This window comes from Micromonospora sp. Mcm103, from assembly GCF_024519755.1.
Classification (GTDB): Bacteria; Actinomycetota; Actinomycetes; order Mycobacteriales; family Micromonosporaceae; genus Micromonospora; species Micromonospora aurantiaca.
In genome coordinates this window covers 403,056-460,726 of the sequence record NZ_JALJRJ010000001.1, presented here as the reverse complement: position 1 = coordinate 460,726, position 57,671 = coordinate 403,056, and the positions used below count along the sequence as shown (strand labels likewise).

Genomic DNA, 57,671 nt, shown 5'->3' with positions numbered 1-57,671 from the left:
CGGCCACCACCGCCACCTTCGTCACCGGGCTCGCCGACGGACGGTACTGCGACGTCATCTCCGGCGTCGCCACCGGCAGCGGCTGCACCGGCTCCACGGTGACCGTCTCCGGCGGCCGGGCCACTGTGACCCTCCCGGCAAACGACGCGGTCGCGATCCACGTGAACGCCCGGCCGGGCGCGAGCCCGTCCCCGTCGGCCTCCCCGACCGCGTCCCCGTCGGCCTCCCCGACCGCCTCGCCGACGGCGTCGCCCACCGTCAGCCCGGGGGACCGGATCGCCACCACGTTCACCGTCGCCGCGAACGTGGCCGCCGGGCAGGACGTCCACGTCGTCGGCAGCATCCCCGAGCTGGGCTCGTGGACGCCCGCGAACGGCGTCAAGCTCGCCGCGCAGGGCGGCGGCGCCTACCGCGCCACCGTCAGCCTGCCCCGGTCCACCGCAATGGAGTACAAGTTCGTCAAGCTGACCGCCGCCGGTGCCGTCACCTGGGAGTCCGGCGCGAACCGGACGTTCACCACCCCGGCCGGCGGCACGTACGCGGTGACCGAGACGTTCCGCGGCGACACCGTCAGCACGACTGTGGCCACCACGTTCTCCGCCACCGCGACCACCGTCTACGGGCAGAACGTGTTCGTGGTCGGCAACATCCCGGCGCTCGGCGGCTGGAACCCGGCCGCCGCCGTCGCGCTCTCGCCGGCCGCCTACCCGGTCTGGCGGGCCACAGTCGACCTGCCCGCGAACACCGCTGTCGAGTACAAGTACGTCAAGAAGAACCCGGACGGCACGGTGATCTGGGAGTCCGGCGTGAACCGGACGCTCACCACGCCGGCCGGCGGCACCCGCGCCGTCACCGACACCTGGCGCTGACGATCGTGCGGCCCGTCCCCCTCACCGCTGGGGACGGGCCGCATCCGCGCCGGTCAGACGGCCGTGAACGACCAGACCTGGGCCGGGTTGCCGAACCCGGTGCAGCGGTAGATCTGGACGGCCGCGCCGTCGGCGTCCGATCCGCCCCGCACGTCCATGCACCGGCCACCGATCTGCGACCTGATCTGGTGCACACCCGCGAAGGAGTTCGGGTCGACCGTCCACTTCATGCTCGACGTGCCGGTGCAGGCCCACTGCTGCAGCGGCGTGCCGTCGGCGTTCACCCCGTTGCGGACGTCCACGCACATGCCGCTGAACTGGTTGACGAACGTGTAGGTGTCCCGGCCCACCGGCGACCAGCGCTGCACGGCCTGGCCGTCGCAGGTGCGCTGCACGACCCGGCCGCCGAGCGACGACGGGGCGCCGGACCGGTCCACCTCCAGGCACTTGCCGCTGCCGTAGTTGACGATGGCGTAGTGGCCGCTCGCGGCCTGCGCCGGCGGGCCGGACGCCACCCCGAACCCGGTGGCGAGCAGTCCCGCCGCCAGCACCCCGGCCGCTCTCTTCCCGATCATGGTGTCTCCCCTCGGAGTCGTGTCGCCGTCCCGGTTCCGCCGGTGGTCACCGGCCGGACGACTGGGGAAGACGCTAGGGATCCGCGACAGCCCCCGGATCCGGGTTCCTCCTAGTCGACGAGGCCGCGCGGGCACCCTGTCGGGTTGCCGTCGCGCCCGCCCGCCCGGACCGCGCCGGCGGCTAGCGTGCGGTCATGGGCAGCGGTCCGGCGCCGGCCGGTGCCGTCGGCACGGCCACGGACACCGGTGGGGACGCCCTGCTCGGGCGCGCCGACGAGTGCCGGCGGCTCGGCGCGCTGCTGGCCGGCGCGGTCGACGGTCACGGCGGTGCCCTGGTGCTGCGCGGCGCGGCGGGCGTCGGCAAGACGGCACTGCTGGAGCACTGTGCCGCCCGGTCCACCGGGATGCGGGTGCTGCGCGCCACCGGCGCCCCGTTCGAGGCGGAGCTGCCGTTCTCCGCGCTGCACCAACTGGCGCGCCCGCTGCTGCACCGGCTCGGCGATCTGCCCGCGCAGCAGGCCGACGCGCTGCGTACCGTCTTCGCCATCGGCGGCGGCTCCCGCCCGGTCAACCGGCTCGCCGCGTACGTGGCGACGCTGAGCCTGCTCACGACGGCGGCCGAGGACACGCCGGTGCTCTGCCTGGTCGACGACGCGCACTGGATCGACCCGGCCTCGGCGGAGGCGTTGCTGTTCACCGCGCGGCGGCTGCTCGCGGACCGGGTCGCCGTCGTCTTCGCGGCCCGCGACGCCCCCGCGTTCCCCGCGCCCGGCCTGCCGGAGCTGCCGCTGACCGGTCTGGCTCGGGACGACGCGATCCGGCTCGCCATGCGCGCCGGCCTGGACCGCCGGGTCGCCGCCGACCTGGCGGCGGCCACCGCCGGCAACCCGCTCGCGCTGACCGAACTGCCGGCGACGCTGTCCGAGGAGCACCGCAACGGATGGCTGCCGCTGCGGGAGCCGCTCGTGCTCGTCGAACGCATCGAGATGACCGTCCTCGCGCACGCCCGCGGGCTGCCCGACGACACCTGGCGTGCGCTCGTCGCCTGCGCGGTCACCGAGGCCACCACCCCGGCGCTGCTGGAGCGGATCCTGGCGGCGGACGGGCTGCGCCTGGGCGTGCTCGACCCGGCGGTCGACGCCGGGCTGATCCGGGTGACCGACCGCGAGGTGACGTTCCGCCACCCGCTGACCCGCGCCGCGGTCCACTCGGTCGCCGGCCCCGGCCGGCGGCGGGCCGCCCACCTGGCGGTGGCCGCCGCGCTCACCGGCGACGACACCGCCGACCGCCGGGCCTGGCATCTCGCGGCCGCCACCACAGTGCCCGACGAGGGCGTAGCCGCGTTGCTGGCCGGCTCCGCCGAGCGGGCGCAACGCCGGGGCGGCGTGGTGGCCGAGGCCCGCGCGTACGAGCGGTCCGCCCGTCTCACCCCCGACCCGGACGTACGCGCGTCCCGGCTCGCCGCCGCGTCCCGCGCCTGGGCCAACGCCGGCGCGAGCCGGCACGCCATCACTCTGGGCGAGGAGGCGATCGGGCTGACCCGGCGCGCCGACCTGCGCTGCCGGGTCAAGCCGCTGCTCGCCCACCTGGCGCAGCAGCACGGTGACATGGCGGGCGCCGAGGCGTACCTGGCCGACGCGCAGGCGTACGCGCAAGCGGATCCGCTCGGCGCGGCCCGGCTGATGAGTGCCCGCGTCAACCAGTTCTGGGCGCGGCTGGACGTCACCGGCATGGTGCCGCTGTGCGCGCGGGTGGCCGAGCTGGCCGCCGCTGATACGGGCGCGACCTGGCCGAAGGGGCCGATCCGGCTGGCCGCGGCGCAGGTGCTGGCCGGGCTGCCCGAGGGGGTCGCGTCGGCCCGTACCCTGGTCGCCGCCTGCGCCGGCCACGCCGACGGATCGGCGGCGGAGCTGGCCGAGGTGTTCTGCTGGATCGGGGACCACGACACCGCGCGGGCGCTGCTGGAACCGGAGATCGACCGGGCCCGCGCCACCGACGACGTGTTCCTGCTGGCGTACGCCCTGCCCCGGCTCGCCGGGCTGGAGTGGCGCACCGGCCGGCTGCATGCGGCCTACCAGGCCGCCGCCGAGGCGGTCCGGATCGCCGAGCAGGTGGCGCTTCCGGTGCTGCGGGCGGAGGCGCTGGCCGCGCTGGCCCTGGTGGAGGCGCTGCTCGGCGAGGAGCCGGAGGCGCTCGCGCACGTCGACGACGCCCGCCGGCTCCTGCCGGGCGAGTTCCGGGAGATCGAGGTCCGGCTCCGCTACGCCACCGGGATCGCGGCGGTGGTGGGGGCGCGCTGGCACGACGCCGTGACCGAACTGGAACGGGTCCGCCGGGCCCAGCGCGACGGCGGCATCGCCGAACCGGGGTGGCTGCCTGTCGCCGCCGAGCTGGCTGAGGCGTACACGCACCTGTCCGACCCGCAGCGGTCGGCGCGGCGGTTGCGTGACCTGGCCGGGGCCGGCGGTGCCGCCGCCCGCGCCGCCGCCGCGCGCGTCGAGGGCCTGCTCGCCGGCGAACCGGACCTGGACGAGGTCTTCGCGGCGGCGCTGGCCCGGTGCGATCCCGCCGTCGTCCCGCTGGAACGGGCCCGGACGCTGCTCAGCTACGGGCAGCGGTTGCGCCGGGCCCGGCGCCGCCGGGACGCGCGGGTCCAGTTGCACGCCGCGCTGCGGTTGTTCGAGGCGCTCGGCGCGCAGGGCTGGGCGCGGCGGTGCCGCACCGAGATCGACGCCACCGGCCGGCGGCAGCCCGACCCCGGCGACCGGACCGTCGACCGGCTGACCGGTCAGGAACGCCTGATCGCCCTGCACGTGGCGGAGGGCCTGACGAACCGGGAGATCGCGGCCCGGGTCTTCCTGTCACCGAAGACCGTCGAGTACCACCTCGGCAACGTCTACCGGAAGCTGCGGCTGCGCTCCCGGCCGGAACTGATCCGCCACCTGTCCGGCCCGCCGGCCGCGGGCTGACGACGCGGCCGGACGACCGCCAGTGCCGCGGCCAGGCACGCCACGGCGGCGAGCACCAGCGGCGGCCGGCCGCCGGCCGCGACCGCCGCCGACCCGAGCGGGATGGCCAGTGTGATCGGCCCGAACATCGCGGTGCTCGCCGTCCCGGCGACCCGTCCGAGCATCGCCTGCGGCGTGTACGTCTGCACGGCGGTGACCGCCGCGACGAGCGTCCACGGCAGACCGACGCCGATCACCACCGAGGCGGCCACGGTGCCCGGCCACCAGGGCAGGCAACGCCCGAGACAGCCGGCCGCGAACAGGACCGTGCCGGCGGCACCGACCGCGATCTCACCGTGGCGGCGGACCAGCCGGCCGACCACCAGCCCGGCGAGCAGCGATCCGCCACCCTGGGCGCCGGCGAGCACGCCGAGAAAGGTGGACGGCAGCCCGAGGCCGGTCACCACCACGTCGTACAGCGCCGCGGTGGTGAAGCCGGACATCGCGATGGACACCGCCGCGAGCGCCACGGGTACGCGTACCGCCCGCCGGGTCAGCAGTGCGGTGAGCCCGTCCCGGACTCGCGCCGGCCGTGCGGCCGGGGGAGCGGGGACGGTACGCGTCAGGCGCAACGCGCCGTACAGGGCGGCCACGAGCACCGGTACGACGGCGGCGAGCACCGCGACGACGTGCCCGCCCCGCCACGCGTACAGGCCCGCCCCGGCCAGCGGCGCCACCAGCTTCACGCCCTCCTGCGCGCTCGACCGCCAGCCGTTGACGTCGGCCAGCCGGGCCGGGGGGAGCGCGGCGGGCAGCAGCGCGGTCTCGCCGGCGTCGACGAGCACGTAGCCGATCCCGTAGGCGAGCGAGACGGCGTAGATCAGCCACGCCTCGCCGGGCCCCCGTACCGCGAGCAGACTCAGCAGCGCGGCGGCGAGCGCGAGGTTGACGCCGATCACCAGGGGACGCCGGGGCACCCGGTCGAGCAGGCCGCCGAGCCACGGGCCGGTCAGCGTCGGGGCGTAGACGCAGAGCCCGGCCAGCGCGGCGAGCCCGGTGGAGCCGGTCAGGTCCAGGATCCAGATCCCGCAGACCAGGGCCATGGCGCTGCCGCCGAGGCCGGACAGCAGCGAGACGGCCACGAACAGGACGGCGTTGCGGCGCATGGATCCCCCGTGAGGTTGAGCCTGGTGGACTCACATCCTCCGGAGTTGAGCCGTCAGGGGGCAATGCCTAGAGCAATCGTCAATGCGACGTTGACAGGGCGGCGGCGATACGCAGCGCGGCGTCGCGTGCCGGAGCGGGCAGCCGCCGCCCCGCCCCGGCTAGGTCGTCGGCGAGGTGCGCGGCCAGCGTGTGCAGCGGCCCGGCGCCGGCGTCCAGCGCGAGCGCGCAGGTACGGCGCGTCAACGCCGCGCGGGGGAAACGGCCGTCCCACGCGCGGTCCGCCTCGATCCAGCGGTGCAGGTCGGTGACCGCCGCCCGCAGCACAGGCAGGTCGGGGGCACCAACCGGATCGAGCCGGGACAGGCGGGCCCGCCGGGCCGCGACGAGGCGTTGCCGGCGCTGCTCGGCGGCCTGCCGGCTGCCCAGGCCCAGCGCCCGCGCGATCTCGGCCCAGGTGGCGCCGCCGTGCCGGGCCCGGTCGATCAGGTCAAGCTCGCGCTCGTCCAGCCGGACCCGGGCCGCGGCGATCTCGGACAGGTGGTCCAGGGTCACCTGTCAACGCTACATTGACAACCGCCTCGGCACGTCAGTCCTCGGGGACGCCCGGGCCCACCTCGCCGCGCGCCAGACGCTCGGCGTTGCGGTCGGACTCGCTCTCCGCGTTCTCCGCCCCGGCGCCCGGGTCCCGGGTACGCCGCCCCTCGGCGTCCTGGAACACCTGCCCGCGCTCGAGCGCGCCCTCCTGCTGCCGCTGGAACTGCTCCGGATCCGTCATGACCGTCAGGTGCCCCGGCGGCCACGCGGCAAACCGGTACGTCAGCGCGGCGGCGCCACGTACAGGCCGGTCTTGCAGCCGGTCTCGCCCGGCTCCAGCCAGATCCGGTCGTACCCGGGGGATTCGATCTTCCCGGCCGGTGTGCGGACGAGCAGGAGGCAGTCCCGTTCGGCCGGTACGCCGACGGCGGCGACGAGCGCGCCCTCGTGCACCGTCGTGTCGACGGTGATCCAGTCCTGCGGGAAGGCCGCCCGCACGGCGCCCGCCAGCGTGTCCGGGGTGGCGGTGCGCAGCACTGCGGTGAGCCGCTGCCGCCCGTCCTCGGGCACCCTCGGCACCGGCGCGGCGGTGGGCGGCGAGGGAGCGGGGCCGCTCGGACAGTCGATCTCGTGGTACGTCGTGTAGCGGTAGAGCTCGAACTCGTAGCGGTAGCAGCGCGTGGCCTCACCGGCGCTGTTGCTCGCGCCGCCGATCGACACCGGCGGCCGCTCCGGGACTGTCACCACGAACCGCACGTCGACGGTGGCCCGCTCGTTCCCGGCGGTGCGGCCGGACCAGGCCAGCGCCTCCCGCCGGACCGTCGCACCGCCGCCGGACGCGGCGTCCTTCGGCTCCTGGACGATCTCGGCCGCCGCGATCGACCCGGCGTCCCGCGCCCGGTTGCGGTGCCCCAGCTCCGTGTTGAGCTGCTTCGCCTCCGCCGCCGCGGTGTCGCGCGCCAGCGCGTCGCCGCTCTCCTCCCCGAGTCCCCTCCCGCACCCCGCCGACGCGAGCAGGAGCACCGCGAGCGTCCACCGCACCCACCGGTGACGGGACGGAGGTGTCGGCCCGGTGGCGCTGCGTGTCCGGTTCACCGCGCGGACGTTACCGGCGCGCCGGGCGCCGCGCTGCCCCGTACGCGGGGGCCGTTGGTCCCGGGCCCGACAGGCCGACGGCCCTGCGACCCACGTAGGGTCGCGCGGCATGCTGGGATTGCCCGGCGCGGGCGGCGACGACATGGAGGACGATGTGGTGATCAACGGCGGGCCGGCGACAGCGACGACGCCCACCGAGATCTCTCCGGCCCCCGCGACCGGGCTCGGCTCGGCCGAGGCGGCCGCCCGGCTGCGCGCCGACGGCCCGAACACCGTTGCCGCCCCGCGCAAGCGCGGGCTGGCCGGCCGGGTGTTCCGCCAGCTCACCGACCCGCTGGTGGCGCTGCTGCTGGCCGCCGCCGTGGTGACCACGCTGCTGCGCGACTACCCGGACACCGCCGTGATCGTGCTGGTCGTCCTCATCAACACCGCGATCGGGGTGGTGCAGGAGGTACGCGCCGACCGGGCCGTCGCCGCGCTGGACCGGCTCGCCGCGCCGACCGCGCGTGTGGTCCGCGACGGCCGTGACCTCGTGCTGCCCGCCGCCGACCTGGTCCGCGACGACCTGGTCCGGCTGGAGGCGGGCGACGTGGTTCCGGCCGACCTCGATCTCACCGACGCGGTACGCCTCAGCCTGGACGAGTCGGCGCTGACCGGCGAGTCGGTGCCGGTGGCCCGGGTCGCGGGGGAGGAGGCGAGCGCCGGCACCGTGGTCACCACCGGCCGCGCCACCGGAACCGTGGCGCGCACCGGCGCGGCGAGCGCGCTGGGCCGGATCAGCGCCCTGGTCGCGGCGACCCGGCCGGCGCCCACTCCGCTGCAACGACGCCTGTCCTCGCTCGGCCGGGTGCTCGGCCTGACCGCCGTGGTGCTCTCCGGGCTGGTCTTCGCCATCGGCGTGCTCGACGGGCGGCCGGTCACGCAGATGGCCGTCACCGCCGTCAGCCTCGTGGTGGCGGCCGTACCGGAGTCGCTGCCCGCCGTCGTCACGCTGGCGCTCGCCCTGGGCGCGCGCCGGATGGCCGGCAGCCGCGCCATCCCCCGCCGGCTGCACGCGGTGGAGACCCTCGGCTCGGTCACCGTGATCGCCTCCGACAAGACCGGCACGCTCACCGAGGGCCGGATGGCGGTGCAGTACGCGGTCGTCCCCGGCCGCGACCGCTACGCCGTCACCGGCACCGGCTACGCGCCCGGCGGCGAGGTGCACCACCGGGGCGAGCCGGTGAGCGCCCCCGACGAGCTGCGCGCCCTCGCCCGCGCCGGGCTGCTCTGCAACGACGCCACTGTGACGCCGCCGACCGACGAGCGGCCCGAGTGGACGGCGATCGGTGATCCGCTGGAGGCTGCGCTCGTCACGTTCGGCGCCCGCTGCGGCCTGGACCCGGACACCACCCGCGACGCCTGGCCCCGCGTGGCGGAGGCCCCGTTCGACCAGGACCTGCGCCGGATGACCACCGTGCACCGCCGCTGCGACGGGCGCTACCTGGTGGTCTGCAAGGGCGCGCCGGAGAACCTGCTGGCCGCGCCGCTGGTGGACGCCGACGCCGCGGAACTGGCCGAGCTGACCGACGCCGCGCACCGGCTCGCCACCGAAGGGCTGCGCGTGCTGGCGGTGGCCTCCGCGGTGGTCGACACCCTGCCCGACCCGGCCCGGCCGACCGGCCTGCGCCCGCTGGGCCTGGTCGCGGTCGGCGACCCGCTGCGCGCCGCGGCGCCCGGCATCGCCGCGGGCTTCGAGGAGGCAGGCATCCGGCTGGTCCTCATCACCGGCGACCACCCGGCGACCGCCGCCGCCATCGGCGGACGGCTCGGGCTCTGGCGCGACGGCGACCCGCTCGCCAACGGTGACGACGGCGACCCGGGCCGCGCCCACCCCGAGACCCGGGTGTACGCGCGGACCCAGCCGGAACAGAAGCTCGACATCATCGCCGGCCTCCAGAACCGGGGGCACGTGGTGGCGATGACCGGCGACGGCGTCAACGACGCCCCGGCGCTGCGCCGCGCGGACATCGGCGTGGCCATGGGTGGCGGCACCGAGGTGGCCCGGCAGGCCTCCGACCTGGTGCTCGTCGACGACGACCTGACCACCGTGGCGACCGCCATCGGCGAGGGCCGCCGGATCTACGACAACATCCGCCGGTTCCTGCGCTACGCGCTCGCCGGTGGCGTGGCCGAGATCGCGGTGATGCTGCTCGGCCCGCTGTTCGGCCTGCCGGTGCCGCTTCTGCCGGCGCAGATCCTCTGGATCAACCTGCTCACCCACGGCGTCCCCGGCGTGGCGCTCGGCGCGGAACCGGCCGAGCCGGGCACGCTGCGCCGGCCGCCCCGCTCCCCGCAGGAGTCGGTCCTCGGCGCCGGCCTGGGCCGGGACGTGCTGGTCACCGGCGGGCTGATCGCCGCGGCGACGCTGGGCGCCGGGGTGTGGGCCGCGGCGGCCGACCGGCCGTGGCAGTCGGTGGTGTTCGTGGTGCTCGGCCTGGCCCAGCTCGGCGTGGCGCTGGCGGTCCGCGCGATCCGTACCCCGGGCTCGCGCGAACGCAACCTCGCGCTGCCGGTGGCGGTAGCGGTCTCCGCTGTGCTCCAGGTGGCGGGCGTGCTGCTGCCGCCGCTGCGCGAGCTGCTCGGCACGTCCCCGCTCAGCGCGCTCGACCTGCTCGCCTGCGCCGCGATCGGCGTGCTGCCGGGGCTGGTGCTGCGGCTGACCCGCCGTCTCCGCGGGACCAACGGCCCTCACGCCGTGACCCCGGACCCTGCCGGGCCGGCCGCCTGACCGGCAGGCTGAGCACGAGTGAAGGAGGACGACATGACGATCCACTCGCAGGCCCCCGTCGTGGTGGGCGTGGACGGCTCCGCCGCCTCGCTGGACGCGGTCCGGGTCGCCGCCCGCGAGGCCGCCGACCGGAACCGGCCGCTGCAGGTCGTCCACGCGTTCATCTGGCCGCTGACCCGCGCGCCGCTCACCCCGGCCCCGGGCGCGCCCGCCGGCGCCGGCCTGCGCAACCAGGCCGAACGGGTCGTCGCCGAGGCGGTCGCCGAGGCCGGCAAGGTCGCCCCGGACGTCCCGGTCACCGGCGTGGTGGTCGACGGCGCACCGGCTGCGGTGCTGGTCGCCGAGTCCCGCGAGGCGGCGCTGATCGTGCTCGGCCACCGGGGCCTGGGCGGGTTCGCCGGCCTGCTGATCGGCTCGGTCACGCTCCAGGTGTCGGCCCGCGCACACTGCCCGGTGCTGGTGACGCGCGGCGAGGCGCGCGCCGACGGCCCGATCGTGGTCGGCGTGGACGGCTCCGAGCTGTCCACCGCGGCGGTCGGGTACGCGTACGAGGAGGCCGCCCGCCGGGGCGCGTCGCTGATCGTGGTGCACGCCTGGCTGTACCCCACCCCGATCGGCCCCGGCGACATCCTGCCGCTGGTGTACGACCCGGAGGCGCTCGCCGAGGAGTCCCGGCGCGTCCTCGCCGAGTCGATCGCCGGCTGGGCCGAGCGTTACCCGGACGTGCCGGTACGGCAGCGGTCGCTGCGCGGCGCCCCGGCCCGGGTGCTTGTGGAGGAGTCGAAGGACGCCCAGCTCGTGGTGGTCGGCGCGCACGGCCGGGGCGCGCTGGGCGGGCTGCTGCTCGGCTCGGTCAGCCACGCGGTGCTGCACCACGCCCACTCGCCGCTGGTGATCGTGCGCAACGGCGCCTGACCTCGCGACCGCGCCCGACCAGGCGAGAACGCCGACTGTGCCCGACCTCCGCGACAGCGCCTGACGCCCCGACGGCGTCAGGCGCTGCGGACCGTGGTGAGGTCGGCCAGCCCGGAGATGGTCAGCAGCGGCTCCAGCAGCGGGCCGGCGATCAGCGCGATCCGGTCGGCGTGCGGGAACAGCGCGGCCAGCCCGGCGCTGTCCAGGTACTCCACCTTCGTGAGGTCCACGACCAGGGGTTCGCCGTCGGGGCGTACGGCTTCGGCCAGCGCGTCGGCGAAGGTAGACGCGTTGCTCATGTCGATCTCACCGACGGCTGCCAGCACGCGGACGCCGTCCGGACTGTCGCTCGTGGTCAGGGTCAGGGACGTGCTCATGGCGTGATCCTCGCCTGCATGTCGACGGTGGTGCCGGTGGCCCCCGGGGTGACGCTGATGTTGTCCATCAGCGCGCGCATGAGCACGAGTCCCCGGCCGCGGTGCGGGTCGGGAGGCTGGTCCCGGTCGCGCCAGTGGCCGCTGTCGGTGACGCTCAGGCGCAGGCCGCCGGCGGTGGCGGCGGCACGCAGCCGGATCCGTCCGCCCGGGTCGTCGCGGTGCCCGTGCTCGACCGCGTTGGCGCACGCCTCCCCGGCCGCCACCAGGATGTTGTACGCGTGGGCCGGGGCCAGCCCGCAACGCTCCAGCCATCCCCGCAGCGCGGTGCGGACCTCGGCCAGGCGCGTCGACTCGGCCGGGAACTCCAGTTCCAGCGGCCCGGGGTGGCGGTAGAGCAGCAGGGCCACGTCGTCGTGGTAGCCCCCGTCCGGGGTGAGCCGGTCCATGATCTCGGTCGCCAGCACCTCGACCGGCGCGTGATGGCCCTGCTGGATGGCGTCGGTGGCGCGGGAGATGCCGGCGGTGATCGGCTGGCGGCGGCGTTCCACCAGGCCGTCGGTGTAGAGCATCAGGGTGGCGCGCGGCGGCACCGTCGCTTCCGCCTCCGGACGTTCCTGCCCGGGTCGTACGGCCAGCGGCCGGGACCGGCCGTGCTGCAGCAGTTCGGGAGTGCCGTCGGCGCGGACCACGATGGCCGGTGGGTGACCGGCGCTGGAGTAGCGCATCAGGCCGGTGGCCGGGTCCAGCACGCCGCAGAAGACGGTGGCGCAGGACGCCCCCGGCAGCAGCGCGGCGAACCGGTCCAGCGCCTCGAGCGTCCGGGCCGGGCTCGGGCCCTGCAACAGCAGTGCGCGGCAGGCGCTGCGCAGCTGCCCCATCACCGTCGCGGCCTGAAGGCCGTGGCCCACGCAGTCGCCGACCACGATGCCGATGCGCCCGTCCGGCAGCTCCACGGTGTCGTACCAGTCGCCGCCGACCTTGAGCGGCATCGCAGCGGGGGAGTACCGCACCGCGAAACCGGCGGGGAGCTGCGCCGGGCCGAGGATCGCCCGTTGCAGGGCCAGCGCGGTCTCCCGCTGCTGGTCGATCTGGTGCACCCGGTGCAGCCCCTGCCCGATGTGGCCGGCCAGCAGCGCCAGCAGCGTCTGGTCCTGCTCGGTGAAGGGCCGCTTCTCGCCCAGGTCGATCCAGAGTGCCATGGTGCCGTCCGGGTGCTCGACGGCGATGCCGGCGCCGTGCGTACGCGTCGCCACCGGGGTCAGCAGCGGGGTGTCCCGCAGCGCGAGCAGCGCCTGCCGGCGCTCCTGCGGCAGCGTGTCCCACCGTGCCGCCGGGTCGGTGGCGGTCACCTCGGGGACGGGCGGGTCGCCGAAGACGGCCGTGAGCACGCCGGCGGCCCGCCACAGCTTGCGCAGCTCGTCCAGCACCCCGTGCAGCGCGTCGGTGAGGTCGTCCGCCTGCGACAGCCGCATGCTGAGCCCGGCGAGGGCGGTCTCCCGCTGCACCGCGTAGTGCTCGGCGGTGACGTCACGGAACGTGCCGACGATCACCCGGCGGCCGGTGTCCGGATCGTCGACCTGGTTGAACGCGGCCGAGATCCAGATCCGGTGCCCGTCGCGGTGGGTCACCGGCACGGTGTACGTGCCCCGGGTCTGCCCCACGAGTCTCGAGAACGCCTCCGCCACCTGGCGGTGCGCCTCGGGCTCGGCCTCCCGGTCCGGCCACCACGGGTGCACCGCCGGATAGGGCAGCCCTTCGGTCCCGTAGCCGAGGATGCCGGTGAACGCCGCGTTGATCTCGACCACCGCGCCGTCCTCGTCGCAGACGAAGAACGCCTCCTGCAGCGAGTCGACGAGCGCGGTACGCCAGCGGGCGTGGTGGTTGCGCAGCCGGGCCAGCTCCACGTTCGCCCGTACGCGGGCCAGCAGCTCGGCGGCCGGGAACGGCTTGACCAGGTAGTCGTCGGCGCCTGCTTCCAGCCCTTCGATCGAGGCCTCCTGCCCGGCGCGGGCGGACAGCAGCAGCACCGGGGTGCCGGCCGTCCGCTGGTCGGCGCGCAGCGCGGCGACCAGTTGCAGGCCGTCGAGCCGGGGCATCATCACGTCGCTGACCACCAGGTCGGGGGTGTGCGCGCGGGCGGCGTCCAGCGCGGCCTGCCCGTCGGCGACCGCGTGCACCTCGTGCCCGGCCGAACGCAGCAGCCGGGTGAGGTACTCCCGCATGTCGGCGTTGTCGTCGGCCACCAGGACGCGGGCCTGCGCCCCGTCGGGCAGCGGCTGGAGCGGTCCGCCGGCCGGGACGTCCCCGCCGCCGGCGGCGGTGCCCGGTTCGGCCGGCAGCCAGCGCAGCGCCTCCTGCACGAACGGCTCGGCCGACGCCGGCGTCCGGCCGGTGCCCGCCGGGGCGAGCGCGTCGGCCGGCAGGTGGCCGGTGCCGAACGGCAGCCGGATGGTGAAGGTGGTGCCCCGGCCCACGGTGCTGATCGCGTCGATGCCGCCGCCGTGCAGCGTGACCAGCTCCCGAACCAGGGCCAGGCCGATGCCGCTGCCCTCGTCGGAGCGGGAGCGGGCGTTCTCGATGCGGTGGAACCGCTCGAACAGGCGCGGCATCTCGTCGGCGGGTACGCCGATACCGGTGTCGGAGATTCGCAGCACCGCGGTGTCGGCCTCGCCGCGCAGCTCCACCCGGATGGCGCCGTCGAAGGTGAACTTCAGCGCGTTGCTGAGCAGGTTCAGCACCACCTTCTCCCACATGCCGAGGTCCAGGTGCACCGGCTCGGGCAGGGGCGGGCAGTCGACCTCGAAGGACAGGCCGGCCCGTTCGATCGCCGACCGGAAGACGCTCGCCAGGTCGGCGGTCACCGCGGCCAGGTCGACCGGCTCGTAGCGGGCCTGCATCCGGCCGGCCTCGATCCGGGAGAAGTCGAGCAGGCTGTTGACCAGCTTGCCCAGGCGCAGGCCGTTGCGGCGGATGACGTCCAGCTCGGCGCGGACCTGCTCGTCGGCGTCCGGCAGCCGGCCGCGCAGCTCGTCCAGCGGTCCCATGATCAAGGTGAGCGGGGTGCGGAACTCGTGGCTGATGTTGGAGAAGAAGGCGGTCTTCGCGCGGTCCAGCTCGGCGAGTTCCTCGGCCCGCCGCTGCTGTGCCTGGTAGCTGCGGGCGCTGGCGATGCCGGTGGCCAGGTGCCCGGCGGTCAGCTCCACGAAGCCGCGGTACCCGTCGTCGAGCGCCCGGTAGCGGTTCAGCCCGGCGACCAGGAACCCGTACGGGGCCCCGCCCTGCTGCCGCAGCGGCACCAGCAGCGCCTCGGCCGGCGCGGCGGGCCAGGCGCCCGCCGGCAGGTCCGCGAAGGGCGGGCCGTCGAGCCCGACCCGCACCGAATCGCCCTCGGTGAGGTCGCCGGCAGGCCACGGCGCGGCCGGGTCGCCGAGCGACAGCGTGGCCGGGGCCGCCGGGTGCCCGTCCGGCAGGCCGGTCGCCTCCACCAGCCGGGCCCCGCCGTCGTCGTCGTACAGGTAGGTGAGCGTGAACGGCAGGTCCTGCGGGTTGCGGGCCAGCTGGCGGCTGACGAACGCGAGCGTCTCCTGCTCGGTGCGGATGACGCTCGGGTCCGAGCCGAGGTCGCGCAGCGTCGCCATCCGCCGCTCGCCGATGACCCGCTCGGTGTCCTCGCTGACCACGCAGAGCATCCCGACCAGTCCGCCGTCGTCGGCGCGCAGCGGGCTGTAGGAGAACGTGTGGTAGGTCTCCTCCCGGTAGCCGGCGCGTTCCAGGAACAGCAGCAGCCCTTCGTCCCAGGTCGCCTCGCCGGTGCGCAGCACGGTGTCGACGCGGGGGCCGATGTCGTCCCAGATCTCCGCCCACACCTCGTTCGCCGGCAGCCCCAGCGCCCACGGGTACTTGCGGCCGAGCGTGTCCCGCCGGTAGGCGGCGTTGCAGAAGAAGCTGAGCTGCGGCCCCCAGGCCATCCACATCGGGAACCGGGAGGACAGCAGGATCCGTACCGCGGTCCGTAGGCTCTGCGGCCAGGTGTCCGGCGGTCCCAGGGGATGCGCCGACCAGTCGATCCGCGCCAGGTCCGGCCCGATCTCGCCGTCGACGGCGAAGACGTCGGCACGCGTATGCGGGTCGGTGTCAGCGCCGCTCATCGCCCGAGTCTCCCCCACCCCGTCCGGTCCCGCTCGTCCGGGCCACGTCGCGGCCTCGTGGTCGCTTCTTGCCCCGTCGCGCCCCCGGCACTCCACCCGGGGCGGGGAGATCTGACTCACGTGACGGCAGCGGGCCAGGCAGGGGTTGGTGGTGCGGAAAACGAAAGGCAAGGAGACAGATCTCCTCGCCACTATCAACGTATATCGCACCCCGGGTCTTGCCGCAAGACCCCGGTGATGCCGCAGAATCATCGGCCGATGCGGGTCGAGCTGCGAAAACGGGGGCACGGCATGACCGGACGGTACGTGTGGCAACTGCACGAGGTGGACGAGACGCGGATCGCCGCGGTGGGGGGCAAGGGCGCGCACCTGGGGGCGCTGAAGAGGATCGACGGGGCGCGCGTACCTCCGGGTTTCTGCGTCACCACCGACGCGTTCCGGCTGGCCGTGGCGCGGACGCCGGCGCTGGCCGGCCCGCTGGAGCGGCTCGCCCGCGCGGACGCGGACGACCCGGCGGCGATCCGCGCGGCCGCCGCCGAGGTCCGTCGCGCGGTCGAGCGGGCCGCGCTGCCGGGCGAGGTCGCGGCGGCGGTCACCGCCGCGCTGGCCGGGCTCGGCGCGGACGCCGCGTACGCCGTGCGGTCGAGCGCGACGGCGGAGGACCTGCCGGACGCCTCGTTCGCCGGCCAGCAGGACACCTACCTGAACGTGGTCGGCGCGGCCGAGGTGCTGCGGCACGTCAGCCGCTGCTGGGCCTCGCTGTTCACCGACCGTGCGGTGACCTACCGGCGGCGCCACGGCATCGACGACCGGGCCGTGGAGATGGCGGTGGTGGTGCAGCTGATGGTCGTCCCGGACGCGGCGGGGGTCATGTTCACCGCCGACCCGGTCACCGGCGACCGGACGGTGGTGTCGGTGGAGGCCGGCTTCGGTCTCGGCGAGGCACTGGTCTCCGGCCTGGTGAACCCGGACGTCTTCACGGTGCGCGACGGCGCGGTGGTCGGCCGGGCGATCGGCGCGAAGGCGCGGGCGGTGTACGCGGCGCCCGGCGGCGGCACCCGGGAGACGCCGGTCGACCCGGCGCGGCAGGCCCAGCCCGCGCTGACCGACGCGCAGGCGGTACGCCTCGCCGCGCTGGGCCGGCGGATCGAGGCGTACTTCGGCTGCCCGCAGGACGTCGAGTGGGCAGTGACCGGGGACGACGTCCACATCCTCCAGAGCCGGCCGATCACCACGCTGTTCCCGGTGCCGGCGGCCGCCGCCGACGGGCGGTTCCACGTCTACCTGTCGGTCGGCCACCAGCAGATGATGACCGACGCGATGAGGCCGCTGGGCCTGTCGATGTGGCGGCTCACCGCCATGGCGCCGATGCACGAGGCGGGTGGCCGGCTGTTCGTCGACGCCACGCCGCACCTGTCCACGGCGGCGGGCCGGGCCGCGTTCCTGGGCATGATCGGCCGGGCCGACCCGCTCACCCGGGACGCGCTGGAGACGGTCCTCGCCCGGGACGTCGTACCGGCCGCGCCGGACCCGGCCCCGGCCGGCCCGCCCGCGGGCGGACCGCCACCCCCGATCGACACCGACCCGGCGATCGTCACCACGCTCGTCGAACGCAGCCGGGAGTCTCTCGCCGCCCTGCGCCGCGACGTCCGCGGCCGCTCCGGACCCGAGCTGTTCGACTTCCTGGCCGAGGCGTTCGCCGAGCACAAGCGGGTGCTCACCGATCCGTTGAGCGCCCAGGTGATCATGGCGGGGATGCAGGCCACCTGGTGGCTCAACGACAAGCTGGGGGAGTGGCTCGGCGAACGTGACGCCGCCGACACGCTCACGCTGTCCGCGCCCGGCAACGTCACCGCCGAGATGGGCCTGGCGCTGCTCGACGTGGCCGACGTGGTCCGCGCGTACCCCGAGGTGGTGGCGTTCCTGCGGGACGCCGCCGACGACGGGTTCCTGGACGAGCTGCCGAAGCTGCCCGGCGGCGCGCGGGTGCGCGAGGCCGTCGAGGGCTACCTGGACCGGTACGGCATGCGCTGCGTCGGCGAGATCGACATCACCCGGCCACGGTGGAGCGAACGCCCGGCCACGCTCGTGCCGCTGATCCTGGACAACGTCCGCACCTTCGCCCCGGGCGCCGCCGCGCGCCGCTTCGCCGAGGGCCGGGAGCGGGCCGAGGCGAAGGCCCGGGAGGTGCTGGACCGCCTGCGCGCGCTGCCCGACGGCGAGCGCAAGGCCACCGAGACGCAGGCCGCGATCGAGCGGGTACGGACGTTCGCCGGCTACCGGGAGTACCCGAAGTACGACATCGTGAGCCGCTACGCCGTCTACAAGCAGGCGCTCATGGCGGAAGCCGGTCGGCTGGCGCGCGCCGGTGTGCTCGCCGACCCGGAGGACGTCTACTACCTCACCTTCGACGAGTTCCGGGAGGTCGCGGCCACCGGGCGGGTGGACGCCGGGCTGATCCGCAGGCGCCGGGAGGAGTTCCGGTCGCACCAGGCGCTCACCCCGCCCCGGGTGCTCACCTCCGACGGCGAGGCCCTCAACGGCTCGTACCGGCGGGACGACGTACCGCCGGGCGCCCTGGCCGGGCTGGCGGTCTCGGCCGGCGTCGTCGAGGGGCGGGCGCGGGTCGTGACGGACCTGGCCGGCGCCGACCTGGAGCCGGGCGACATCCTTGTCACCGCGCACACCGACCCGAGCTGGACGCCGCTGTTCGTCGCAGTCGCGGGCCTGGTGACGGAGGTGGGCGGCCTGATGACGCACGGCGCGGTGATCGCCCGCGAGTACGGCCTGCCCGCGGTGGTGGCGGTACCGGACGCGACCCGGTTGATCCCCGACGGCGGGCGGATCCGCGTGCACGGCACCGACGGGTACGTCGAGCTGCTGTCCTGACGGCCGGTCCGGGTCCCGGCGTGCCCCGCCGGGACCCGGAGCGCCGGTCAGGCGGGGCTGCCGGTCACCGTGTCTCCGGACCTGACTATCCGGTACGTGACCTGGGTGCCGCTCCAGAAGTGGAAGGTGAGCGTGACCGGGCCGTCGTCGACCTCGGCGAAGAACTCCGGCTTCAGGAGGATCGTGTTCGCGGCGTAGTCGGGCTGGAAGTGCGTCCAGAACTCCTTGTACGGGGTCCAGTTCGCCGGTCCGGCGGGGCTGCCGTCGGCGTACTTCGCCTCCATCGTGGCCAGCTCGTCGCCGTTGAACCGGGTGGGGACGGCGAAGGCGCCGGTCGTGCCGGTCGCCGCGGACTGCGTCGGCGGATCGTACGAGACGACGCTGATCCGCCACGGCACGCCGGCGGAGAAGCGGGCCTCGACGGTGGCGTTGATGCCGGGGGCGCGGTCACCGGCCAGCCGCGCCACGGCCGTTCCGGTCAGCGTGAGTGTGGTGCCGGACACTGTGTAGTCGGCGCCCTCGGTCAGCCTGGTGTCACCCTGCCACAGTCCTTGGAACGACGTGCCGTGGAGATCGAGCGTGAGCGCCTTCGCGGTGACGGCGCCGGCGCGGGACACGTGGATCCGGTCCGAGGACGCGGTGGCGGAGCGGGTGGTCCAGCTCGCCTTCATCAGGGCGAACAGGCCGGGATCGCGCCACTGGAGATCGTTGCGGTTGAGGAACGAGCCGGCGTCCCAGAGGATCGTGGTGAGACCTCTGCTGCGGGCGTGGTAGCCGACGGCCTCGAAGAACTTGAGCAACTCCCCGCGCTCGATGATGCCGGGCCGCGTGTAGTCGTAGCTGAGCAGCGCCCACTCGCCGATGATCACCGGGATACCCCGGGCGACGAACGTGTCGCGTACCCGGTTGAAGCCGTCGACCATGTCCTGTTCGACGTTGGCGTCGTACCGGGTGCCGCCGGCGATGTTGACGCTGAACGGCCACCACCCGTAGAAGTGGACGGTTGCCGCGATGTGGTCGTCCTGGAGCCGGCCGATCGTGGCCGACAGGGCGTCGAGCCGCGCCTGCTCGGAGCTGGTGTGCAGGGTGGGCAGCACGAGTACGCGGTCGGCGTTGTTCCCACCGGTGCGGCGTACGAGGCGTACGAATGCGGTGTTCAGCTCGTCCAGCACCTCGTCGCTCTGCGTGTCGCCCGCCGTGCCGGTGAACTGCGGCTCGTTGATGCTCTCGAAGAGCAGCTTCGACGAGTGGCCGCGGAAGGCGGTGGCGATCTGGGTCCACAAGGCGGTGTACCGGTTCATCACAGTGCTCCGGTCACCGGGATAGGCGTTGATCCACTGCCATGAGTCGTGATGCAGGTTGATCAGCACGTAGAGGTCCTCGGCCAGTGCCCAGTCGACCACCTGACGGATCCGGCTCAGCCAGGCTGCGTCGATGGTGTGGTCGGGTGCGGGGCCGTGGTGGTTGCTCCAGGTCACCGGGATGCGGATGCTGCGGTAGCCCTGGGAGCGAACGTGGTGCAGCAGTGCCTGCGTGACCGGCGGGTTGCCCCACGACGTCTCGTCCGGGATGGCGTCGAACGTGTTTCCCAGCCCCCAGCCGGGCTGCATGTCGGCCACCGTGCTCATCGCGTCGTCGGACGGCGACCCGGTCGGCGGCGGCGAGGTGGACGGCGACGGTGACGGGGAGCGCGAGACCGACGCCGACGGCGAGGGCGGTGGGGTGGAGGTCGGCGCGCCGCCGCTGCCGTCGCAGGTGACGCCGTTGAGCGCGAACGAGGTGGGTGCCGTGTTGCTGCCCGTCCAGGCCCCGTTGAACCCGAAGGACACGCTGGCATCGGTGCCGATCGTGGCGTTGTAGCTCATGTTCTTTGCGGTCTGGCGGGGACCGGCCGCGGTGACCGTCGCGTTCCACGCCTGCGTCACCCGCTGCCCGGACGGGAACGTCCAGGTCAGATTCCAGCCGTTGACCGGGCTGCCCAGGTTGGCGATCGTGACGTCGGCGGTGAAGCCGCCCGGCCACTGCGACGGCACCGTATAGGTGACGCGGCAGCCGGCGGCGGCCTGGGCGTTGCCGGTGACGGTCAGGCCGCCGGCGACCGTGAGGGCCACGACGGCGGCCACCAGGCCGATCCGCCGGCGGACCTGTCGGACGTTGTGCTCACTCATGAAAGGGCTCCTCGCCGTGCAGGCGTGCGGTCGGTGCCGGATGCGCGGCGGGCCGCCTGCGTGCGGCGGCCGGCGACGTTCCGGTGCGCGGCGCCTGCCCGGGGCGCGCGCGACGAGTGGCGAGGCTCCCGCGGCTGCCGACCGTATCGTTGTGACCGATAACATCGTCGGCAATCGATTACTGTACCGGAGGCCCCCGCTTGCGGGAACGACGCGCGGCCCGGTCGCCGGTATCGTCGTGAGCACCCACCGCCGGCCCGGGCGCCGCTGCCCGGCGGGCGGGCGGGGACGCACTGACACAGGGGGCGCGATGCGGATCGGGGAGCTGTCGGCGCGTACCGGGGTGAGCGCCCGGTCCATCCGGTACTACGAGCAGCAGGGCCTGCTCGCCGCCGTGCGGACACCGAGCGGGCAGCGGGTCTTCGCCGAGTCGGCGGTGGACCGGGTCCGGCTCATCCAGCGGCTGTTCGACGCCGGGCTGAGCAGCCGCCGGATGGCCGAGCTGCTGCCCTGCGTGACCGATCCGGAGATCCGCACCTCGTGGCTCACCGACCGGCTGCGCGAGGAGCGGGCCCGGATGACCGCCGAGATGGCGCGGCTCGCGCACGCCGTCGCGGTGCTCGACGACGTCGTGTCCGACATGAGCGTGACCGAGGACACCCGGGATCGGGCCGCCTGAACGCTTGCCCTTGACACCGGTGTCAACTCCTAGCGTCGGGTCATGAACGCGACTCTGGACACCGCCTCGCCGCTGGCGCCGCTGCTGGCACCCGTCACCGTCGCCGGGCTGCCGGTGCCGTCCCGCTTCGTGATGGCGCCGATGACCCGTAACCGCGCGCCCGGTGGCGTGCCGACGCCGGAGATGGCCGGCTACTACCGGCGCCGCGCCGCGGCGGGCATCGGCCTGATCGTCACCGAGGGCGTGCTGGTCGACCATCCCAGCGCCGGCCACGAGGACACCGTGCCGCGGATGACCGCCGGTGCGGCCGAGGCCGGCTGGCGGGGCGTGGTCGAGGCGGTGCACGCCGCCGGCGGCCGGATCGCCGCGCAGCTGTGGCACCTGGGCAGCCTGCGCGAGCCGGTGGACGGCCGTCCGGCGTGGACCCCCTCGGGGGTACGCGAGCCGGGCCGCCCGGCGCCGCACGCGATGACCGCCGCCGACGTGGACGTGCTGCTCGCGGCGTACGCGGACGCGGCAGGGGTCGCGGTGCGGGCCGGGTTCGACGCGATCGAGATCCACGCCGCGCACGGTTACCTGCTGGACGAGTTCCTGTGGCCGTACACGAACCGCCGGACCGACGCGTTCGGCGGTTCGCCGGAGCGGCGGGCGGCGTTCCCGGCGGCGGTGGTGCGCGCGGTACGCGCGCAGGTCCCGGCAAACCGGCCGGTGATCGTGCGGTTCTCCCAGTTCAAGGAGCGCGCGTTCGACGCGCGGATCGCCGAGACCCCGGCCGAGCTGGCGCGGATCCTCGGGGCGTTCGCCGAGGCCGGCGCGGACGTGCTGCATGCCTCGCAGCGCCGCTTCTGGCAGCCGGCGTTCCCCGGCTCGCCGCTGAACCTGGCCGGCTGGGCGAAGCGGCTCACCGGCCTGCCGTCGATCACCGTCGGCTCGGTCGGGCTGCGGCGGGACTTCCTGCGCCCGTACGGCCCGGAGTCGGTGGCGGGCCTGGCCGCGCGGCTGGCGGACGGGGAGTTCGACCTGGTCGCGCTGGGCCGCGCGCTGCTCGGCAACCCGGCCTGGGTGACGCACGCCGTGGCCGGCCGGCTGGACGAGATCGTCGACTACCGCAAGGCGCACGAGGACGTCTATCCCTAGGCGGCAGGGGTTGACGCCGGGGGATGTTATCGCTCACAGTCGATGGCAGGGCATGAGCGCCGCAAGGTTCACCGGGCGAGCCGCGCTGGGCGTACCTCGACACCGTCACCGGACGCGGGGTCGGGGACTCGCACCACCACCATCGCGTAACCCCCGGAAGAGGAATCCGCATGAGACGAAAGAGAGCCTTGCTGACCACCGGCATCCTGGCCGGCGCGCTCGCCGCCGGGATGGCGGTGGCCCTGGCGCCGTCCGCGAGCGCCGGCACCACGCTGCGCGCGTCGGCGGCCGAGAAGGGCCGTTACTTCGGCGCCGCGGTCGCCACCAACAAGCTGTCCGACAACACGTACGCCACTGTGCTGAACCGCGAGTTCAACTCCGTGGTGGCCGAGAACGAGATGAAGTGGGACGCCACCGAGCCGCAGCAGGGGCGGTTCAGCTACACCGGCGGCGACCGGCTAGTCAGCCACGCACGCGCGAACGGCATGTCGGTGCGCGGGCACGCGCTGCTCTGGCACCAGCAGCAGCCGTCGTGGGCGCAGGGCCTGTCCGGCAGCGCGCTGCGCAACGCCGCGATCAACCACGTCACCCAGGTCGCCACCCACTTCCGCGGGCAGATCTACGCCTGGGACGTGGTGAACGAGGCGTTCGCCGACGGCGGCAGCGGCGGGCGCCGCGACTCGAACCTGCAGCGCACCGGCAACGACTGGATCGAGGCGGCGTTCCGGGCGGCCCGCGCCGCGGACCCGGGCGCGAAGCTCTGCTACAACGACTACAACACCGACGGCATCAACGCGAAGTCGACCGGTATCTACAACATGGTCCGCGACTTCAAGTCGCGCGGCGTGCCGATCGACTGCGTCGGCTTCCAGTCGCACCTGGGCACCACGATCCCCGGTGACTACCAGGCCAACCTCCAGCGCTTCGCGGACCTGGGCGTGGAGGTGCAGATCACCGAGCTGGACGTGATGACCGGCGGCAACCAGGCGAACATCTACGCCGCCGTGACCCGCGCCTGCCTGGCGGTGTCGCGCTGCACCGGCATCACGGTGTGGGGCGTCCGGGACTGCGACTCGTGGCGCGGCTCGGACAACGCGCTGCTGTTCGACTGCTCGGGCAACAAGAAGGCGGCGTACAACGCGGTGCTCGACGCGCTGAACGCCGGCGGCAACAACCCGCCGCCGACCACGACGCCGCCGCCGAACAACCCGACCACCCCGCCGCCGGGCCAGGGTGGATGTTCGGCCTCGGTGACGCTGAACTCCTGGACCGGTGGCTTCGTCGCCAACGTGAAGGTGACAGCCGGCTCGTCGGGCACCCGGGGATGGACGGTCACCATGACGTTGCCGGGCGGCGCGAGCATCACCAACACCTGGAGCGCGACGGCGAGCGGTAACAGCGGCACGGTGCGGTTCGCGAACGTGGACTACAACGGCCAGCTCGGCGCCGGTCAGAGCACCGAGTTCGGGTTCCAGGGCAACGGCAGCGGATCGGGCATGACGCCCACCTGCTCCGCGACCTGAGCCGGGGCCACCGCGGGGGCGGCGCGCGCCGCCCCCGCGGTGCTCCGCCACGCCGTCCCGTCCGACCTGGACCGCCGTCTCTGTTACGAGAAAGAGACATGCGCATTTCGCGCGATTGGTTGACGGGGCAACTTGTGAGCGTTAACACTCCCCGTGAGGGTTACCTGTGTCACAGGGACCGCCACGACAGGGAGGACGCTCGTGCGCAGACGACTTCTGGCCGCACTCAGCGGTGCCGCGCTCGCGATCAGCCTGGCCGCCTGCAGCGGCGAGGGCGCGGGAGGCGGCGGAGACACCAGCTCGGCCAAGCCCGGCGACCTGACGATCGGCGTCTCGATGCCGACGCAGACCTCGGAACGATGGATCGCCGACGGCAACTCGGTGAAGGAGAAGCTCCAGGCCAAGGGCTACAAGGTCGACCTGCAGTACGCCGGGGACGACATCCCGACCCAGTCGCAGCAGATCGACCAGATGATCACGCAGGGCGCGGACGTGCTGGTCATCGCCCCGATCGACGGCACCGCGCTCAGCGGCCAGCTCCAGGCCGCCGCGGCCGCGAAGATCCCGGTCATCTCCTACGACCGGCTCATCCGCAACAGCCCGAACGTGAGCTTCTACGTCAGCTTCGACAACTACAAGGTCGGCGTGGCGCAGGCCAACGCGCTCCTGGTCGGCCTCGGCCTGCTCACCAAGGACGGCGCCAAGGGCACCGCGACCGGCCCGTTCAACGTGGAGCTGTTCGCCGGCTCGCTGGACGACAACAACGCCGGCTTCTTCTTCAACGGCGCGATGGACACGCTCAAGCCGTACTTCGACGCCGGCACGCTGAAGGTCAAGTCGGGGCAGACCAAGATCGAGCAGGCCGCCATCCTGCGCTGGCAGCAGGAGACCGCGCAGAAGCGGATGGAGGACCTGCTCACCTCCAGCTACAACGACGGCAGCAAGGTCGACGGCGTGCTGTCGCCGTTCGACGGCCTGTCCCGCGGCATCATCACCGCGCTGCAGAACGCCGGCTACCGCGGCGGCGCCAAGAAGATGCCGGTGGTGACCGGCCAGGACGCCGAGGTCGCCTCGGTCAAGCTGATCAACGACGGCGTGCAGAGCTCGACGGTGTTCAAGGACACCCGGCTGCTGGCCGAGCAGGCGGTCATCGCCGCCGAGGCGTTCCTGCGCAAGGAGGAGCCGAAGGCCAACGAGACCAAGGCGTACAACAACGGCGTCAAGGTCGTGCCCGCGTTCCTGCTGCCGGTGCAGACCGTCTACAAGGAGGACATCAAGTCCGTCCTGATCGACTCCGGCTACCTGACCGAGCAGGAGGTCGCCGCCGGACGGGCCGGCTGACCCGCGCGGCGACGGGCCCGGCGGCCACCGCGCCACCGGGCCCGTCCGCTCCGGACACCTCGACCACGAGCAGGACGGATACCCATGAGCGATCACATCCTCGAGATGCGGGGCATCACGAAGACCTTCCCGGGCGTGGCCGCGCTCCAGGACGTCTCGCTCGCCGTACGGCGTGGCGAGATCCACGCGATCTGCGGTGAGAACGGCGCCGGCAAGTCCACCCTGATGAAGGTGCTGTCCGGGGTCTACCCGGCGGGCAGCTACGACGGCCAGATCGTCTTCGACGGCGAGCCGGTCGGGTTCCGGGGGATCCAGGACAGCGAGGCCCGCGGCATCGTGATCATCCACCAGGAACTCGCCCTGGTGCCCTACCTGTCGATCGCCGAGAACATCTTCCTCGGCAACGAGCGCCGCGGTCGCGGCGGGCTGATCGACTGGCATCGGACCAATGCGGAGGCCGCGGCGCTGCTGCGGTCGGTCGGGCTGCACGAGAACCCGGTCACCCCGGTCATCCAGCTCGGCGTCGGCAAGCAGCAGCTCGTGGAGATCGCCAAGGCGCTGTCCAAGAAGGTGCGGCTGCTGATCCTCGACGAGCCCACGGCGGCACTCAACGACGTCGACTCGGCGCACCTGCTGGACCTGATGCGCCGGCTGCGCGACCAGGGCATCACCTGCATCATGATCTCGCACAAGCTAGGCGAGATCACCGCCGTCGCCGACTCGACCACTGTCATCCGCGACGGCCGTACCGTCGAGACGCTGGACATGTCCGACGGCGCCGTCACCCAGGACCGGATCATCCGCGGCATGGTCGGGCGCGACCTGGCCGCCTTCTACCCGACCCGCAGTGTGACGCCCGGCGACGAGGTGCTGCGGATCGAGGACTGGTCGGTGCGCCACCCGACCCAGGACCGCCTGGTCGTCGACCGGGCGTCGCTGCACGTGCGCGCCGGTGAGGTCGTCGGCATCGCCGGCCTGATGGGCGCCGGGCGCACCGAGCTGGCGATGAGCGTGTTCGGCCGGGCGTACGGCCGGGACATCAGGGGCCGGCTGTTCGTCAGGGGCCGTGAGGTACGGGCGCGCACTGTCGCCGAGGCCATCGCCAACGGCATCGCGTACGCCACCGAGGACCGCAAGCACTACGGCCTCAACCTCATCGACGACGTCCGCGGCAACGTCTCGGCCGCCGCGCTCGACAAGCTGGCCCGGCGTGGCTGGATCGACGGCAACCGCGAGATCCAGGTCGCCGAGCGGGGCCGGCGCGACATGAACATCAAGGCGCCGACGGTGATGTCGGTGGTGGGCAAGCTCTCCGGCGGCAACCAGCAGAAGGTCGTGCTGGCGAAGTGGCTGTTCACCGACCCGGACGTGCTGATCCTCGACGAGCCGACCCGGGGCATCGACGTGGGCGCGAAGTTCGAGATCTACACGATCGTCAACCGGCTGGTGGCCGACGGCAAGGCCGTCGTGCTCATCTCCTCCGAACTGCCCGAGCTGCTCGGCATGTGCGACCGCATCTACACCCTGGCGGCCGGCCGGATCACCGGGGAGACGCCGGTGGCCGAGGCCACCCAGGAGAACCTGATGGAACTCATGACCAAGGACAGGGATCTCGTCCGATGACCAGCACGAAGCCTCCTCCCGCCACGAAGGTCGCCACGCCGGACACCGGCGCGGCGGCGACCCTGCACACCGGCACCAGCGACCCGCGCGCGCTGATCCTGGGCAACCTGCGGCAGAGCGGCATCTACATCGCCCTGGTGGTGATCGTCGCGTTGTTCGCCGTCCTCACCGACGGCGTCTCGCTGAGCCCCGGCAACCTGACGAACATCGTCCTGCAGTACTCCTACATCCTGGTGCTCGCGATCGGCATGGTCATCGTGATCATCGGCGGCCACATCGACCTGTCCGTGGGATCGGTGGTGGCGCTCACCGGAGCGGTCTCGGCGGTGCTGGTCATCCGCGAAGGCATGCCCTGGTGGGCCGGCGTCCTGGCCGCGCTCGCGGTGGGCGTCGCGGTCGGCGCGTGGCACGGGCTCTGGGTCGCGTACGCCGGCATCCCGGCCTTCATCGTCACCCTGGCCGGCATGCTGCTGTTCCGCGGCCTGACGCTGCGCGTGCTGGACAACATCTCGCTCTCGCCGTTCCCGGAGGAGTACCAGCGGGTCGCGGCCGGCTTCCTCAACGGCCTGCTGGGCGGCCAGGGCTACGACGCCTTCACACTGTTCATCGGCGCGTTCGCCGTGGTCGGGTACGCGGTGGCCGTGTTCCGGACCCGGGTCGCCCGGGTGCGCCACGAGCAGCCGGTGGAGTCGTTCCCGCTGTTCGTCCTGCGGATCGTGGTGGTCGGCGCCGTGGTCATGTGGTTCGCCTGGCAGCTCGCCCACGCCCGGGGCCTGCCGATCGTGCTGATCGTGCTCGCCGTGCTCGTGCTCGTCTACGGCCTGCTCACCCGCCGCACGGTGTTCGGCCGCCAGGTGTACGCCATCGGCGGCAACCTGCCCGCGGCGATGCTGTCCGGCGTACGGGTGAAGCGGGTCAACTTCTGGATCTTCGTCAACATGGGCTTCCTGTCCGCCGTGGCGGGTGTCATCTACTCGTCCCGCTCGAACGGGGCCCAGCCGGCGGCGGGCAACATGTTCGAGCTGGACGCGATCGCGGCGGCGTTCATCGGCGGCGCGGCCGTCACCGGCGGCGTCGGCACCGTGGTCGGCGCCATGGTGGGTGGCCTGATCATGGCGGTGATGAGCAACGGGATGCAGCTCATGGGCGTCGACCAGTCCGTCCAGTCGGTGGTCAAGGGCCTGGTGCTGCTCGTCGCAGTGGCGTTCGACATCTGGAACAAGCGCCGGGCGGCCGGCGCCCGGTGACGGCCGGCCGGACGCTCGCCCCTTCGTCCGGCCGACCGCCGTTCACCGGCCGTAGCCGCTCACGCCCGGCTCCACCGTTGGTTGGCGTTGCCGTGGCAGGTCCAGACGATCACCCGGGTGCCGTTGGCGGTGCCCGCGTTGTCGACGTCCAGGCACAGCGACGGGAAGCGCCCGTTGCTCACCGTGCCGTTGCCGTTGACGGTCCACTGCTGGTTGGTGCCGCCGTTGCAGTCCCAGATCTGCACCCGGGTGCCGGCCGTCGCGCTCGTCGGCACGTCCAGGCACTTGCCGAGCACCTGCAACGCCTGCCCGCTGGCGGTGAACTGCTGGTTTGCGTTGTTGTGGCAGTCCCAGATCAGCGTCCCGGTGCCGTTGGCGGTGCCGGCGTTGTCCACGTCGAGGCACCGGCCGGACGACTCGCTGCGCAGCCGGAACGTGGTCGGGACCGGCGGCGGGGTGGTGGTGCCGCCCCCGCTGACCCGGTAGACCACGGTGCCGTGCGCGGGCACGCTGGCGGAGATCGTGCCGGTGCTGGTGGAGGTGGCGTCGGTCCACGCGTCGCGCAGCGTGAACGAGCTGCCGCTCTTGCCCACCGCCGCCGCCGTGGTGGAGACGGTGGTGGTCGAGCCGCCCTGGTTGAACAGGGCGACCGCCACGTCGCCGTTTGCCAGCGGCTTGGCCAGCACCCGCCGGGTGCCGTCGAAGGAGACCTGGGCCGCCTGACGGCCGAGCGCGTCCTGGTTGATCGCGACCAGGTTCGCGTTGCGCAGGATCGCCAGCGTGGCGGCGTTCGCCGACCGTACGTCGTTGCCCATCATCAGCGGCGCGGCCAGGACCGCCCACAGCGCGAAGTGGCTGCGCATCTCGGTGTCGTTCATGCCCCCTCGGCCGACCTCGAGCATGTCCGGGTCGTTGAACCCGCCCGGCGCGGCGTAACCGGCCAGCGGCACCGTGACGTCGACGATGTTCTGGATGCCCATCGGGTAGCCGTTCGTCTGGCCGGTGTTCCACGCGTTGGTGATGTCCTCGGTGGTCCGCCAGAGGTTCGCCACGTCGCTCCAGTTGCGCTGCGGCCCGGTCTTGGCGTGGTAGCTGTTGGGGTTGATGCTGTAGACGATCGGGCGTCCGGTGGAGGCCAGCGCGTCGCGCATGATGCCGAACCGCGCCACCTGGTCGTTGATGGTGCCGGTGCCGGAGCACCAGTCGTACTTGAGGTAGTCCACGCCCCAGGCGGCGAACTGCCGCGCGTCCTGGTACTCGTGGTTGAGGCTGCCGGTGGCGCCGGGGAACGCGCCGCCGACCTGGGCGCAGGTCTTGTCCAGCGGCACCTGGTAGATGCCGAACAGCAGGCCCCGGGCGTGCAGGTAGTCACCGAGGGACTTCATCCCGCTGGGGAACCGCTGCGGGTGCGCCTGGAGGTTGCCCTGCGCGTCCCGGTTCGGGTCGAACCAGCAGTCGTCCACGACGACGTACTTGTAGCCGAGGTCGCGCAGGCCGTTGCTGACCATCGCGTCGGCGGTCTGGCGGATGAGGGTCTCGTTGATGTTGCAGCCGAAGGTGTTCCAGGTGTTCCACCCCATCGGCGGGGTACGGGCGACGCCGTTGTCCAGCGCCCGGGCGGGACGCGGGGCCACAGCCTGGTCGGTGACTGTCGCGGCGAGCGCCACCGCCGCGACGCCCAGGACGGCGAGCGTCCGTCGGGTCCATCTGCGCACTGATCCTCCTCGGTCGCCGGGCGCCGGCCGTGCCGGCGTCCGGTTGGGAGCGGCCCGCCGGTCGCGTGGCGTCGCCCGGGGTGCGCGGGGACGTACGCGGCACGGCAGTGGAGAGGGGCCGGCCGGTCACCGGCGGGCGCTCGTGGGTGGTGGGGTCCGGCGGTCGACGGGGACGCCGTCCGCGTCGCCGCCCGGCTGCGGCGCCGGGGTTTCCCGGACGGCGGCGCCACGAAGCAGGGATGGCGAGAATGTTATCGCTGACATCAAACCCTGTAAATAGCGACGAGGTCCGTGCGGCCCGTGTCGGCGACCGTTTGCGCGGGTGCCGGGGCCGGGAAAAGTGCCGCTGAGGGGCGCTGTGCGACCTCGGGAGGCCCTCGCCGCGGCTCGGAGTCCGCAGCGCCGATCGCGGCGGCCCGACGATCCACTAAGGCATCGATTGTTGTCGCTAACAAGGCGCTCGCCGGGGCCCGGCGGCCGGACCGGGCACGCGTCCGTGTGGATCTCCTCCGGGCGCGGCCCCGCCGGTCCGTGCCGCCCGGCCGCGGTGGTCCGGCGAGGGTGGTTCCTCGTTACGTAGCTGTTGCCCGGAGGTGTCTTGACGGATGTATATGTGAGCGCTAACACTAACTCCGTGACACGGCGGAGGTGCAAATGAGCGAAGTGGACGCGTCCGACCGGTACGTGATCGGTGTCGATTTCGGCACGCTGTCCGGGCGGGCGCTCGTGGTCCGCGTCCGGGACGGCGCCGAACTCGGTACGGCGGTGCACGAGTACCGGCGCGGGGTCATCGAGACCGCGCTTCCCGACGGCGGCCCGGCGCTGCCCCCGGACTGGGCCCTCCAGGACCCGGACGACTACCGCGACGTGCTGCGCCACGCGGTGCCGGCCGCGCTCGCCGAATCCGGCGTGGACCCGTCCCGGGTGGTGGGCATCGGCATCGACTTCACCGCGTGCACCGTGCTCCCGACGCTCGCCGACGGCACACCGCTGTGCGAGATCCCGCAACTGCGCGACCGGCCGCACGCCTGGGTGAAGCTCTGGAAGCACCACGCCGCGCAGCCGCACGCCGACCGGATCAACGCGCTGGCGGCCGAACGCGGCGAGCCGTGGCTCGGCCGCTACGGCGGCAAGATCTCCGCCGAGTGGCAGTTCGCCAAGGGCCTGCAGATCCTGGAGGAGGACCCGGAGGTCTACCGCCGGGCCGAGCGCTTCATCGAGGCCGCCGACTGGATCGTGTGGCAGCTCTGCGGCGCCGAGACGCGCAACGTCTGCACGGCCGGCTACAAGGGCATCCGGCAGGACGGCCGCTACCCGTCGGCGGACTACCTGTCCGCGCTCGACCCCGGCTTCGCCGACTTCGTGACCAAGCTGGACGGTCCGCTGCTGCCGCTGGGCGCGCGGGCCGGCACGCTCAGCGCCCGCGCCGCGGCCTGGACCGGACTGCCCGAGGGCATCGCGGTCGCGGCCGGCAACGTCGACGCCCACGTCACCGCCGCGTCGGCCCAGGCGCTGCGGCCCGGCCGGCTGGTCGCCATCATGGGCACCTCCACCTGCCACGTCCTCAACGGCACCCACCCGGCCGAGGTGCCGGGCATGTGCGGCGTGGTCGACGGCGGCATCAGCCCCGGCGCCTGGGGCTTCGAGGCCGGGCAGAGCGGCGTGGGGGACATCTTCGGCTGGTTCGTCCGCCACGCCGCCCCGGCCGGGTTCGACTCGCACGAGCGGCTCACCGAGGCCGCCGCCGCCCAGCCGGTCGGCGCGCACGGCCTGGTGGCGCTGGACTGGTGGAACGGCAACCGGTCCCTGCTGGTCAACCACGACCTGAGCGGGATGATCGTCGGGCTGACGCTCGCCACCCGGCCGCCGGACGTCTACCGCGCGCTGCTGGAGTCCACGGCGTACGGCACCCGGATGATCGTCGAGGCGTTCGCGCAGGCCGGTGTGCCGGTCGACGACCTGGTGGTGGCCGGTGGGCTCACCTCCAACCGGCTGCTCATGCAGATCTACGCCGACGTCACCGACCGGCCGCTGAGCATCATCGGTTCCGCCCAGGGCCCGGCGCTCGGCTCGGCCATCCACGCGGCTGTCGCCGCCGGGGCGTACCCGACGATCCACGAGGCGTCCGCCGCGATGGGGCGCATCGACGAGGCCGTCTACCGGCCCGTACCGGAGAACGTCCGGGCCTACGACGCCCTGTACGCCGAGTACCGCGCGTTGCACGACCACTTCGGCCGCGGCGCGAACGACGTCATGCTCCGCCTGCGGGCGATCCGTAACGCGGCGGTCGACGCCGCCGCGGACCGCGCCGCCGCGACCCTGGAGGTGGTCGGATGAACAGCCAGGTCGACGCGCTGCGCGAGACGGTGGCGCGCCTGCACCGCGAACTGACCCGCTACGACCTGGTGGCCTGGACCGCCGGCAACGTGTCAGCCCGCGTACCCGGTCAGGATCTGATGGTCATCAAGCCCAGCGGCGTCGACTACGACGACCTGACCGCGGCGGCCATGGTGGTCTGCGACCTCAACGGCACCGTCGTCGACGGCGACGGCGCCCCGTCCAGCGACACCGCCGCGCACGCCTACGTCTACCGCGCGATGCCCGAGGTCGGCGGCGTCGTGCACACGCACAGCGGGTACGCCACCGCCTGGGCGGCCCGCGGCGAGGCGATCCCGTGCTGGCTGACCGCGCAGGCCGACGAGTTCGGCGGGGAGATCCCGATCGGGCCGTTCGCGCTGATCGGCGGCGACGACATCGGCAAGGGCATCGTCAGCACGCTGTCCGGGCACCGCTCACCCGCGGTACTCATGCGCAACCACGGCGTCTTCACCATCGGCCGTGACGCCCGGGCGGCGGTCAAGGCCGCGGTGATGTGCGAGGACGTGGCCCGCACCGCACACCTGGCCCGGGCGCTCGGCCAGCCGGTGCCGATCGCGCCGGCCGACATCGACTCGCTCTACGACCGCTACCAGAACGTGTACGGCCAACGCCCGTCGGCGCACTGACCCCGGACCGCGCCGCGCACCCCCCACCACCACACCCGGGCCGCTCCGGCTCCCCGCCGGACGTGCGCCCGGAACATCCAACCCCCGGAGGAGAATCGATGAGAAGCAGGAGCACGGCACGCACGGTCATCGCGGCGTTCGCCGGCGTGCTGCTCGCCGCCAGCATGGCCGCGTGCGGCAACAGCGACACCGGCGGCGGTTCCGGCGACGGCAACGACAAGATCGTCCTGGGCTTCTCCCAGGTGGGCGCCGAGAGTGGCTGGCGCACCGCCAACACCACCTCGATCAAGGAGGCGGCGGCCGAGGCGGGCATCGAGCTGAAGTTCGACGACGCCCAGCAGAAGCAGGAGAACCAGATCAAGGCGATCCGGAACTTCATCCAGCAGAAGGTCGACGTGATCGCCTTCTCGCCGGTGGTGGAGTCCGGCTGGGACACCGTGCTCAAGGAGGCCAAGGACGCCAAGATCCCGGTGATCCTGACCGACCGCGCCGTCGACTCGGCCGACAAGTCGCTCTACAAGACGTTCCTCGGCTCGGACTTCGTCAAGGAGGGCCGCCTCGCCGGCGAGTGGCTGGTGGAGCAGAAGAAGTCCGCGTCCGGCCCGGTCAACATCGTCGAGCTGCAGGGCACGACCGGCTCGGCGCCGGCAAACGACCGGAAGAAGGGCTTCGCCGAGGCGATCGCGGCCAACCCCAACCTGAAGATCGTCGCCTCGCAGACCGGTGACTTCACCCGCGCCGGCGGCAAGCAGGTGATGGAGCAGTTCCTCAAGGCCAACCCGAAGATCGATGTGCTCTTCGCGCACAACGACGACATGGGCCTGGGCGCGCTCGAGGCGATCACCGCGGCCGGCAAGACGCCCGGCAAGGACATCACCATCATCACCGTCGACGCGGTGAAGGACGGCATGCAGGCCCTCGCGGACGGCAAGTTCAACTTCATCGCCGAGTGCAGCCCGCTGCTCGGCCCGCAGCTGATGGACCTGGTCAAGAAGGTCAAGGCCGGCGAGGAGGTGCCCGCCCGGATCGAGACCGAGGAGACCACGTTCACCCAGGAGCAGGCCAAGGAGGCACTGCCCAACCGCAAGTACTGAGTCACCCGGGGGCCGCCGTCGCAACCGACGGCGGCCCCCGTACCACCACCGTCGAAGAAGAGGTCCGATGGGATGACGGGTAACCGTCCGGTCCTGACCATGACCGGCATCAGCAAGACCTTCCCCGGGGTCCGCGCGCTGCACGACGTCGACTTCCGGCTGTTCCCGGGCGAGGTCCACGCCCTGATGGGCGAGAACGGCGCCGGCAAGTCCACCCTGATCAAGGTGTTGACCGGCGTCTACGGGACCGACGCGGGCGTCGTCACGCTCGACGGCGAGCAGGTCTCGTTCACCGGTCCGATGCAGGCCGCCGCGGCCGGTGTCAGCACCGTGTACCAGGAGATCAACCTCTGCACCAACCTGTCGGTGGCGGAGAACGTCTTCATCGGCCGGGAACCCCGCAGGTTCGGCGCGGTGCGCTGGGGCGAGATGCGCCGCCGGGCCCGCGACCTGCTGGCCCGGCTCGACCTCGACCTCGACGTCGGCGCGCCGCTCGGCTCGTACTCGCTCGCGGTGCAGCAGATGGTCGCCATCGCCCGGGCGATCGACGTGCGGGCCCGGGTACTGATCCTGGACGAACCGACGTCCAGCCTGGACGCCGGCGAGGTCGCGCAGCTGTTCCGGATCATGCGGCAACTGCGCGACGAGGGGATCGCGATCCTGTTCGTCACCCACTTCCTCGACCAGGTCTACGGCATCGCCGACCGGATCACGGTGTTGCGCAACGGCCAGCTCGTGGGGGAGTACCGCACCGAGGAGCTGCCGCAGTTCAGCCTGGTCGAGAAGATGATCGGGCAGGAGCTGGACGTGCTGGAGCGGCTCGACGAGCAGCAGAAGCGCGCCACCCTCGACGCGGGCGGTGCGGCCCCGCTCGTGGACGCCACCGAACTCGGCCGGCGCGGCGCGGTCGCCCCGTTCAGCCTGCGCATCCACGCCGGCGAGGTGGTCGGCCTGGCCGGCCTGCTCGGCTCCGGCCGGACCGAGGTGGCGCGGCTGATCTTCGGCGCGGACCGGGCCGACCACGGCCAGGTCCGGCTCGACGGCGGCCGGGCGCCGGTCCGCAACCCGATCCAGGCCATCGGCCAGGGCGTCGGGTTCTGCTCGGAGAACCGCCGGGCCGAGGGCATCGTCCCGGAACTCACCGTCCGGGAGAACATGATCCTGGCGATGCAGGCCGCGCGCGGCTGGCTGCGTCCGATCCCGCGCCGCCGCCAGGACGAGCTGGTCCGCAGGTACGTCGAGGCGCTGAGCATCCGTCCCGCCAACCCGGAGCTGCCGGTGCGCAACCTCTCCGGCGGCAACCAGCAGAAGGTGCTGCTGGCCCGCTGGCTGATCACCGAGCCGCGCCTGCTGATTTTGGACGAGCCGACCCGCGGCATCGACGTCGGCGCCAAGGCCGAGATTCAGAAGCTGGTGGTGCAGCTCTCCGACGGCGGCATGGCGGTGCTGTTCATCTCCGCCGAGCTGGAGGAGGTGCTGCGCCTGAGCCACCGGGTCGCGGTGATGCGCGACCGGGAGATGGTCGCTCAGCTCGACAACGACGACACGCTCGACGCCGACCGCGTCATGCGCACCATCGCCAGTGGAACGCCCCGGGAGGAGGTGACCCCATGACCGCCGTCGCCGACCGCCTCCGCCCGCTGACCGGCCACCGCCTGTTCTGGCCGGCACTCGTGCTCGTGGTCATGATCGCCGCGAACACCGTCTACCGTCCCGGCTTCCTCGCCGTCGAGGTCAAGAACGGCCACCTGTACGGCACGCCGATCGACATCCTCCGGCTGAGCGCGCCGCTGATCCTGGTCGCGCTCGGGATGACGCTCGTCATCGCCACCGGCGGCATCGACCTGTCGGTCGGCTCGCTCTGCGCGATCAGCGGCGCGATCGCCTGCCTGCACATCAGCGGGGCGGCCGACCAGAGCAGCCCGGCCACGGTGGCCACCGCGCTCGCACTGGCCTTCGGTGCCGCGCTGGTGCTCGGTGCCTGGAACGGGATACTCGTGGCGGTCATCGGCATCCAGCCGATCATCGCCACGCTGATCCTCATGGTGGCCGGGCGGGGCATCGCCCAGCTGGTCACCGAGGGCCAGATCATCACCATCAACTCCGGTCCGTACCGGGCGATCGGGCTCGGGCACTTCCTGACGCTGCCGCTGGCCATCCTGATCGCGCTCGCCGCCGCGCTGCTCGTGGCCGCGTTCACCCGCCGCACCGCGCTCGGGCTGATCGTCGAGTCGGTCGGCGGCAACGCCGAGGCCAGCCGGCTCGCCGGCATCCGGTCGCGGCGCATCGTCTTCCTCGTCTACGTGATCAGCGCCGCCTGTGCCGCGCTCGCCGGTTTCATGGTCACCGCGAACGTGTCCAGCGCCGACGGCAACGCCGCCGGCCTGTGGATCGAACTCGACGCGATCCTGGCCGTCGTCATCGGCGGCACGTCGCTGGCCGGCGGCCGGTTCTCCCTCGGCGGCACCGTGCTCGGCGCGCTGATCATCCAGACCCTGACCACCACCGTGTACGCGATGAACATCTCGCCGCAGACGTCGCTGCTGTTCAAGGCCGTCGTCGTCATCGCCGTCTGCCTCGTGCAGGCCCCGGCGTTCCGGGCCCGGCTGCGCCGGCGACGGCGCGGGGCCGAACCCGGCCCGGCGGCACCGCAGCGGGAGAAGGAGCAGGTGCCGGCATGAGCAGCACGTCCTTGACCACCGGCCGGTCGTGGCGGCCCAGCCTGCCCCGGCGGCACGTACCGGTGCTGGCCACGCTCGCCCTGCTGCTGGTCATGTACGGCATCGGCGTGTCCCAGTACCGCGCCTTCTCCAACGTCCAGGTCGTCTTCAACGTCTTCATCGACAACGGCTTCCTGCTCGTCGTCGCGGTCGGCATGACGTTCGTGATCCTCACCGGCGGCATCGACCTGTCCGTCGGATCGGTGGTGGCGATGACCGCGATGGTGTCGGCGGCGCTGCTGCGCGACGGCCTGCCCGCGGCCCTGGTGCTGGTGATCGCGCTGCTGATCGGCCCGACGCTGGGTTTCCTGATGGGTTGCGCGATCCATTTCTTCGAGATCCAGCCGTTCATCGTGACACTCGCCGGGATGTTCTTCGCCCGGGGCATGTGCACGTTCATCAGCGACGCCTCGATCTCCATCACCGACGGTTTCTGGACCTCGATGTCGCAGCAGCGCATCGGCGACCCGGCCGGCAACTTCGTGTCGATCAGCGTGCTGATCGCGTTCGCGGTGGTGCTGATCGCGGCGTACGTGCTGGCGTACACCCGGTTCGGCCGCAACGTGTACGCGGTCGGCGGCAACGCGCAGTCGGCGCTGCTGATGGGCCTGCCGGTGGCGCGGACCCGGATCGCCGTCTACACGATCAGCGGGCTCTGCTCGGCGATCGGCGGCATCCTGCTGTCGTTCTACACGCTGTCCGGCGCGCCGCTGATCGCCGTCGGGATGGAGCTGGACGTGATCGCCGCCGTGGTGATCGGCGGCACCGTGCTCACCGGCGGCTCCGGATACGTCTTCGGCACCGTGCTCGGCGTGCTGGTGCTGGGCGTGATCCAGACGCTGATCACGTTCGACGGCAGCCTCAACTCCTGGTGGACCAAGATCGTGATCGGCGGCCTGCTGTTCGCGTTCATCCTCCTCCAGCGCCTCATCGGCATCCGGTTCAAGTGACGGTTCCTAGCGCGGAAGGCAACAACATGGCAACTCACCCCCAGCCCGAGGTCTGGTTCCTCACCGGCAGCCAGGGCCTCTACGGCGAGGACACCCTGCGGCAGGTCGCCGAGCAGTCCCGGCAGATCGCCGCGCGCCTGGACGAGTCGCCGGACATCCCCGTACGCGTGGTCTGGAAGCCGGTCCTCACCTCCAGCGCGGACATCCTCGCCGCCTGCCGGGACGCGGCCGCGCAGGGCGCGGTCGGGGTGATCGCCTGGATGCACACGTTCTCCCCGGCCAAGATGTGGATCTCCGGGCTGGACGCGCTGCGCACGCCGCTGCTGCACCTGCACACGCAGGCCAACGTGGCGCTGCCGTGGGACGACATCGACATGGACTTCATGAACCTCAACCAGGCCGCGCACGGCGACCGGGAGTTCGGGTTCATCCAGACCCGGCTCGGGGTGGCGCGCAAGACCGTCGCCGGGCACGTCACCGACCCCCGGGTCGTCGGGCGGGTCGCGGCCTGGGCCCGCGCCGCGATCGGCTGGTCGGCGGTGCGGACGCTGCGGCTGGCCCGCTTCGGCGACAACATGCGCGACGTCGCGGTCACCGAGGGGGACAAGGTCGAGGCGGAGCTGCGCTTCGGCGTCTCGGTGAACACCTACGGCGTCAACGACCTGGTCGCCGCCGTCGACCAGGTGCCCGACGCGCAGGTCGACGACCTGGTCAAGGAGTACGACGACACCTACCGCGTGGCCGCCGAGCTGCGGCCGGGCGGGGACCGGCACGACTCGCTGCGGTACGCGGCGCGCCAGGAGCTGGGCCTGCGCGCGTTCCTCGACGCCGGCGGGTTCCGGGCGTTCACCACGAACTTCGAGGACCTCGGCGGGCTGCGCCAGCTCCCCGGGATCGCGGTGCAGCGCCTGATGGCCGAGGGCTACGGCTTCGGTGGCGAGGGGGACTGGAAGACGTCGGTGCTGGTGCACACGCTCAAGGCGATGGCCGTCGGCGTGCCGGGCGGCACCTCGTTCATGGAGGACTACACCTACGACCTGACGTTCGGCCAGGAGCTGATCCTCGGCGCGCACATGCTGGAGGTGTGCCCGAGCATCGCCGCCGACGTGCCGAGCGCGGAGGTGCACCCGCTGAGCATCGGCGGCCGGGAGGACCCGGTACGCCTGGTCTTCGACGCCGCGCCCGGTCCGGCGGTCGTGCTGGGCATGGCGGACATGGGGGAGCGGTTCCGGCTGGTCGCGAACGCGGTGGACGTGGTGCCGCCGCCGCATCCGCTGCGCCGGCTGCCGGTGGCGCGCGCGGTCTGGCGTCCGCAGCCCGACCTGGCCGGCTCGGCGGAGGCGTGGATCACCGCGGGCGCGCCGCACCACACCGTGCTGTCCCAGGCCGTCGGCGTGGAGGAACTGCGCGACCTGGCCGAGATGGCCCGCACCGAGCTGGTGGTCATCGACGCCGAGACGCGTCCGCACCGCTTCGCCGACGAGCTGCGCTGGAACCAGGCGTACTACCGGCTCGCCCGGGGCTTCTGAGCCCTCGCCGGCCGGCCGTGCCGGCCCGCGCGGCGGTGCCCCGTGTTACGCCTTGACGTACGGCATGTTATCGCTCACAGTCGATGGATAGGGTCACCGGCACCGCTCGCGGGCCGTTCCGGGCGCGATCTGCGCCGCAGTTGCCAGGGATCCGACTCCCGCCTGGGTGGGCATCGCTGTTAGCGATAACGCCGACGTCGTCGGCGCGTGCCGCCGTGCCCGGGCTCCGGTCGACGAAGGAGGATCATGGTGACGGCTCGACTGTCCCGTGGACGTGGACGCCTGTCCCGGCTGCTGGCCGGGGTGGTGGCGTTGCTTGTCGGCGGCGTGGTGGTGGGCGCCGTGCCCGCGCCCGTCTCCGCGGCCACCGTGGACACCAGCGCGTACTACGTGCTGGTGAACCGCAACAGCGGCAAGGCGCTGGACCTGTACAACCAGGCGACGAACGACGGGGCGCGGATCACCCAGTGGACGCGCAACGACGGTGCCTGGCAGCAGTGGCAGTTCGTGGACTCCGGCGGTGGCTACTACCGGCTGCGGTCCCGGCACTCCGGCAAGGTGCTGGACGTGACCGGCGCGTCCACCGCCAACGGCGCGGCGGTGGTCCAGTGGACCGACCACGGCGGCACCAACCAGCAGTTCCGGCTGGCCGACTCCGACGGCGGGTACGTCCGGCTGATCAACCGGAACTCGAACAAGGTGATGGAGGTGCAGAACGCCTCCACCGCGGACGGCGGCAACATCGTGCAGTACGACGACTGGAACGGCGCGAACCAGCAGTGGCAGCTCGTCCGCGTCGGCGACAACCCCGGCAACCCGGGCACCCCGGGCGGCAGCTTCACCAACCCGGCCGTCTGGCAGGACTTCGCCGACGTCGACATCATCCGGGTGGGCGACGTCTACTACATGTCCGCCTCCACCATGCACTACTCGCCGGGCGCGCCGGTGCTGCGCTCCTGGGACCTGGTGAACTGGGAGTTCGCCGGCCACTCGGTGCCGCGGCTGGAGTTCGGCACCAAGTACGACCTGAGCGCCGGCGAGCAGGCGTACGTGGACGGCATCTGGGCGTCGACGCTGAACTACCGGCCGAGCAACCGCACGTTCTACTGGGCCGGGTGCATCGACTTCGCGCAGACCCACATCTACACCGCCACCGCCGTGGACGGCGCGTGGAACCGCCTGACCACCATCCCCAACTGCTACTACGACGCCGGCATGCTGATCGACGACAACGACACCATGTACGTCGCGTACGGCAACGGCACGATCAGCGTGGCCCAGCTCTCCGCCGACGGGCGCAGCCAGGTCCGGGCCCAGCAGGTCTACCAGACGCCGTCGAGCATCGGCACGCTGGAGGGCGCGCGCTTCTACAAGCGCAACGGCGCGTACTACATCTGGCTGACCCGGCCGGCCAACGGCCAGTACGTGCTGAAGTCCACGAACGGCCCGTTCGGCCCGTACGAGCAGCGGCAGGTGCTGCTCAACCTGCCCGGCCCGATCTCCGGCGGCGGCGTGCCGCACCAGGGCGGGCTGGTGCAGACGCAGACCGGCGCCTGGTACTACATGGCGTTCACCGACGCGTACCCGGGCGGCCGGATGCCGACGCTGGCGCCGATCACCTGGACCTCCGACGGCTGGCCGCAGGTGCAGACCGTCAACGGCGCCTGGGGCGCGAGCTACCCCAACCCGTTGCCGACCCGCCCGGTCAAGCCGCTCACCGGCACCGACACGTTCTCCGGCACCACGCTCGGCCCGCAGTACGAGTGGAACCACAACCCGGACAACAGCAGGTGGTCGGTGGACAACGGCCTGCGGTTGCAGACCGCCACCGTCACGAACGACCTGTACCGGGCCCGCAACACGCTCACCCACCGCATCCAGGGGCCGACCTCGACCGGCACGATCGAGCTGGACTACTCGACCATGCGCGACGGTGACCGGGCCGGCCTGGCGATGCTGCGGGACAGCTCGGCCTGGATCGGCGTACGGCGGGACAACGGCGCGACCCGCGTGGTGATGACGAACGGCCTGACCATGGGCTCGAACTGGAACACCACGAGCACCGGTACGGAGATCGCCGGCGCGGCGGTGTCCGGCGGTCGGATCTGGCTGCGGGCCAACGCCGACATCCGGCCCGGCTCGGGCCGGCAGGCGCGGTTCTCCTACAGCACCGACGGGGTGAACTTCGTGTCGCTCGGTAACGCGCTGACGCTCAACAACGCGTGGCAGTTCTTCATGGGCTACCGGTTCGGCTTCTTCAACTACGCCACCCAATCCCTCGGCGGCGCGGTGACGGTGCGGCAGTTCTCGCTGACGACACCGTGACAACGGTCACTATTCGCGGCCGTTGACACATCTTCGACAACCCGGGGTGCGGCTCTGGCAATCGCCGGAAATGCCGCACCCCGGGCGCAATTCCACCCGCTCCGAGCTGCCTGTTCGTGCCACTGCGTAACGGCAGGGAATGAGCCGCCTGTCGATTCCCCGATATCGCCGCGCCACGGCCGGAACGGGCGATCGACGGTGCCGATACCGATGGGACCGCTGGCGTAGACTGTCGCCACCCGGGACGGTCCGGTCGAGATCGACCGGGTGTGGCCGCGGGCAGTGGCGAAAGTGAGGTGGCCGTGCGCGGTCCTGCGATGACGGACGTGGCCCGCCTCGCCGGGGTATCGCACCAGACGGTCTCCCGGGTTCTCAACGGGCATCCCAACGTGCGTGAGCAGACCCGGTTGCGGGTGCAGGCCGCCATCACCGAACTCGGCTACCGGCCCAACCGCGCCGCCCGCGCGCTGGTGACCGGCCGGTCCCAGGTGATCGGTGTGGTCGCGCAGAACACCACGCTCTACGGCCCGGCATCGCTGCTCGCGGCGCTGGAGCAGACCGCCGCCGAGGCCGGCTTCGCGGTGAGCGTCGGCAGCGTCCGCGACCTCGACCACCGCTCCATCTCGGCCGCCGTGGAACGGCACCTGGCGCACCGGGTCGCCGGCATCGTGGTGATCGCACCGGTCGAGTCCGCCGGGGAGGCGCTGGAACGGCTGCCCCAGGACGTGCCGCTGGTGACTGTCGACGGCGACCCGCGGCGGCCGATCCCGCTGGTCACAGTCGACCAGGTCGCCGGCGCCCGGGCCGCCACCGAGCACCTCCTGGCCGCCGGGCACCGCACGGTGTGGCACGTGTCCGGGCCGTCGGACTGGTTCGACAGCGCCGGGCGGATCGAGGGGTGGCGCGAGGCGCTGCGGCAGGCCGGCGCCGAGATCCCGCCGCTGGTCCATGCCGACTGGTCGGCTGCGGCGGGCTACCGGTGCGGGCAGATGCTGGCCCGGATGCCGGAGGTCACCGCCGTCTTCACCGCCAACGACCACCTGGCGCTGGGCGTGCTGCGGGCGCTGCACGAGCACGGCCGCCGCGTCCCCGACGACATCAGCGTGGTCGGGTTCGACGACGTGCCCGAGGCGGCGTACTTCATCCCGCCGCTGACCACCGTCCGGCCGGACTTCGGCGCTGTCGCCGCGGCGAGCCTGGACCTGCTCCTGGCGCAGATCGAGTCGCAGACCGTCGGGCCGCTGCGGCAGACGATCGCGCCGACGCTGGTGCCGCGCCGCAGCGTGGGCCCGCCGCCCGCCCGCTGAGGCGGTAGCGGCCCGCCTGCCCGTGGCCCGACCCCGCCGTGCGAGGTCCGGTCGTCAGTGGTCCGTGCGGTGAGCGCGCGCCCGGCGCGCGATCAGCAGCACGATTCCGGCGACCACGAGCAGACCGGCGGCCGCCCCACCCGCAAGCAGCGCGACCGGCGGGCCGTCGTCGCCGGACCGCGCGCCTGCGGCGTCCGGCCCGCCCGCGGCGTCTGCGCCGGCCGACGCGGCAGCCGCCGCCGACGGTGGAGCCGCCGCCGACGCGGGAGCCGACGGCGCGGGCGCGGCCGGGTCGGCCACGGTGAAGCGGTACGACCCCTGGACCGGGTGGCCGTCGCGGGACACCACCCGGTACGCGACCGTGTAGGTGCCGTTGCCCAGCGGCTCGTCGATCGTCACCGTGCCGGTGGCACCGTTCACCGCCGGTGCGGAGGTGGGGACCTTACGCTGGCCGGCGTCGCTGACCGTGATCGTGGTGAAGGAGGGGTTCAGCCCCTGCATGAACCGCAGCGTGACCTGCGTCGGCGCGGCGGTGAGCCGGGCGTCGCGCGCCGGTGTGGCCTCCTGGAGCGAGTTGTGCGCCGCCGCCGGCGTGGCCGGGGCCAGCAGCAGGGCGGTGAAGACCGCGGCGAGCAGCGCGGTGACGGAACGGGTACGCATGACGCGCCTTCCTGTGCTGGTCAGCCGAGCAGTTGCCGGCCGATCCAGCCGCCCTCGGGGCAGCCGGGCGGTACGGCGAACACGGCGGAGCCGATCGGGGTGGTCCACTCGTTGAGCAGGTCGCGCTCGGCGAGCCGGCGTTGGATGGGCAGGAACTGACCGGCGATGTCGGCCTGGTACGAGGCGAAGACGAGCCCGCTGTCCGCGTCGCCCTCGGGCGTAGGCACGCCGTCGTAGTTGTACGGCCGGCGCAGGATCTTCTGCCGGTCGTCGATGACGCGGGCCCGGGTCAGGTGCGAGAAGTCGGGGATGACGGTGAGCCCGTCGGGGCCGAGCGCGGCGAAGTCCGGCTCGTCGTGTTCGGCCCGGCCGGTCAGCGGCGCGCCGGTGTCCAGGCGCCGCCCGACGGCGAGTTCCCGGTCGGTGCGGCCCAGCAGGTCCCAGGTCTCCAGGTTCATGCTGATCCGCCGCACCACGAGCGTGGTCGAGTCCCGCAGCCAGTCCGGTCCGTCGGTCACCCACACCGCGGTGTCCGCCGGGGTGCCGGGCTTCGGGTTGGCGGTGCCGTCGAGCTGCCCGAACAGGTTGCGCTGGGTACGCCCGGGCTCGGCGCCGGCGGCCCGGCGGAAGCCCTGCTGCACCCAGCGGACGACGGCGAACGGACGGCTGTCCTTGACCAGGACCCGCTGGGCGTGGGCGACGGTGAGCGGGTCGTCGGCGCAGATCTGCAGCAGCAGGTCCCCGCCGGACCAGCGGGGTTGCAGCCGGTCGATGCCGAACGCGGGCAGCTCGGCCACCGAGGCGGGCCGCCGGTCGTCGAGCCCGGCGGCGGCGTAGAGCCCGGGACCGAAGCCGAACGTGACCGTGAGCCGGGCCGGCAGGACGCTCAGTTCCGGCTCGGTGTCGGCCAGCGCCGGGCGGCCCTGGGTGAGCCGCGCCGCGTCGTCGGAGAGCAGCCGCAGCATCCGCCCGAGCGCCGCCCGGTCGGTGCCGGGGCGCAGCGTGAACGCGACGAACGCGGCGTGCGCCTGCGGGTCGGTGGTGACCCCGGACTGCCTGCTGCCGTGGAACGGCTCGACCGCGCTGCCCACCTGGGCCACCGGAACGGGCTCGGCGGGGCGTACCCCGGCAGTGCCGGAACGGACGGCGGTGAGGGCGCCGGCGCCGGCCAGCGCGCCCCCGGCGGCCATCGCGCCGCCGGTGAGCAGGCCGCGCCGGCTCACCCGGCGGGCCGTGGCGGGACTGTCGCTCATGACGCCGGGCTCATGCTCATTTCCGGCATCGGGGACTCACCGTGGCCGGGTGCGTAGGACTCCTGGGCGCCGGTGAACGGCTTCGCCACCGCGGTGAACGTCTGGGTCCGGCCGTCGGCGAAGGTGAGCGTGATGTCGAGCTGGTCGCCGGGGCGCACCGGGCGGGTCAGGTCCATCAGCATCAGGTGGTCGCCGCCGGGCTCCAGGGCGGCCTGGGAGCGGGCAGCGACCACGACGCCGCCCTGCTTCTGCCGCATCGCCATCTTGCCGTCGGTCATGGCCATCTCGTGGATCTCGGCCCGGGAGACGTCGGTGGTCACCCCGGTGATCGTGACGTCGGTGTCGCCGTCGTTGGCGAGCGTGGCGAACGCGGCGGTCATGCCCTTGTCGGCGGCCTTCACCCAGGGGTCGCGGACGGTGAGCACGCCCGCCGCCGCGCTCGCCGGAGCCGAGGCCGACGCCGAAGCCGAGGACGACGTGGCGGCGGACGGCGTGTCCGAGGACCCGCAGGCGGTGACCGACGCGGCGAGCACGGCGGCGCCGATCAGGGCCGCCGGGCGCAGGAACCGGCGGCGGGTGGTGCTGGGCATGACGTCGTCCCCTCGAAGATCCGGTGTTCGTACCGTTTGTCGGCGCGGTACGCCGGATAGTTCCGGCCCGGGTGGTCGATCACGTCACACCCCGCCCGGCGGACCGGCGCCGACCGGGGACCGGCGGTGTGGCCGGAAGGCATAATGGTTTCGGGTGTCACGTGGCGCGCCGGGCGCGGCCGCGGCCGGACGAGGGTGCCGGGCGGGTGCCCGGACGAGGGAGGCGACGGTGAGCCAGGTGACGACCGGGGCGACCCGCAACACCCGGCAGCGCGCCGAGGTGCTGGCGCTGCTGCGGGAGCTGGACGGCTTCCACAGCGCGCAGCAGCTGCACCAGATGCTCGTCCAGCGGCAGGCGAAGGTCGGCCTCACCACGGTGTACCGGACGCTGCAGATGCTCGTCGACAACGGCGAGATCGACTCGGCGCGGCTACCCGGCGGCGAGCACCTCTACCGGCGGTGCAGCCAGAGCCGCCATCACCACCACCTGGTCTGCCGCCGCTGCGGCCGGGCCGTGGAGGTGGCCGGCCCGGCCGTGGAGCGGTGGGCCGACCAGGTCGCCGCGCAGCACGGCTTCACCGACGTCGGGCACACCCTGGAGATCTTCGGCACCTGCGACCGCTGCGCCGCCTGAGCGGTGCCACGGGCGGGCGGTGGCCCGCCCGCCCGTGCGTCCGGTCAGCAGTTGCGCAGCGTGGGGGACTGGTTGAGCAGCTGGCCCCGGCTGGAGGTGAACCGGCGGTACGCCTCGGAGCCGGCCGCGCCGGGGCGGAACGCCGCCACCCGGTGGCAGTTCTGGAACGCCAGCGTCACCCCGAAGTGCCGTTCCAGACCGGCGCGGATCGCGTCGCTGGCGAGTGCGCGCAGCAGTTGCCCGCGCTCGGCGTCGCCCGGCGGCGGCACCACGTTGTCGGCGAACTCGGCGTCGGACGCGGCCAGGTCGGCTGCCACCCGGCTGACCGTCTCCCAGGCGTACGGCAGGGAGTCACGGACGCAGGCGACGAACGCCTCCTCGTCCACGGGACCGGTCTCGGCGGCGCGCAGCAGGGCGGGCGGAACGGTGAGCGACATGGGTCCTCCGTCATCGCTAACGAACACGGTTTCCATTACCGATTGAGCACACCACGCGGCGGAGGGCCCGTCAACTACCGGCGCACGCGAAACGGCGGGCGGACCCGAAGGCCCACCCGCCGTCCGGCGGTGCGACGTGTCAGCGCAGACGCGCCTCGATCGCCTCGATGACGCGGGGACGCAGCTCGGCGGCGCGGACCACCGCGTCGACCGAACCGACCTCGACCGCCCGCTGGATGCTGTGCACCCGGTCGAACTCGGCGGCCACCTCGCCCAGTTTCTCCGCCCGCACCGACGAGCGCAGCTCGTCCAGCTCGGCGGTGAGCGTCGCCCGCTCGGTTCCGGCCGCGGCGGCTACCTTCGCCTCCAGGTCGCGTACCCGCGCGTCGGCGGCGGTGCGGGCGGCGACCTCGCCGGCGAACACCACGGCGGCGGCGGGCGCGCCACCGAGCACCGAGGCGAACGACCCCTCGATCGCCAGCACCGTCATGTCCGGGTTGAGTGCCTTGGAGAAGACCACGAACGCGCCGCCGTGGTAGCGCGAGATCACGCAGAACACGATCGGGCCGCGGAAGTTGACGATCGCCCGGCCGATCTCCGCGCCGTACTCCAGTTGCAGCTTGCGCATCGACTCGGGCGAGCCGTCGAAGCCGGACAGGTTGGCGAGCACCACAAGCGGCCGGTTGCCGCTTGCCGCGTTGATCGCCCGCGCGGCCTTCTTCGACGAGCGCGGGAACAGCGTGCCCGCGGTGTACGTGTCCGGGCCGTCGGTGGGCGGGAAGCCGTGCCGGGGCACCGAGCGGGACTCGATGCCGAGCAGGCACACCGGGATGCCGCCGAGGTGCACGTCCTGCACCACAGCGGTCTCCGCGTCGGCCATGCCGGCCCACCGCTCCAGCACCGGGTGGTCCTGGTCGGCGAGGGCCCGCATCACGGTACGGATGTCGAACGGCTTCTTGCGGTCCGGGTTCGCGGTGGCGGAGAAGATCTCGCCCACCGTGGCGAAGTCGCTGCCGGCCACCGCGTGCGGGTAGCCGCAGATGTCCCGGTCCACCGGGTCCATGGTGACGGCCCGGCGCGGGGCGTCCTCGCCCGGCGCCACGTACGTGTGGTCGTAGTGCGCCATCAGCACGTCCCGCGCGGCCGGCAGGTCCGGCGCCCAGTACTGCGCCTGCCCGTTCGGGCCCATCACCCGGTCGTAGCCGCCGATGCCGAAGTTGTCCTCGGCGGAGACGCCGCCGGAGAAGTCGAGCGACTGCTTGCCGGTGAGCACCATCGCCGAGTCCGGCGTCATGACCAGCACGCCCTTGGTGTGCATGAGCATCGTCGCCTCGGCGTTCCAGTACGGCTGCGCGCCGACGTTGATGCCCGCCACCACGATGTTGATCTCACCGCCGTCCTGGGTGAACTCGACGATCCGCTTGAGCGCCGCGGCCACCCAGTCCATGTTCTCGGTGCCGGAGGTCATCGAGATCCGGGCACCGGCGGACAGCGCGTACCACTCCAGCGGCACGCCCATCCGCTGCGCCAGGTCCAGCGCGGCGATCACCCGCCGGCACTCCGGCTCGGACAGCGCGCCCAGCGACTTGGTCGGGTCGCCGAGCAGCACCACCCGGGTCACGCCCTGCGGGTGCCGCGGCGTCGGCGTGGTGACCACACCGGCCACGATCGCCGCCGTGTTGCGGCCCTTCGGCCGGTCCACCGGCACGAGCCGGTGGTCGGCGTCCAGGTCGTGCTCGGCGAAGTCACCGAGCAGGCCGGTCAGCTCGTACGGGTAGACCGTGTTGCGCCCGGCCGCGCGCAGCACCTTCAGCCGGTAGTCGTCAAGCGGCTCGACCGGCTCGGCCGGCGGCTCGCCCACCGTCAGCTGCGCGTGCCCGGTGACGTCGAACGTGATCCGCACGCCGACCTTGGTCAGCTCGCCGGTACGCCGGTCGCGCTGCCGCGCGATGAACAGGATCTCCTCCAGCTCGGCGCCCACTGTGGTCGGGCGTACCCGCCCGGCGATCAGCTCCATCTCCTCGCGGGTCAGCTCGCTCGGCGGCCACACGTAGACGACGATCCGGTTGGTCGGGAACCGCGACTTCGACGGCCGCCTCGACTGCGCCCGGCGGATCGAGTCGATGCAGGCCGCCACCGTGTCCTCGGTGGTCGGCAGCGCCACCAGCCGGCCGTCCTGCTCCCGCAGCCCGGTCAGGTCACGCACCTGCGCGAACGCGACCAGCCGCTGGTCGGACGGGTTCTGCCGGGCGACCGCCTGGAACAGGTAGACCTCCTCGTCCAGCGACGGCAGCCGGGTCAGGTCGAACTCGCGCAGTCGTTCCAGCTGCATCCGCTGTGCGATGTACGGGTGCAGGCCGCGGATCAGGCGCTCCTCGGCCATCCCGCCGCCCTGCGCCGGGCGGAACGTGACGTGGTGGTGCATCACCGCGCCGGCACGCCCGGCGACAGTGGTGGTGAGGCGGCGCACCTGCTGCGGCAGCGGGTGCGCGTTCACCACCTCCAGCAGGGCGGCGGCGGTGGCGTCCAGGTCCTCCGGCTGGTTCTCCCAGGCCAGGTAGACGTCCGCGTCGACGGCCTCGCAGTCCCGGGCCACCTCGGCCAGGCCGCGCAGCGCGTCGCCGAGCGCGTCGAACCGGACGGCGGCCGAGACCACGCTCGACCCGTCCCGTCCGGCCACCACGAACGTGCAGCCACCGGCGGTGCGGGTGCTGACCTCGGTGAGCGCCTTGTTGCCGTAGTAGCGGCGGGTCAGCACCTCCAGCATGGCCGCGTTGTCCACGTCGTTGCGGACCAGGCGCTGGCCGAGCAGCCGGACCAGCGGCTCGGTGCTGCGCACCATCTCGGCGATCCGCTCGGCGCGGTCCGGCGCGTCCGGCTGCGCGTCGAGGTGCCGCAGGTGGGTGCGGACCTGGGCGTAGACCCGGGCCCGGTTGCGGCGCAGCAGCGGCTGGGCGAACCAGGCGAACACCACGCCCCGGGCCAGGTCGGCGACCACCGGGAAGCGGACCTGGGTGGCCGCGACGAGCCGCTCCAGCGCGAGACCGGCCGGCTCGCGCAGCGCCTCGTCCGGCGGCGGCTCGCGCAGCCAGGAACGCAGCAGCGCGGCGATCACCGTGGCGTCGGCGGCGGCCCGCTGCTGGGCCAGGAAGATCCGGAAGACCGCGGCCTCCAGCTCGGGGGAGCGGTCCAGCTCGGTGACGCCGTAGTGGGCGAGCGCCTTGGCCAGGCGGGCCCGGAACGAGTCCGGCGAACCGGCCCGCTCGACGTCGAGGCTCTGCAGGTAGGTGTGGAAGTACTCGCGGGCGCTGTGCACGTGCCCGCCCGGCCCGTCGTCGCCGCCGGGCCGGTTACGGCTCAGCTCCGCCAGGTCGGCGAAGACGTTCACCAGTTCCAGTTCCTCGGCCAGCGGCCGGTGCCCCGCCTCGGTGGCCGCCCGCCGCGCGTCCAGGTAGTCGCCGAGCACCCGCCGCTCGTCGTGCGGGTCCACGTCGTAGCCGAGCAGCAGCGCGCACAGGTCCTCCTGGCCGCGTTCGGCCCGGGACCGCGCCGGCACGTCCGCGGGCGCCGTGGGCAGGTCCAGCTCGACAGCCGGTCCGGCCGGGCCGGCGGCCGCCTCGGCGCCTTCCTCCGCGAGCGGCTCCAGACGCAGCAGCGGCGCACCCGCCTCCACCTGGGTGCCGACCTGAACCGACGACTCCTTGAGGCGGGCCCGGAACGGCGCGCGCAGCACCGTCTCCATCTTCATCGCCTCCAGCACCAGCACCGGCGCGCCGGCCTCGACCTCCGCGCCGACCTGAAGCGGCGTGGCGACCACCAGCGCCGGCATGGGGGAGCGCAGCACGCCGCCCTCGTCGCGGCTGATCCGGTGCGTCACACCGTCCACCTCGACCAGGTGGACCGGGCCGTGGGTGTCGGTGAGCAGGCGGAACCTTGCGCCGTTGACGGCGATCTGGCCGGTGTGCCGGTCGAAGCGGTCCAGCTCGACATCCGCGGTGCGCACACCGCCACCGGCCTCGACACCGACCCGGAACCGGTGCGCGCCGACCCGGGCCACCCGCATCCGGTAGGTCACGCCGCGCAGCTTCAGGTCCAGCGGCCGGCCGCTGCGATGCTGCACCTGCGGGCGTCCACCGGCCGCGGTGGACAGCAGCCGCTGCCGTTCGGCGGTCTCGTCCTCCTCGTACGCCTCGATCGCGGCGGCGGCCAGCGCGACGGCGGAGTGCCGGTGCGCGACCAGGCGGCCCTCGCCGCGTACCCGGTCGATCCAGCCGGTGTCCGCGCTGGCGTCGATCACTTCGGGCTGGTCGAGCAGCTCGAGCACGAAGCTCTTGTTCGTCGCGCCGCCGGCGATGACCACAGTGGTGTTCGCCATCGCCCGCCGCAGGCGGCCCAGCGCCTCGTCCCGGTCCCGGCCGTACGCGATGATCTTCGCGATCATGGAGTCGAAGTCGGCCGGGATGGTGTCGCCCTCGCTGACCCCGGTGTCGACCCGGATGCCGGGCCCGGCGGGCAGGTCCAGCCGGGTGATCCGGCCGGGGGAGGGCGCGAAGTCGCGGTCCGGGTCCTCGGCGTTGAGCCGCGCCTCGATCGCGTGCCCGCGCTCGACCGGCGGCTCACCGGTGAGGCGGCCGCCGCCGGCCACGTGCAGCTGCGCCTTGACCAGGTCGAACCCGGTGGTCGACTCGGTGATCGGGTGCTCGACCTGCAGGCGCGTGTTGACCTCCAGGAACGCGAACAGCCGGTCGCCCGGGTGGTAGAGGAACTCGACGGTGGCCGCGCCCCGGTACCCGACCGCGACCGCCAGCCGCTCCGCCGACGCCTTCAGCTCCGCGGTCTGCTCCGGGCTCAGCACCGGCGACGCGGACTCCTCGATCACCTTCTGGTTGCGCCGCTGCACCGAGCAGTCCCGTACCCCGAGCGCCCACGCGGTGCCCTGACCGTCGGCGATCACCTGGACCTCGACGTGCCGGGCACCGGTGACCAGGCGCTCCAGGAACACCACGCCGCTGCCGAACGCCCGCGCCGCCTCCTGGCTGGTGCGCTCATAGGCGTCGGCCAGCTCGGCGTCGCTGCGGATCACCCGGATGCCGCGCCCGCCGCCACCGGCTGTCGCCTTGAGCATCAGCGGGTAGCCGATCGAGGCCGCCGCGCGCAGCGCGTCGTCCAGGCTCTCCACCGCGCCGCGGCTCCACGGCGCGACCGGCACGCCGACCTCCTCGGCGATCAGCTTCGCGCCGATCTTGTCGCCGAGCTTGCGCATGGCGTCCGGGCTGGGCCCGACGAACGTCACGCCGATCTTCTCGCACAGCTCGGCGAACGCCGGGTCCTCGGCCACGAAACCCCAGCCCACCCACGCGGCGTCCGCGCCGGTCTCGACCAGCGCGCGTTCCAGGGTCTTCAGGTCGAGGTACGGGCGGGCGGACGCGGGGCCCAGGTCGTAGGCGACGTCCGCCTCGCGGACGAAGGTGGCGGTACGGTCGACGTCGGTGTACAGCGCGACGGTCTCGATCCGGCTGCCGGTCTCCGCGGCCAGTTCCCGGACCGCGTGGATGAGCCGCATCGCGGCCTCACCACGGTTGACGATGGCGACACGGGTGAACACGTGACCGTCCCCTTCGGTTGACCCACTCCTGCGCGCCGGGCGCGGCGATGCCCCCGGCTCGCCTCACCTTTCCGGCTGTGCGCGGGCGGCGCCATGTCGTAACGGCCGAAGCCTGAGCGGGGACCGTTGTAGGAACCGAACAAAAGTTTTTAGCCAGCCACTCACTACCCGCCGGTACGCGATACGGCGCCGGACCCGAGCGGGTCCGGCGCCGTATATCGCCTGCGCTGCGTGCTCAGCCCGGGATCTCCCGGGGGTCGCGGCTGCGGGGGTACGTGTTCTTCTCGCCGATCGTGCCGTCCTGCTTCTTGATCACGTGCTCGGCGCCGCGCTCGGCCGCCATCTCCCGGCCGGCCGCCTCGGCCTCCGCCTTGGTGTCGTGGCGGCTGGTCGCGCGCTCGTTGCCCTCCGGGCGGTTCTTCCACTGCCCGTCCTGCTGGTAGGTGTCGATGTCGCCCTTCGCCATGCCGTCAGCTCCCTCGTTCGCGTGTCCGATGACAAATGTCTGCCCATGCGAGGGGAGTGCTAATCCTGACGGCGCCGGACAATCCGGGCCGGGCGGGGGAGGGACCCCGCCCGGCCCGGTGGTTCACGCGGCGGCGTGCAGGCCCTGCCAGGCGCCGTACCCGCCGAGCAGGTCGGACACGTCGGCGTGCCCGGCGTTGCGCAGCAGGCTGGCGGCGACCGAGGAGCGGTAGCCGCCGGCGCAGTGCACGACGACCGGCCGGCCGGTGGGCACCTCGCCGAGGCGGTGGGTCAGTTCGGCCAGCGGGATGTGCCGGGAGCCGTCCACCGCGCCCTGCTCCCGCTCCCCGGCGTTGCGGACGTCGAGCACCACCGGCGCGTCCGGACCGTCGAGGGCCGCGCGCAGCTCGGTGGCGGTGACCCGGCTCGCCCGCGTCATCTCGGCGACCATCTCCAGGAAGGCGCCCTCGGGCTCGCGCAGGTAGCCGATCACCCGGTCGAAGCCGATCCGGGCGAGGCGGACGACGATCTCCTCCTCCCGGTCCTGCGGAGCCACCACGAGCACCGGCCGGTCCGGCGCGACGACACTGCCGGCGGTCTCGGCGAACCGGCCGTCGGCCGGCACGTTGAGCGCGCCGCGCAGGTGCCCGGTCGCGTACTCCTGCGGGTCGCGGGCGTCGACCACGACGGCGCCGTCGGCCCGGGCGGCCAGGAACTCGGCCGGGGTGAGCGGGCGGGCCGGCCGGGCGTGGTCGAACAGCTCCCGCGCCTTGCGGTTCAGCACCGCGTCGAAGGCGAAGTAGCCGGGCGCGGCCGGCTGCCCGCCGGTGACCAGGGCGAGGAAGCGCTCCTCGCTCATCGGGGCGCAGGCGTAGTTGGTGCGGCGTTGCTCGCCGATGGTGGACTGCCGTTCGGTGGACAGGTTCTTGCCGCAGGCCGAGCCGGCGCCGTGGGCGGGGAAGACGCGCACCTCGTCGGGCAGGCCCATCAGCTTGTGCTGCACGCTGTCGTAGAGCATGCGGCCGAGTTCCTCGGCGGTCACGCCGAACGAGGCGAGCAGGTCGGGGCGGCCCACGTCGCCGATGAACAGCGCGTCGCCGGTCAGCACGCCGTACGGGACCGGGTCGTCGGCGTGCTCGTAGACCAGGATGCTGATCGACTCCGGCGTGTGGCCCGGGGTCTCCATGATCTCCAGGGTCACGTCGCCGAGGCTGATCCGTTCGCCGTCGGTGAGCTTGCGGCTCGGGTACTCGGTCTCGGCCCGGCTCCCGTAGCCGATCCACGCGCCGGTCGCGGCGGCCACCTCGAGGTGCCCGGCGAGGAAGTCGGCGTGGAAGTGGGTGTTGACGACGCCCTCGATGGTCAGGCCGTGCGCCTTCGCGTCGGTGAGGTACTCGTCGATGTCCCGGCGCGGGTCGACGAGCACGGCGCGGCCGGTGCGGTCGTCGGCGATCAGGTACGAGGCCTGGGACAGGCAGTCGAGGTAGTACTGGGTGAACAACATCGGCAGTGCTCCTTCTCCTGGTGATGAGGGGTCTGCTCAGGCCACGTGGCCCGGCCTGCCGCCCTTGGCTCGTACCGCCAGCCCGGCGTTCGTCCACGCCCGCATGCCGCCGGTCAGGTCGTGCACCTCGTGGCCCGCCGCGGCGAGCAGCTTGGCCGCCCGTCGCGACCGCGCGCCGGACCGGCAGACGGTCACCACGGGCCGGTCCGCCGGCACCTCGGACAGCCGGTCCGCGAGCTGGCCGAGCGGGATGTGCCGGGCGCCGGGGGCGTGTCCGGCCCGCCACTCGGCGGGTTCCCGGACGTCGAGCAGCAGCGCGCCCGCGCCGGACAGCGCCGCCGCCTCCGCCGGGGTGACCCGGGCGACGCGCGGGCCGAGCAGGCGGCGGAGGAAGCCGGTGCGCGGAGCGGCCGCCGTCTCCGGACGGCTGGTCACGGCCGGCTGCCGGCGGTTACCGGGCGGCCCGAGCGCACCCAGGCCGAGGTGCCGCCGGTCACCGACAGGGCGGTGACGCCGGCGCGTTCGAGCAGCTCGGCGCCGACCCGGCTGCGTCCGCCGGCCTCGCAGATCACGTAGACGGTGCCGGTGCGGGGCACCTGCGTCATCTGGGCGGGCAGATGACCCAGCGGCACACAACAGGCACCGGGGACGTGGCCGCCGAGGTACTCGGCGGTCTCCCGGACGTCGATGACCGTCGCCCCGTCGGCGTGGGCGGTGGCGAACGTGGTCAGGTCGACCTCGCGCATGGGCGTTCTCCTTCCGGATCAGCTATACCCCCGGGGGTATCTGCTCTCGACGGTAGCGCGGCGTCCGGCCGTCCGCCACCCCCCGCTCGTCCGGTGCGCTCGTTTGCCGGAACGGCAAGGTTCCTTGCTGTCCGGTCGGCGGCGGCGCACGATGGCGGGGCCCGGACGGGAGACGCCCGGCGGCGAGGAGGCAGACATGACGGGGCACCACCACGAGCATCCGGCGGCGGACACCGACCCGGCCCGCTTCTGGGACGAGCGGTACGGCCAGCGCGACCGGATCTGGAGCGGCCGGGTCAATCCGGTCCTGGCCGAGGTGGCCGCCACGCTGCCCCCGGGCACCGTGCTCGACCTGGGCAGCGGTGAGGGCGGCGACGCGGTGTGGCTGGCGTCGCACGGCTGGCGGGTCACCGCCGTGGACATCTCGTCCGTCGCGCTGGACCGCCTCGCCGTGGAGGCCGAGCGGGCCGGGGTGGCGGAGCGGATCACCACCGTCCGGCACGACCTCACCCAGGGCTTCCCGCCCGGCCGGTACGACCTGGTGTCCGCGCAGTTCTTCCAGTCGCCGCTGGTCCTGCCCCGGGAGACGGTGCTGCCCCCGGCGGCCGAGGCGGTCGCGCCCGGTGGCCGGCTGCTCGTCGTCGAGCACGGCGCGCCGCCGCCCTGGGCCGGGCCCGACACCGGCCACCACCGGTTCGCCGAACCCGAGGAGATCCTGGCCGCGATGAACCTCGACCCGGACGGCTGGGACACCGAGCGGCTGGGCGCGGCGCGCCGTACCGCCACCGGCCCGGACGGCCAGACCGGCGAGCTGATCGACCACGTGGTCCTGGTGCGGCGCCGCTGACCCCGGTCAGGCCCGGGCCGTCGGCCGGGTCAGCAGCAGCACCAGCAGCCCGGCCGCGCACAGCGCGGTGCTCATGCCGTACGCCCACCGGTAGCCGACCTGCGCGGAGAGCCCGAGCAGCGGCCCGGCGAGCATGGCGCCGATCGGGAACGTGTTTGTGAACAGCGTGGTGGCCCGGCCCGGCTCGCCCGGCAGCAGATCCTGCACGTAGGCGATGCCGACGCCGGACACCGCGGCGATGAACAGCGCGTTCACCGGCTGCGCGAACAGCAGGAACGGCACGCTCGGCGCCAGCGCGGCGGTCGCGTAGTAGGCGACCCCGCAGGCGCCGCCGACCAGGATCAGCGGCCGCAGCCGGACCCGCGCGGTCAGCGCGCCCAGCCCGAGGATCAGCGGGATCTCCAGCGCCGCGCACAGGCCCAGCACCAGCCCGGCGCGGGAGGGGTCGTCGTTCAGTTCGGTGTCGATGAACAGCGGCATCGCCTGCACGCCGACCGTCAGCGGGCACTGGAGCAGGACGAACGCGAGCGCCGTCAGCGCCAGCCGCAGCCGGGACGCGCCGGGCGGGCCGGGCGGGCCGGGCACCGCGCCGTCCGGATCGGCCGCGACCGGCCGCGCCGGCAGCGGCAGTTCCTCCAGCCGGAACGCGGCCACCAGCGCGGCCAGCGCGTACATGACGGCGGCCATGCCGTAGACCAGGCGGAAGCCGCCGACGTCGAGCAGCACCGCGGCCAGCGCCGGCCCGGCCACCCAGGCGACCGAGAAGACGGTACGCATGAGGCTGACGCCGAACGCGGCCCGCGTCGGATCGTCCCTGTCGAACAGCGCCCGGGTGTACGCGAACGACTGCGGGAACAGCGAGTTCGCCAGCGCGGTGGCGGTGGCGGTCAGCCCCAGCAGGATCCAGTAGTCGCGGACGTACGCGGTCGTCCCCGCGCCCACCACACCGGCCAGCGCGGCGCCGACAAGCAGCGCGCGCCGGATCGGCAGGCGGTCCGACAGCCGGCCGATCAGCGCGGAGGCGACCACCCCGGACAGCGGGGCGACGACCAGGAACACGGTCACCCGTACCGGACTGGCGTGGACCTCCCGGTCGAGGAACAGCGACAGGAACGGCAGCACCACGGCGGTGGACAGACCGACGGTCAGGAAGACCACACCCAGCGGGAGCAGCCGGAATCGGCCGGCGCGCACCGCCGGCCTCGTGTCCACAGCCATGCGGCGGACTGTACGCGGCGGCGGCGCGGCGGCCGACCGGGTTTCCGCAGCCCGGACAGTCCCGGTGCTCAGCCGGCCGGTCGGGGCGGTACGCCGGCCCGGTCGCAGGCCTCCCGGTACATGCGCACCACCTCCCGGCGGATCTGCGCCCGTTCGGTGAGCCGGTGGGCGAACGGGACGCGCACCGGGACCTCCGTGCCGCCGACGGTGACGGCGAAGTCGATGCCGTCGGCGTCCAGGCCGGTGGTGCGGGCCGCGGTGGCGTCCGGCCGGCCGCCGAGCGTACGGCAGATCAGCAGCGCGTCCCCGGCGTGGTCGTCGTTCATGTGCCGGCTGACGGCGGCGACCACCTCCGGCGGAAACCCGGCGCTCACGCGGCGCCCTCCCGGCCGTTCGCCGCCGCCAGGCGACCCAGGTCGGTGAAGACCGCGATGTTGTGCTCGTACGCCACCAGCACCTCGTCGCGCAGCGCGGCGCGGCCGGCCTCGTCCAGCGTGAGCGCGTCCAGCCTCGCCCGGTAGGCGTCCTTGTACGACTTCGGGTCGCTGATCCGCGGGAAGTGGTAGAACGACGCCCCGGCCTCGCCGGTCACCCCGTAGTACCGGGCCACGCAGCGCCCGATGTGCCGCCCGCCGGACAGGTCGCCGAGATAGCGGATGTAGTGGTGCGCGATGAACCGCTCGGGCGATCCGGCGCAGGCCGAGGTGATCCGCGCGGCGTACGCGACAGCGGCCGGGATCGGCTCCATCACCTCGCGCCAGCGCGGCCCGAGCAGGAACCGCAGGTCGGCGGCGAGCGCGGGCAGCCGGGTCAGCGCGTCGTCGACGAACGGGCCGGCCAGCGGATCGTCGCGCATCGTCTCCGCGACGCCCTCCAGCGCCGCGTAGATGCCGTGGTGCGCGACGACGAGCGCGGTGTAGCCGGCCACGTCGAGTTCACCCGCGGTGAGCGCGGAGACGTACCGCTGGGACTCGGCGCTCCGGTGCGCGTCGCGCGTCTCGGCGCGCAGCCGGGCCGCGAACGTCTGGGTATCCATCTGCTATCTCTCCTCGTCGACTGACG

The 57,671-nt window shown here is 73.4% G+C and carries 44 protein-coding genes (2 of these 44 cut by a window edge); 22 read left to right on the top strand and 22 right to left on the bottom strand.

Annotated elements, in window-relative coordinates:
* Positions 1–869: the 3' portion of a carbohydrate-binding module family 20 domain-containing protein gene (locus OC439_RS02125; RefSeq protein WP_262011920.1), read on the top strand. Its footprint begins 1,351 nt before the window's first position; the window shows 869 of its 2,220 coding nt (coding positions 1,352–2,220); its start codon lies off the left edge, out of view; it ends in the stop codon at positions 867–869.
* A 53-nt stretch (positions 870–922) separates the two neighbouring features.
* On the opposite strand, the gene OC439_RS02120 is transcribed toward OC439_RS02125, so the two are convergent.
* On the bottom strand, positions 923–1,444 hold the full coding sequence (locus OC439_RS02120) for an RICIN domain-containing protein (protein WP_262011919.1): 522 nt from the start codon (positions 1,442–1,444) through the stop codon (positions 923–925).
* Between the two features lie 194 nt (positions 1,445–1,638).
* Between OC439_RS02120 and OC439_RS02115 the strand changes: the two genes are divergently transcribed.
* A complete protein-coding gene (locus tag OC439_RS02115; protein WP_262011918.1) occupies positions 1,639–4,413 on the top strand; it encodes a helix-turn-helix transcriptional regulator in 2,775 nt (924 codons plus the stop codon).
* Here the strand turns inward: OC439_RS02115 and OC439_RS02110 are convergent.
* From OC439_RS02110 to OC439_RS02095, 4 genes are all read right to left on the bottom strand, one after another.
* Positions 4,341–5,558, bottom strand: a complete 1,218-nt coding sequence (locus OC439_RS02110) for an MFS transporter (protein ID WP_262011917.1) — start codon at positions 5,556–5,558, stop codon at positions 4,341–4,343. The genes OC439_RS02115 and OC439_RS02110 overlap by 73 nt on opposite strands.
* 79 nt (positions 5,559–5,637) lie before the next feature.
* The gene (locus tag OC439_RS02105; protein WP_262011916.1) at positions 5,638–6,111 is read right to left on the bottom strand and encodes a hypothetical protein; all 474 of its coding nucleotides are present in this window, start codon (positions 6,109–6,111) and stop codon (positions 5,638–5,640) included.
* A gap of 34 nt (positions 6,112–6,145) precedes the next feature.
* Positions 6,146–6,334 (bottom strand): ribonuclease, encoded by a 189-nt coding sequence (locus OC439_RS02100; protein ID WP_262011915.1) that lies wholly within the window; start codon positions 6,332–6,334, stop codon positions 6,146–6,148.
* Positions 6,335–6,375: 41 nt separating this feature from the next.
* Positions 6,376–7,188 carry a hypothetical protein gene (locus OC439_RS02095; protein ID WP_262011914.1) on the bottom strand — a complete coding sequence of 271 codons (813 nt, stop codon included), beginning with the start codon at positions 7,186–7,188 and terminating at the stop codon, positions 6,376–6,378.
* Between the two features lie 109 nt (positions 7,189–7,297).
* Here OC439_RS02095 and OC439_RS02090 point away from each other — a divergent pair, with 109 nt between their 5' ends.
* Positions 7,298–9,958 carry a cation-translocating P-type ATPase gene (locus tag OC439_RS02090; protein WP_262011913.1) on the top strand — a complete coding sequence of 887 codons (2,661 nt, stop codon included), beginning with the start codon at positions 7,298–7,300 and terminating at the stop codon, positions 9,956–9,958.
* Between the two features lie 33 nt (positions 9,959–9,991).
* The gene (locus OC439_RS02085) at positions 9,992–10,873 is read left to right on the top strand and encodes a universal stress protein (protein WP_262011912.1); all 882 of its coding nucleotides are present in this window, start codon (positions 9,992–9,994) and stop codon (positions 10,871–10,873) included.
* A 77-nt stretch (positions 10,874–10,950) separates the two neighbouring features.
* On the opposite strand, the gene OC439_RS02080 is transcribed toward OC439_RS02085, so the two are convergent.
* Complete coding sequence (locus OC439_RS02080) at positions 10,951–11,250, bottom strand: STAS domain-containing protein (RefSeq protein ID WP_262011911.1); 300 nt, start codon at positions 11,248–11,250, stop codon at positions 10,951–10,953.
* Entirely contained in the window at positions 11,247–15,398 is a 4,152-nt protein-coding gene (locus OC439_RS02075) for a SpoIIE family protein phosphatase (RefSeq protein ID WP_262011910.1), read from the bottom strand. The genes OC439_RS02080 and OC439_RS02075 overlap by 4 nt, the downstream gene beginning before the upstream one ends.
* Positions 15,399–15,689: 291 nt before the next feature.
* On the opposite strand from OC439_RS02075, the gene rph reads away from it, so the two are divergent.
* Entirely contained in the window at positions 15,690–18,287 is a 2,598-nt protein-coding gene (rph, locus tag OC439_RS02070; RefSeq protein WP_262012002.1) for a rifamycin-inactivating phosphotransferase, read from the top strand.
* Between the two features lie 47 nt (positions 18,288–18,334).
* On the opposite strand, the gene OC439_RS02065 is transcribed toward rph, so the two are convergent.
* Positions 18,335–20,455 (bottom strand): cellulase family glycosylhydrolase, encoded by a 2,121-nt coding sequence (locus OC439_RS02065; protein ID WP_262011909.1) that lies wholly within the window; start codon positions 20,453–20,455, stop codon positions 18,335–18,337.
* A 310-nt stretch (positions 20,456–20,765) separates the two neighbouring features.
* On the opposite strand from OC439_RS02065, the gene OC439_RS02060 reads away from it, so the two are divergent.
* The 6 genes from OC439_RS02060 to mmsB all read left to right on the top strand — a co-directional run bounded on the left by OC439_RS02060 (position 20,766) and on the right by mmsB (position 28,005).
* The gene (locus tag OC439_RS02060; protein ID WP_262011908.1) at positions 20,766–21,134 is read left to right on the top strand and encodes a MerR family transcriptional regulator; all 369 of its coding nucleotides are present in this window, start codon (positions 20,766–20,768) and stop codon (positions 21,132–21,134) included.
* Positions 21,135–21,176: 42 nt separating this feature from the next.
* Positions 21,177–22,271: a 12-oxophytodienoate reductase gene (locus OC439_RS02055; protein WP_262011907.1), complete on the top strand. Its 1,095-nt coding sequence runs from the start codon at positions 21,177–21,179 to the stop codon at positions 22,269–22,271.
* A 170-nt stretch (positions 22,272–22,441) separates the two neighbouring features.
* The gene (locus OC439_RS02050; RefSeq protein ID WP_262011906.1) at positions 22,442–23,794 is read left to right on the top strand and encodes an endo-1,4-beta-xylanase; all 1,353 of its coding nucleotides are present in this window, start codon (positions 22,442–22,444) and stop codon (positions 23,792–23,794) included.
* A 201-nt stretch (positions 23,795–23,995) separates the two neighbouring features.
* Complete coding sequence (chvE, locus tag OC439_RS02045) at positions 23,996–25,135, top strand: multiple monosaccharide ABC transporter substrate-binding protein (RefSeq protein WP_071094585.1); 1,140 nt, start codon at positions 23,996–23,998, stop codon at positions 25,133–25,135.
* An 84-nt stretch (positions 25,136–25,219) separates the two neighbouring features.
* A complete protein-coding gene (gene mmsA, locus OC439_RS02040; protein WP_262011905.1) occupies positions 25,220–26,758 on the top strand; it encodes a multiple monosaccharide ABC transporter ATP-binding protein in 1,539 nt (512 codons plus the stop codon).
* Positions 26,755–28,005 (top strand): multiple monosaccharide ABC transporter permease, encoded by a 1,251-nt coding sequence (gene mmsB, locus OC439_RS02035; protein WP_262011904.1) that lies wholly within the window; start codon positions 26,755–26,757, stop codon positions 28,003–28,005. The genes mmsA and mmsB overlap by 4 nt, the downstream gene beginning before the upstream one ends.
* A gap of 59 nt (positions 28,006–28,064) precedes the next feature.
* On the opposite strand, the gene OC439_RS02030 is transcribed toward mmsB, so the two are convergent.
* The gene (locus tag OC439_RS02030) at positions 28,065–29,720 is read right to left on the bottom strand and encodes a glycoside hydrolase family 27 protein (protein WP_262011903.1); all 1,656 of its coding nucleotides are present in this window, start codon (positions 29,718–29,720) and stop codon (positions 28,065–28,067) included.
* A 654-nt stretch (positions 29,721–30,374) separates the two neighbouring features.
* Here OC439_RS02030 and araB point away from each other — a divergent pair.
* The 9 genes from araB (at position 30,375) to OC439_RS01985 (ending at position 42,650) form a co-directional block, all read left to right on the top strand.
* Positions 30,375–32,057, top strand: coding sequence for a ribulokinase (araB, locus tag OC439_RS02025; RefSeq protein ID WP_262011902.1), 1,683 nt, complete (start codon positions 30,375–30,377; stop codon positions 32,055–32,057).
* Positions 32,054–32,725 carry an L-ribulose-5-phosphate 4-epimerase gene (locus tag OC439_RS02020; RefSeq protein WP_262011901.1) on the top strand — a complete coding sequence of 224 codons (672 nt, stop codon included), beginning with the start codon at positions 32,054–32,056 and terminating at the stop codon, positions 32,723–32,725. The genes araB and OC439_RS02020 overlap by 4 nt, the downstream gene beginning before the upstream one ends.
* 98 nt (positions 32,726–32,823) lie before the next feature.
* Positions 32,824–33,819, top strand: coding sequence for an ABC transporter substrate-binding protein (locus OC439_RS02015; RefSeq protein ID WP_262011900.1), 996 nt, complete (start codon positions 32,824–32,826; stop codon positions 33,817–33,819).
* Between the two features lie 72 nt (positions 33,820–33,891).
* Positions 33,892–35,433, top strand: a complete 1,542-nt coding sequence (locus tag OC439_RS02010; RefSeq protein WP_262011899.1) for a sugar ABC transporter ATP-binding protein — start codon at positions 33,892–33,894, stop codon at positions 35,431–35,433.
* Positions 35,430–36,500, top strand: coding sequence for an ABC transporter permease (locus tag OC439_RS02005; protein WP_262011898.1), 1,071 nt, complete (start codon positions 35,430–35,432; stop codon positions 36,498–36,500). The genes OC439_RS02010 and OC439_RS02005 overlap by 4 nt, the downstream gene beginning before the upstream one ends.
* Positions 36,497–37,489 (top strand): galactofuranose ABC transporter, permease protein YjfF, encoded by a 993-nt coding sequence (gene yjfF, locus OC439_RS02000; RefSeq protein WP_013286824.1) that lies wholly within the window; start codon positions 36,497–36,499, stop codon positions 37,487–37,489. The genes OC439_RS02005 and yjfF overlap by 4 nt, the downstream gene beginning before the upstream one ends.
* 26 nt (positions 37,490–37,515) lie before the next feature.
* Positions 37,516–39,018 (top strand): L-arabinose isomerase, encoded by a 1,503-nt coding sequence (gene araA / locus OC439_RS01995; RefSeq protein ID WP_262011897.1) that lies wholly within the window; start codon positions 37,516–37,518, stop codon positions 39,016–39,018.
* A 246-nt stretch (positions 39,019–39,264) separates the two neighbouring features.
* On the top strand, positions 39,265–41,343 hold the full coding sequence (locus tag OC439_RS01990; protein WP_262011896.1) for an RICIN domain-containing protein: 2,079 nt from the start codon (positions 39,265–39,267) through the stop codon (positions 41,341–41,343).
* A 317-nt stretch (positions 41,344–41,660) separates the two neighbouring features.
* Positions 41,661–42,650, top strand: a complete 990-nt coding sequence (locus tag OC439_RS01985; protein WP_209310301.1) for a LacI family DNA-binding transcriptional regulator — start codon at positions 41,661–41,663, stop codon at positions 42,648–42,650.
* A 54-nt stretch (positions 42,651–42,704) separates the two neighbouring features.
* Here the strand turns inward: OC439_RS01985 and OC439_RS01980 are convergent, their stop codons facing one another.
* From OC439_RS01980 to OC439_RS01970, 3 genes are read right to left on the bottom strand one after another with little or no spacing between them, the layout of a single operon-like run.
* Entirely contained in the window at positions 42,705–43,310 is a 606-nt protein-coding gene (locus OC439_RS01980; RefSeq protein WP_262011895.1) for a copper resistance protein CopC, read from the bottom strand.
* A 20-nt stretch (positions 43,311–43,330) separates the two neighbouring features.
* The gene (locus tag OC439_RS01975) at positions 43,331–44,563 is read right to left on the bottom strand and encodes a Dyp-type peroxidase (protein ID WP_262011894.1); all 1,233 of its coding nucleotides are present in this window, start codon (positions 44,561–44,563) and stop codon (positions 43,331–43,333) included.
* Positions 44,560–45,153 carry a copper chaperone PCu(A)C gene (locus OC439_RS01970; RefSeq protein WP_262011893.1) on the bottom strand — a complete coding sequence of 198 codons (594 nt, stop codon included), beginning with the start codon at positions 45,151–45,153 and terminating at the stop codon, positions 44,560–44,562. Before OC439_RS01970 ends, OC439_RS01975 begins: the two co-directional genes overlap by 4 nt.
* A 229-nt stretch (positions 45,154–45,382) precedes the next feature.
* On the opposite strand from OC439_RS01970, the gene OC439_RS01965 reads away from it, so the two are divergent.
* Positions 45,383–45,787, top strand: coding sequence for a Fur family transcriptional regulator (locus tag OC439_RS01965; RefSeq protein ID WP_194799099.1), 405 nt, complete (start codon positions 45,383–45,385; stop codon positions 45,785–45,787).
* A gap of 44 nt (positions 45,788–45,831) precedes the next feature.
* Here OC439_RS01965 and OC439_RS01960 read toward each other — a convergent pair whose 3' ends face one another.
* The 6 genes from OC439_RS01960 to OC439_RS01935 all read right to left on the bottom strand — a co-directional run bounded on the left by OC439_RS01960 (position 45,832) and on the right by OC439_RS01935 (position 54,544).
* Positions 45,832–46,224: an SCO5389 family protein gene (locus OC439_RS01960; RefSeq protein ID WP_135240588.1), complete on the bottom strand. Its 393-nt coding sequence runs from the start codon at positions 46,222–46,224 to the stop codon at positions 45,832–45,834.
* 139 nt (positions 46,225–46,363) lie between these two features.
* Positions 46,364–51,829 (bottom strand): carboxyl transferase domain-containing protein, encoded by a 5,466-nt coding sequence (locus OC439_RS01955; protein ID WP_262011892.1) that lies wholly within the window; start codon positions 51,827–51,829, stop codon positions 46,364–46,366.
* A 235-nt stretch (positions 51,830–52,064) separates the two neighbouring features.
* Positions 52,065–52,295 (bottom strand): DUF2188 domain-containing protein, encoded by a 231-nt coding sequence (locus OC439_RS01950; RefSeq protein ID WP_013286814.1) that lies wholly within the window; start codon positions 52,293–52,295, stop codon positions 52,065–52,067.
* A gap of 123 nt (positions 52,296–52,418) precedes the next feature.
* Positions 52,419–53,798 carry an MBL fold metallo-hydrolase gene (locus OC439_RS01945; protein WP_262011891.1) on the bottom strand — a complete coding sequence of 460 codons (1,380 nt, stop codon included), beginning with the start codon at positions 53,796–53,798 and terminating at the stop codon, positions 52,419–52,421.
* A 36-nt stretch (positions 53,799–53,834) separates the two neighbouring features.
* On the bottom strand, positions 53,835–54,179 hold the full coding sequence (locus OC439_RS01940; RefSeq protein WP_194799443.1) for a rhodanese-like domain-containing protein: 345 nt from the start codon (positions 54,177–54,179) through the stop codon (positions 53,835–53,837).
* A 50-nt stretch (positions 54,180–54,229) separates the two neighbouring features.
* Positions 54,230–54,544 (bottom strand): rhodanese-like domain-containing protein, encoded by a 315-nt coding sequence (locus tag OC439_RS01935; protein WP_262011890.1) that lies wholly within the window; start codon positions 54,542–54,544, stop codon positions 54,230–54,232.
* A 196-nt stretch (positions 54,545–54,740) separates the two neighbouring features.
* On the opposite strand from OC439_RS01935, the gene OC439_RS01930 reads away from it, so the two are divergent.
* Entirely contained in the window at positions 54,741–55,391 is a 651-nt protein-coding gene (locus OC439_RS01930) for a class I SAM-dependent methyltransferase (RefSeq protein WP_262011889.1), read from the top strand.
* A gap of 6 nt (positions 55,392–55,397) precedes the next feature.
* On the opposite strand, the gene OC439_RS01925 is transcribed toward OC439_RS01930, so the two are convergent.
* The 4 genes from OC439_RS01925 to OC439_RS01910 all read right to left on the bottom strand — a co-directional run.
* Positions 55,398–56,609, bottom strand: a complete 1,212-nt coding sequence (locus tag OC439_RS01925; RefSeq protein WP_262011888.1) for a sugar efflux transporter — start codon at positions 56,607–56,609, stop codon at positions 55,398–55,400.
* Positions 56,610–56,677: 68 nt separating this feature from the next.
* The gene (locus OC439_RS01920; protein WP_013286808.1) at positions 56,678–56,983 is read right to left on the bottom strand and encodes a DUF2470 domain-containing protein; all 306 of its coding nucleotides are present in this window, start codon (positions 56,981–56,983) and stop codon (positions 56,678–56,680) included.
* Positions 56,980–57,645 (bottom strand): heme oxygenase (biliverdin-producing), encoded by a 666-nt coding sequence (locus OC439_RS01915; protein WP_262011887.1) that lies wholly within the window; start codon positions 57,643–57,645, stop codon positions 56,980–56,982. The genes OC439_RS01920 and OC439_RS01915 overlap by 4 nt, the downstream gene beginning before the upstream one ends.
* 3 nt (positions 57,646–57,648) lie before the next feature.
* Positions 57,649–57,671, bottom strand: the 3' portion of a protein-coding gene (locus tag OC439_RS01910) for a heme ABC transporter ATP-binding protein (protein ID WP_262011886.1). The gene runs 847 nt beyond the window's last position; only the last 23 of its 870 coding nucleotides appear in the window; its start codon lies beyond the right edge, outside the window; its stop codon occupies positions 57,649–57,651.

What these genes read in the sequence shown, in the direction of transcription:
- OC439_RS02120 (WP_262011919.1), bottom strand. Translation starts at nt 1,444, where the DNA reads ATGATCGGGAAGAGAGCGGCCGGGGTGCTGGCGGCGGGACTGCTCGCC.
- OC439_RS02115 (WP_262011918.1), top strand. Translation starts at nt 1,639, where the DNA reads ATGGGCAGCGGTCCGGCGCCGGCCGGTGCCGTCGGCACGGCCACGGAC.
- OC439_RS02110 (WP_262011917.1), bottom strand. Translation starts at nt 5,558, where the DNA reads ATGCGCCGCAACGCCGTCCTGTTCGTGGCCGTCTCGCTGCTGTCCGGC.
- OC439_RS02100 (WP_262011915.1), bottom strand. Translation starts at nt 6,334, where the DNA reads ATGACGGATCCGGAGCAGTTCCAGCGGCAGCAGGAGGGCGCGCTCGAG.
- OC439_RS02090 (WP_262011913.1), top strand. Translation starts at nt 7,298, where the DNA reads ATGCTGGGATTGCCCGGCGCGGGCGGCGACGACATGGAGGACGATGTG.
- OC439_RS02085 (WP_262011912.1), top strand. Translation starts at nt 9,992, where the DNA reads ATGACGATCCACTCGCAGGCCCCCGTCGTGGTGGGCGTGGACGGCTCC.
- OC439_RS02080 (WP_262011911.1), bottom strand. Translation starts at nt 11,250, where the DNA reads ATGAGCACGTCCCTGACCCTGACCACGAGCGACAGTCCGGACGGCGTC.
- OC439_RS02075 (WP_262011910.1), bottom strand. Translation starts at nt 15,398, where the DNA reads ATGAGCGGCGCTGACACCGACCCGCATACGCGTGCCGACGTCTTCGCC.
- rph (WP_262012002.1), top strand. Translation starts at nt 15,690, where the DNA reads ATGACCGGACGGTACGTGTGGCAACTGCACGAGGTGGACGAGACGCGG.
- OC439_RS02065 (WP_262011909.1), bottom strand. Translation starts at nt 20,455, where the DNA reads ATGAGTGAGCACAACGTCCGACAGGTCCGCCGGCGGATCGGCCTGGTG.
- OC439_RS02060 (WP_262011908.1), top strand. Translation starts at nt 20,766, where the DNA reads ATGCGGATCGGGGAGCTGTCGGCGCGTACCGGGGTGAGCGCCCGGTCC.
- OC439_RS02055 (WP_262011907.1), top strand. Translation starts at nt 21,177, where the DNA reads ATGAACGCGACTCTGGACACCGCCTCGCCGCTGGCGCCGCTGCTGGCA.
- OC439_RS02050 (WP_262011906.1), top strand. Translation starts at nt 22,442, where the DNA reads ATGAGACGAAAGAGAGCCTTGCTGACCACCGGCATCCTGGCCGGCGCG.
- mmsA (WP_262011905.1), top strand. Translation starts at nt 25,220, where the DNA reads ATGAGCGATCACATCCTCGAGATGCGGGGCATCACGAAGACCTTCCCG.
- mmsB (WP_262011904.1), top strand. Translation starts at nt 26,755, where the DNA reads ATGACCAGCACGAAGCCTCCTCCCGCCACGAAGGTCGCCACGCCGGAC.
- araB (WP_262011902.1), top strand. Translation starts at nt 30,375, where the DNA reads ATGAGCGAAGTGGACGCGTCCGACCGGTACGTGATCGGTGTCGATTTC.
- OC439_RS02020 (WP_262011901.1), top strand. Translation starts at nt 32,054, where the DNA reads ATGAACAGCCAGGTCGACGCGCTGCGCGAGACGGTGGCGCGCCTGCAC.
- OC439_RS02015 (WP_262011900.1), top strand. Translation starts at nt 32,824, where the DNA reads ATGAGAAGCAGGAGCACGGCACGCACGGTCATCGCGGCGTTCGCCGGC.
- OC439_RS02010 (WP_262011899.1), top strand. Translation starts at nt 33,892, where the DNA reads ATGACGGGTAACCGTCCGGTCCTGACCATGACCGGCATCAGCAAGACC.
- OC439_RS02005 (WP_262011898.1), top strand. Translation starts at nt 35,430, where the DNA reads ATGACCGCCGTCGCCGACCGCCTCCGCCCGCTGACCGGCCACCGCCTG.
- yjfF (WP_013286824.1), top strand. Translation starts at nt 36,497, where the DNA reads ATGAGCAGCACGTCCTTGACCACCGGCCGGTCGTGGCGGCCCAGCCTG.
- araA (WP_262011897.1), top strand. Translation starts at nt 37,516, where the DNA reads ATGGCAACTCACCCCCAGCCCGAGGTCTGGTTCCTCACCGGCAGCCAG.
- OC439_RS01990 (WP_262011896.1), top strand. Translation starts at nt 39,265, where the DNA reads ATGGTGACGGCTCGACTGTCCCGTGGACGTGGACGCCTGTCCCGGCTG.
- OC439_RS01985 (WP_209310301.1), top strand. Translation starts at nt 41,661, where the DNA reads ATGACGGACGTGGCCCGCCTCGCCGGGGTATCGCACCAGACGGTCTCC.
- OC439_RS01980 (WP_262011895.1), bottom strand. Translation starts at nt 43,310, where the DNA reads ATGCGTACCCGTTCCGTCACCGCGCTGCTCGCCGCGGTCTTCACCGCC.
- OC439_RS01975 (WP_262011894.1), bottom strand. Translation starts at nt 44,563, where the DNA reads ATGAGCGACAGTCCCGCCACGGCCCGCCGGGTGAGCCGGCGCGGCCTG.
- OC439_RS01970 (WP_262011893.1), bottom strand. Translation starts at nt 45,153, where the DNA reads ATGCCCAGCACCACCCGCCGCCGGTTCCTGCGCCCGGCGGCCCTGATC.
- OC439_RS01960 (WP_135240588.1), bottom strand. Translation starts at nt 46,224, where the DNA reads ATGTCGCTCACCGTTCCGCCCGCCCTGCTGCGCGCCGCCGAGACCGGT.
- OC439_RS01950 (WP_013286814.1), bottom strand. Translation starts at nt 52,295, where the DNA reads ATGGCGAAGGGCGACATCGACACCTACCAGCAGGACGGGCAGTGGAAG.
- OC439_RS01945 (WP_262011891.1), bottom strand. Translation starts at nt 53,798, where the DNA reads ATGTTGTTCACCCAGTACTACCTCGACTGCCTGTCCCAGGCCTCGTAC.
- OC439_RS01935 (WP_262011890.1), bottom strand. Translation starts at nt 54,544, where the DNA reads ATGCGCGAGGTCGACCTGACCACGTTCGCCACCGCCCACGCCGACGGG.
- OC439_RS01930 (WP_262011889.1), top strand. Translation starts at nt 54,741, where the DNA reads ATGACGGGGCACCACCACGAGCATCCGGCGGCGGACACCGACCCGGCC.
- OC439_RS01925 (WP_262011888.1), bottom strand. Translation starts at nt 56,609, where the DNA reads ATGGCTGTGGACACGAGGCCGGCGGTGCGCGCCGGCCGATTCCGGCTG.
- OC439_RS01915 (WP_262011887.1), bottom strand. Translation starts at nt 57,645, where the DNA reads ATGGATACCCAGACGTTCGCGGCCCGGCTGCGCGCCGAGACGCGCGAC.